General features: G+C 66.9%; 55 protein-coding genes and 1 pseudogene (1 of these 56 cut by a window edge). 28 read left to right on the top strand and 28 right to left on the bottom strand.

What is annotated here, in order from left to right:
* Positions 1–694, top strand: partial view of an alkaline phosphatase family protein gene (locus tag ACFWVD_RS14845; RefSeq protein ID WP_379242890.1) — the 3' portion only. It extends 383 nt beyond the left edge of the window; 694 of the gene's 1,077 nt are visible here — the last part of the coding sequence; its start codon lies beyond the left edge, outside the window; its stop codon occupies positions 692–694.
* A gap of 2 nt (positions 695–696) precedes the next feature.
* On the opposite strand, the gene ACFWVD_RS14840 is transcribed toward ACFWVD_RS14845, so the two are convergent.
* The 11 genes from ACFWVD_RS14840 to ACFWVD_RS14790 all read right to left on the bottom strand — a co-directional run bounded on the left by ACFWVD_RS14840 (position 697) and on the right by ACFWVD_RS14790 (position 10,848).
* A complete protein-coding gene (locus tag ACFWVD_RS14840; protein ID WP_379242888.1) occupies positions 697–1,080 on the bottom strand; it encodes a hypothetical protein in 384 nt (127 codons plus the stop codon).
* 140 nt (positions 1,081–1,220) lie between these two features.
* Positions 1,221–2,660 carry an amino acid permease gene (locus ACFWVD_RS14835; protein WP_379242886.1) on the bottom strand — a complete coding sequence of 480 codons (1,440 nt, stop codon included), beginning with the start codon at positions 2,658–2,660 and terminating at the stop codon, positions 1,221–1,223.
* Between the two features lie 45 nt (positions 2,661–2,705).
* Entirely contained in the window at positions 2,706–3,941 is a 1,236-nt protein-coding gene (gene kynU / locus ACFWVD_RS14830; protein WP_379242884.1) for a kynureninase, read from the bottom strand.
* Positions 3,935–4,975, bottom strand: a complete 1,041-nt coding sequence (dmpG, locus tag ACFWVD_RS14825) for a 4-hydroxy-2-oxovalerate aldolase (protein WP_379242882.1) — start codon at positions 4,973–4,975, stop codon at positions 3,935–3,937. Before dmpG ends, kynU begins: the two co-directional genes overlap by 7 nt.
* A complete protein-coding gene (locus tag ACFWVD_RS14820; protein ID WP_379242880.1) occupies positions 4,972–5,886 on the bottom strand; it encodes an acetaldehyde dehydrogenase (acetylating) in 915 nt (304 codons plus the stop codon). The genes dmpG and ACFWVD_RS14820 overlap by 4 nt, the downstream gene beginning before the upstream one ends.
* On the bottom strand, positions 5,883–6,902 hold the full coding sequence (locus tag ACFWVD_RS14815; RefSeq protein ID WP_379242878.1) for an amidohydrolase family protein: 1,020 nt from the start codon (positions 6,900–6,902) through the stop codon (positions 5,883–5,885). The genes ACFWVD_RS14820 and ACFWVD_RS14815 overlap by 4 nt, the downstream gene beginning before the upstream one ends.
* On the bottom strand, positions 6,899–7,471 hold the full coding sequence (locus ACFWVD_RS14810) for a 3-hydroxyanthranilate 3,4-dioxygenase (RefSeq protein ID WP_379242876.1): 573 nt from the start codon (positions 7,469–7,471) through the stop codon (positions 6,899–6,901). The genes ACFWVD_RS14815 and ACFWVD_RS14810 overlap by 4 nt, the downstream gene beginning before the upstream one ends.
* Positions 7,468–7,884: a RidA family protein gene (locus ACFWVD_RS14805; RefSeq protein ID WP_379242874.1), complete on the bottom strand. Its 417-nt coding sequence runs from the start codon at positions 7,882–7,884 to the stop codon at positions 7,468–7,470. Before ACFWVD_RS14805 ends, ACFWVD_RS14810 begins: the two co-directional genes overlap by 4 nt.
* Positions 7,881–8,624, bottom strand: a complete 744-nt coding sequence (locus ACFWVD_RS14800; protein ID WP_379242872.1) for a 2-keto-4-pentenoate hydratase — start codon at positions 8,622–8,624, stop codon at positions 7,881–7,883. Before ACFWVD_RS14800 ends, ACFWVD_RS14805 begins: the two co-directional genes overlap by 4 nt.
* Positions 8,624–9,424: a 2-keto-4-pentenoate hydratase gene (locus ACFWVD_RS14795; protein ID WP_379242870.1), complete on the bottom strand. Its 801-nt coding sequence runs from the start codon at positions 9,422–9,424 to the stop codon at positions 8,624–8,626. Before ACFWVD_RS14795 ends, ACFWVD_RS14800 begins: the two co-directional genes overlap by 1 nt.
* A complete protein-coding gene (locus ACFWVD_RS14790) occupies positions 9,421–10,848 on the bottom strand; it encodes a 2-hydroxymuconic semialdehyde dehydrogenase (protein WP_379242868.1) in 1,428 nt (475 codons plus the stop codon). The genes ACFWVD_RS14795 and ACFWVD_RS14790 overlap by 4 nt, the downstream gene beginning before the upstream one ends.
* A gap of 165 nt (positions 10,849–11,013) precedes the next feature.
* On the opposite strand from ACFWVD_RS14790, the gene ACFWVD_RS14785 reads away from it, so the two are divergent.
* A complete protein-coding gene (locus ACFWVD_RS14785; protein WP_379242866.1) occupies positions 11,014–11,961 on the top strand; it encodes a LysR substrate-binding domain-containing protein in 948 nt (315 codons plus the stop codon).
* A gap of 25 nt (positions 11,962–11,986) precedes the next feature.
* On the opposite strand, the gene ACFWVD_RS14780 is transcribed toward ACFWVD_RS14785, so the two are convergent.
* Entirely contained in the window at positions 11,987–12,904 is a 918-nt protein-coding gene (locus ACFWVD_RS14780; protein WP_379242864.1) for an LLM class F420-dependent oxidoreductase, read from the bottom strand.
* 2 nt (positions 12,905–12,906) lie between these two features.
* Positions 12,907–13,791, bottom strand: coding sequence for a hypothetical protein (locus tag ACFWVD_RS14775; protein WP_379242862.1), 885 nt, complete (start codon positions 13,789–13,791; stop codon positions 12,907–12,909).
* A gap of 139 nt (positions 13,792–13,930) precedes the next feature.
* Here ACFWVD_RS14775 and ACFWVD_RS14770 point away from each other — a divergent pair, with 139 nt between their 5' ends.
* On the top strand, positions 13,931–14,746 hold the full coding sequence (locus tag ACFWVD_RS14770) for a type II CAAX prenyl endopeptidase Rce1 family protein (RefSeq protein ID WP_379242860.1): 816 nt from the start codon (positions 13,931–13,933) through the stop codon (positions 14,744–14,746).
* 30 nt (positions 14,747–14,776) lie between these two features.
* Here ACFWVD_RS14770 and ACFWVD_RS14765 read toward each other — a convergent pair whose 3' ends face one another.
* The gene (locus tag ACFWVD_RS14765) at positions 14,777–16,153 is read right to left on the bottom strand and encodes a cytochrome P450 (RefSeq protein ID WP_379242858.1); all 1,377 of its coding nucleotides are present in this window, start codon (positions 16,151–16,153) and stop codon (positions 14,777–14,779) included.
* A gap of 109 nt (positions 16,154–16,262) precedes the next feature.
* Here ACFWVD_RS14765 and ACFWVD_RS14760 point away from each other — a divergent pair, with 109 nt between their 5' ends.
* The 7 genes from ACFWVD_RS14760 (at position 16,263) to ACFWVD_RS14730 (ending at position 23,086) form a co-directional block, all read left to right on the top strand.
* Positions 16,263–16,469, top strand: a complete 207-nt coding sequence (locus ACFWVD_RS14760; protein WP_379242856.1) for a hypothetical protein — start codon at positions 16,263–16,265, stop codon at positions 16,467–16,469.
* Positions 16,470–16,502: 33 nt separating this feature from the next.
* Positions 16,503–19,112: a LuxR C-terminal-related transcriptional regulator gene (locus ACFWVD_RS14755; RefSeq protein WP_379242854.1), complete on the top strand. Its 2,610-nt coding sequence runs from the start codon at positions 16,503–16,505 to the stop codon at positions 19,110–19,112.
* 117 nt (positions 19,113–19,229) lie between these two features.
* Positions 19,230–19,661, top strand: coding sequence for a hypothetical protein (locus ACFWVD_RS14750; RefSeq protein WP_379242852.1), 432 nt, complete (start codon positions 19,230–19,232; stop codon positions 19,659–19,661).
* An 88-nt stretch (positions 19,662–19,749) separates the two neighbouring features.
* Positions 19,750–20,412 (top strand): hypothetical protein, encoded by a 663-nt coding sequence (locus ACFWVD_RS14745; protein ID WP_379242850.1) that lies wholly within the window; start codon positions 19,750–19,752, stop codon positions 20,410–20,412.
* Positions 20,413–20,512: 100 nt separating this feature from the next.
* Positions 20,513–20,794 (top strand): hypothetical protein, encoded by a 282-nt coding sequence (locus ACFWVD_RS14740; RefSeq protein ID WP_379242848.1) that lies wholly within the window; start codon positions 20,513–20,515, stop codon positions 20,792–20,794.
* 50 nt (positions 20,795–20,844) lie between these two features.
* Positions 20,845–21,300 carry a MarR family transcriptional regulator gene (locus ACFWVD_RS14735; RefSeq protein ID WP_379242846.1) on the top strand — a complete coding sequence of 152 codons (456 nt, stop codon included), beginning with the start codon at positions 20,845–20,847 and terminating at the stop codon, positions 21,298–21,300.
* A complete protein-coding gene (locus tag ACFWVD_RS14730; protein ID WP_379242844.1) occupies positions 21,293–23,086 on the top strand; it encodes an AMP-dependent synthetase/ligase in 1,794 nt (597 codons plus the stop codon). The genes ACFWVD_RS14735 and ACFWVD_RS14730 overlap by 8 nt, the downstream gene beginning before the upstream one ends.
* On the opposite strand, the gene ilvD is transcribed toward ACFWVD_RS14730, so the two are convergent.
* Together ilvD and ACFWVD_RS14720 are read right to left on the bottom strand one after the other, a co-directional pair.
* Positions 23,087–24,772, bottom strand: coding sequence for a dihydroxy-acid dehydratase (gene ilvD / locus ACFWVD_RS14725; RefSeq protein ID WP_379242842.1), 1,686 nt, complete (start codon positions 24,770–24,772; stop codon positions 23,087–23,089).
* A gap of 35 nt (positions 24,773–24,807) precedes the next feature.
* Positions 24,808–25,110 (bottom strand): hypothetical protein, encoded by a 303-nt coding sequence (locus ACFWVD_RS14720; RefSeq protein WP_379242840.1) that lies wholly within the window; start codon positions 25,108–25,110, stop codon positions 24,808–24,810.
* Positions 25,111–25,287: 177 nt separating this feature from the next.
* Here ACFWVD_RS14720 and ACFWVD_RS14715 point away from each other — a divergent pair, with 177 nt between their 5' ends.
* Positions 25,288–26,076 (top strand): SDR family NAD(P)-dependent oxidoreductase, encoded by a 789-nt coding sequence (locus tag ACFWVD_RS14715; protein ID WP_379242838.1) that lies wholly within the window; start codon positions 25,288–25,290, stop codon positions 26,074–26,076.
* A gap of 44 nt (positions 26,077–26,120) precedes the next feature.
* A complete protein-coding gene (locus ACFWVD_RS14710; protein WP_379242836.1) occupies positions 26,121–27,041 on the top strand; it encodes a D-alanyl-D-alanine carboxypeptidase family protein in 921 nt (306 codons plus the stop codon).
* A 3-nt stretch (positions 27,042–27,044) separates the two neighbouring features.
* Here ACFWVD_RS14710 and ACFWVD_RS14705 read toward each other — a convergent pair whose 3' ends face one another.
* Positions 27,045–28,055, bottom strand: a complete 1,011-nt coding sequence (locus tag ACFWVD_RS14705) for a glutathione S-transferase family protein (protein WP_379242834.1) — start codon at positions 28,053–28,055, stop codon at positions 27,045–27,047.
* A gap of 171 nt (positions 28,056–28,226) precedes the next feature.
* Here ACFWVD_RS14705 and ACFWVD_RS14700 point away from each other — a divergent pair, with 171 nt between their 5' ends.
* The 3 genes from ACFWVD_RS14700 to ACFWVD_RS14690 all read left to right on the top strand — a co-directional run bounded on the left by ACFWVD_RS14700 (position 28,227) and on the right by ACFWVD_RS14690 (position 30,742).
* On the top strand, positions 28,227–28,400 hold the full coding sequence (locus ACFWVD_RS14700; RefSeq protein ID WP_379242832.1) for a CsbD family protein: 174 nt from the start codon (positions 28,227–28,229) through the stop codon (positions 28,398–28,400).
* Positions 28,401–28,550: 150 nt separating this feature from the next.
* Entirely contained in the window at positions 28,551–29,060 is a 510-nt protein-coding gene (locus tag ACFWVD_RS14695) for a DUF4442 domain-containing protein (RefSeq protein ID WP_379242830.1), read from the top strand.
* Between the two features lie 107 nt (positions 29,061–29,167).
* Positions 29,168–30,742, top strand: coding sequence for an MFS transporter (locus ACFWVD_RS14690; protein WP_379243317.1), 1,575 nt, complete (start codon positions 29,168–29,170; stop codon positions 30,740–30,742).
* Here ACFWVD_RS14690 and ACFWVD_RS14685 read toward each other — a convergent pair.
* The 3 genes from ACFWVD_RS14685 to ACFWVD_RS14675 are packed head-to-tail and all read right to left on the bottom strand — an operon-like array spanning position 30,709 to position 34,492.
* Entirely contained in the window at positions 30,709–32,019 is a 1,311-nt protein-coding gene (locus tag ACFWVD_RS14685; RefSeq protein ID WP_379242828.1) for a QsdR family transcriptional regulator, read from the bottom strand. The two genes, ACFWVD_RS14690 and ACFWVD_RS14685, sit on opposite strands and share 34 nt — an antisense overlap.
* Positions 32,020–32,059: 40 nt before the next feature.
* On the bottom strand, positions 32,060–33,505 hold the full coding sequence (locus ACFWVD_RS14680; protein WP_379242826.1) for an MFS transporter: 1,446 nt from the start codon (positions 33,503–33,505) through the stop codon (positions 32,060–32,062).
* A 9-nt stretch (positions 33,506–33,514) separates the two neighbouring features.
* Positions 33,515–34,492 (bottom strand): esterase/lipase family protein, encoded by a 978-nt coding sequence (locus tag ACFWVD_RS14675; RefSeq protein WP_379242824.1) that lies wholly within the window; start codon positions 34,490–34,492, stop codon positions 33,515–33,517.
* Positions 34,493–34,661: 169 nt separating this feature from the next.
* Here ACFWVD_RS14675 and ACFWVD_RS14670 point away from each other — a divergent pair, with 169 nt between their 5' ends.
* The 8 genes and pseudogenes from ACFWVD_RS14670 (at position 34,662) to ACFWVD_RS14635 (ending at position 43,537) form a co-directional block, all read left to right on the top strand.
* Positions 34,662–35,807 (top strand): acyl-CoA dehydrogenase family protein, encoded by a 1,146-nt coding sequence (locus ACFWVD_RS14670; RefSeq protein WP_379242822.1) that lies wholly within the window; start codon positions 34,662–34,664, stop codon positions 35,805–35,807.
* A gap of 4 nt (positions 35,808–35,811) precedes the next feature.
* On the top strand, positions 35,812–36,891 hold the full coding sequence (locus ACFWVD_RS14665; protein ID WP_379242820.1) for an acyl-CoA dehydrogenase family protein: 1,080 nt from the start codon (positions 35,812–35,814) through the stop codon (positions 36,889–36,891).
* Entirely contained in the window at positions 36,891–38,369 is a 1,479-nt protein-coding gene (locus ACFWVD_RS14660) for a carboxylesterase/lipase family protein (RefSeq protein ID WP_379242818.1), read from the top strand. Before ACFWVD_RS14665 ends, ACFWVD_RS14660 begins: the two co-directional genes overlap by 1 nt.
* Before the next feature lie 15 nt (positions 38,370–38,384).
* Entirely contained in the window at positions 38,385–39,920 is a 1,536-nt protein-coding gene (locus ACFWVD_RS14655; protein WP_379242816.1) for a class I adenylate-forming enzyme family protein, read from the top strand.
* A gap of 58 nt (positions 39,921–39,978) precedes the next feature.
* Complete coding sequence (locus ACFWVD_RS14650; protein ID WP_379242814.1) at positions 39,979–40,362, top strand: PaaI family thioesterase; 384 nt, start codon at positions 39,979–39,981, stop codon at positions 40,360–40,362.
* Positions 40,363–40,391: 29 nt separating this feature from the next.
* Positions 40,392–41,382 (top strand): annotated as a pseudogene (locus tag ACFWVD_RS14645) (phosphotriesterase).
* Positions 41,383–41,501: 119 nt separating this feature from the next.
* On the top strand, positions 41,502–42,686 hold the full coding sequence (locus tag ACFWVD_RS14640; RefSeq protein ID WP_379242812.1) for a glycoside hydrolase family 76 protein: 1,185 nt from the start codon (positions 41,502–41,504) through the stop codon (positions 42,684–42,686).
* A gap of 167 nt (positions 42,687–42,853) precedes the next feature.
* Positions 42,854–43,537 carry a PAS and ANTAR domain-containing protein gene (locus tag ACFWVD_RS14635; RefSeq protein ID WP_379242810.1) on the top strand — a complete coding sequence of 228 codons (684 nt, stop codon included), beginning with the start codon at positions 42,854–42,856 and terminating at the stop codon, positions 43,535–43,537.
* A gap of 6 nt (positions 43,538–43,543) precedes the next feature.
* On the opposite strand, the gene ACFWVD_RS14630 is transcribed toward ACFWVD_RS14635, so the two are convergent.
* The 5 genes from ACFWVD_RS14630 to pepN all read right to left on the bottom strand — a co-directional run bounded on the left by ACFWVD_RS14630 (position 43,544) and on the right by pepN (position 48,220).
* On the bottom strand, positions 43,544–44,017 hold the full coding sequence (locus ACFWVD_RS14630) for a hypothetical protein (protein ID WP_379242808.1): 474 nt from the start codon (positions 44,015–44,017) through the stop codon (positions 43,544–43,546).
* A 52-nt stretch (positions 44,018–44,069) separates the two neighbouring features.
* Complete coding sequence (locus ACFWVD_RS14625) at positions 44,070–44,249, bottom strand: hypothetical protein (protein WP_379243315.1); 180 nt, start codon at positions 44,247–44,249, stop codon at positions 44,070–44,072.
* Positions 44,250–44,506: 257 nt separating this feature from the next.
* Positions 44,507–45,304, bottom strand: coding sequence for a SigB/SigF/SigG family RNA polymerase sigma factor (locus ACFWVD_RS14620; RefSeq protein WP_379242806.1), 798 nt, complete (start codon positions 45,302–45,304; stop codon positions 44,507–44,509).
* Positions 45,305–45,323: 19 nt separating this feature from the next.
* Positions 45,324–45,524, bottom strand: a complete 201-nt coding sequence (locus tag ACFWVD_RS14615; RefSeq protein WP_379242804.1) for a hypothetical protein — start codon at positions 45,522–45,524, stop codon at positions 45,324–45,326.
* Positions 45,525–45,751: 227 nt separating this feature from the next.
* Positions 45,752–48,220, bottom strand: coding sequence for an aminopeptidase N (gene pepN / locus ACFWVD_RS14610; RefSeq protein WP_379242802.1), 2,469 nt, complete (start codon positions 48,218–48,220; stop codon positions 45,752–45,754).
* Positions 48,221–48,409: 189 nt separating this feature from the next.
* Between pepN and ACFWVD_RS14605 the strand changes: the two genes are divergently transcribed.
* Positions 48,410–49,636 carry an MFS transporter gene (locus ACFWVD_RS14605; RefSeq protein ID WP_379242800.1) on the top strand — a complete coding sequence of 409 codons (1,227 nt, stop codon included), beginning with the start codon at positions 48,410–48,412 and terminating at the stop codon, positions 49,634–49,636.
* 35 nt (positions 49,637–49,671) lie between these two features.
* Here the strand turns inward: ACFWVD_RS14605 and glmS are convergent, their stop codons facing one another.
* Positions 49,672–51,504, bottom strand: coding sequence for a glutamine--fructose-6-phosphate transaminase (isomerizing) (glmS, locus tag ACFWVD_RS14600; RefSeq protein ID WP_379242798.1), 1,833 nt, complete (start codon positions 51,502–51,504; stop codon positions 49,672–49,674).
* Positions 51,505–51,549: 45 nt separating this feature from the next.
* Positions 51,550–51,819, bottom strand: coding sequence for a hypothetical protein (locus ACFWVD_RS14595; protein WP_379242796.1), 270 nt, complete (start codon positions 51,817–51,819; stop codon positions 51,550–51,552).
* Between the two features lie 207 nt (positions 51,820–52,026).
* Here ACFWVD_RS14595 and ACFWVD_RS14590 point away from each other — a divergent pair, with 207 nt between their 5' ends.
* Positions 52,027–53,538: a hypothetical protein gene (locus tag ACFWVD_RS14590; protein WP_379242794.1), complete on the top strand. Its 1,512-nt coding sequence runs from the start codon at positions 52,027–52,029 to the stop codon at positions 53,536–53,538.
* Positions 53,539–53,547: 9 nt separating this feature from the next.
* Here the strand turns inward: ACFWVD_RS14590 and ACFWVD_RS14585 are convergent, their stop codons facing one another.
* The gene (locus ACFWVD_RS14585) at positions 53,548–54,072 is read right to left on the bottom strand and encodes a TerD family protein (protein WP_379242792.1); all 525 of its coding nucleotides are present in this window, start codon (positions 54,070–54,072) and stop codon (positions 53,548–53,550) included.
* Positions 54,073–54,179: 107 nt separating this feature from the next.
* Here ACFWVD_RS14585 and ACFWVD_RS14580 point away from each other — a divergent pair, with 107 nt between their 5' ends.
* From ACFWVD_RS14580 to ACFWVD_RS14570, 3 genes are all read left to right on the top strand, one after another.
* Entirely contained in the window at positions 54,180–54,896 is a 717-nt protein-coding gene (locus ACFWVD_RS14580; RefSeq protein WP_379242790.1) for a spermidine synthase, read from the top strand.
* Positions 54,897–55,050: 154 nt separating this feature from the next.
* Positions 55,051–55,596 (top strand): hypothetical protein, encoded by a 546-nt coding sequence (locus ACFWVD_RS14575; RefSeq protein ID WP_379242788.1) that lies wholly within the window; start codon positions 55,051–55,053, stop codon positions 55,594–55,596.
* 31 nt (positions 55,597–55,627) lie between these two features.
* Positions 55,628–56,215 (top strand): DUF4822 domain-containing protein, encoded by a 588-nt coding sequence (locus tag ACFWVD_RS14570; protein WP_379242786.1) that lies wholly within the window; start codon positions 55,628–55,630, stop codon positions 56,213–56,215.
* Positions 56,216–56,330 lie beyond the last annotated feature (115 nt).

The following is a 56,330-nucleotide window of genomic DNA, read 5'->3' as shown; positions in this document are numbered from 1 at the left end:
GACCTGGGACACGATCGGGATGATCGCGCGCACGGGCAGCCCGGCGGCGGACCGGGTGACCGTCACGCAGATCGATCCGACCGGTTCGGGCGTGTGTGAGAGCACCGCCGACGCCAGCGCCACCGCACAGGCTGTCTCGGCCATCTCCGACGGCACCGACCTGCTGTTCACGCACCTGGACCAGGTGGACATCGTCGGGCACACGCTGCGCGGCGTCTGGCCGCAGGCGTACCGCGACGCCATCAGCCGTGCGGACGCACTGATCGGAAAGATCACCGCCGCGGTCGACGCACGGGCGGCCTCGCACACCAACGAGCAGTGGACGATCCTGGTCACCACCGACCACGGCCACAAGCCCGACGGCGGCCACGGCGGTCAAAGTGCCGACGAGACAGCCAGTTTCGTCGTCGCGCGCGGCCCGGGCTTCGCGGCGGGCACTCAGAACAACGGCTACACCCTCGCCGACATCACGCCGACCGTGCTGGACCTGCTCGATATCTCGGCCCCCGCGAACCTCGACGGCGAGTCGGTGCTGACAGGCGGCTCGGGTAACCCGGCGGCACCGGTGCCGAATACCCCACCGGTCGGTTCCGGCATCACCGGTTCATCGTCGGGCTCGGCCCAGGCAGCCATGGTGGCGAACCCGCTGTGCATCCTGGGCAGCGGTTCGGCGGGTGGTTCGTCGGACAGGTGAGTTCAGGGCGCGTCCAACACGCTGGCCGGAACCCCGTAGGGCAGAAATCGGACTCGTCGGCGGTCGTCGGTGTTGTCGCGGTGGGCTCGTAATGCTTCGAGTTCGGTGGGGAATACCTGGTCGACGTTGGCCTGGCCGGTGTCGTCGATGGTGTAGATCGCCCACACTCCGCTGCCGGTTTCGCCTGCGGTCTCGGGTTCGGGTTTCGGCGTGGGTGGTTGCTGGGGCCCGAAGAACTGGCCGACCAGGACACCGAGGTCGACTTGGTCGACGCGGTCGAGGTAGCCGCCGGCTTTTCCGAGCAGGTCGAGGAATTCGGTTCCCGCTTCGCGCAGTGCGCGTTCGACATCGTCGGGGTCGATGCCGAAAGGTCCATCGGTTGCCATCGCATGTGCTCCTGGGGACGAGTCGGACGTCTGGATCCCCAGTGTCCTCGCGAAACGGCGACCTCGCCACGACGAGATCGGTCCGGACACGCCGATGGGCGCCGCTGCGAAACAGCGGCGCCCTGCGGTATCAGCGGAACTTACTCTGCGGCAGCTTCTTTCACCCGTGACCGGCGCAGCGTGGTCAGGCCGTAGCAGACGGCCAGCACGGCGGCGAAGACCAGGCCGGTGATCGCCGCTTGGCGCATGTCGGGGATCTTCACCGCGGTGGCGGCGACGGCGAGCACGCCGGCCGCGGCCAGCACCGCGAGGACGCTACCGCCCGGAATGCTGAACCCGGTGAACTCCTCCGGGTTGGCGTTGCGGTGGCGACGGAAGGCCACGTACGAGGCCAGGATCAGCAGCCACACCAGCATGAGGGCGAAGATGGCGATCGACATCATGATGCCGAACAGCCCGCTCACGTCGTAGAAGGCCAGCAGCGCCGCGGCGGCGATGCCCATGGTCGAGGCGGCCAGGGCGATGGCGGGCACGCCACGGCGGCTGAGCTTGGCGGTCGGGGCCGGGGCCAGCTTGTCGGCACCCAGCGAGTGCAGCAGGCGGGACGCGCCGTAGAGGTGGGCGTTGGCGGCGGAGATGGCGGCGATGAGCACCACGGCGTTGGTCAGTGTCGCCGCGGCGGGCACGCCGACCACGGAGAAGACCTGCACGAACGGGCTGGTTTCGACGCTGCCGTCGCTGTCGGCCAGTTGACGCCACGGGATCAGCGCCATCACCAGGATGATCGACAGGATGTAGAAGAAGCTCAGTCGCCAGGCGAGCTGACGCATCGCGGTGCGGATGGTGCGCTGCGGGTCCGCGGCTTCGGCCGAGGCGATGGCCACGACCTCGAAGCCGGCGTAGGCGAACATCACCACCGACATGGCCAACCAGATCGAACTCGCACCGTGGGGCATGAAGCCGCCGTCATCGGTGAGATGCGCCAGCCCGGTGGCCTGCGTGTCGGGCATACCGAAGAAGACAAGCAGTGCCGCGCACAGGATGAACGCGCACAGCGCCACCACCTTGATCGTGGACAGCCAGAACTCGGTGGTGCCGAACGATTTCACACTGATGATGTTGACCGCGAGCACCACCGCGGCGATCGCCAGAATGGCCGCCGACATCGGTACAGCGGGCCACCACCATCGGATATACAGCGCTGCGGCAACAACTTCGGTGCCGATGACCACCACGGCGCTGAACCAGTACAGCCACCGGCTCAGGAAGCCGGCCCACGGGCCCAGATAGGTTTGGGCGATGGTGCCGAACGAGCCCTGGACCGGGTGCGCGGCACACATCTCGCCCAGGAGTACGGCGATGACGCCGACCAGCAGGGCGCCGAGTACATAGGACACGATCACCGCGGGTCCGGCGGCCGAGATGGCCGATCCGGAGCCGAGGAACAGGCCGGTGCCCAGTGCGGAACCGAGGCCGATCATGGTGGTTTGTCGGTGGGTGAGGGAGCGGACCAGCGTGGCCCCCTCACCTTCCGGTGGGCGAATATCGTTGGAGGCGGGGGCTTTGTGTGGTGCAGCCATGACGGCGGTGTCCTTCTGCAGGGGTGGGGCGGGGAACTCGAAGGGTCAGGTGACGGTGGGGCGCTGGGTGAACTCGGGGGTTCGGTGAGCGCCGGAGGTGACGATGTCGTGTAGTTCCCGCACGGCGTGCAGCACGTCGGCGTGCGACACGTACAGCGGGTTGAACCCGAAGCGCAGCAGGTCGGGGGCGCGCATGTCGCCGATCACGCCGCGCGCGGTGAGCGCGGCGACCAGCGGGTACGCCTCGGCGTGGCGCAGGGCGACCTGGCTGCCGCGGTGGGCGGGGTCGCGCGGGGTGGCCATGGTGAAGCCGAGACCGTCCAGCAGCGTGTCGACGCATTCCTGGAAGAACCCGGTCAGCGAAATACCTTTGGCGCGTACGTCTTTCATCTCCACGCCGTCGAAGGCGGTGAGCGCGGCTTCCAGGGCCAGCAGCGACAGCAGCGGCGGGGTGCTGATTCGGGCGCGGGAGATGCCCGGTCCGGGGGTGTAGGTGCCCGACATCGCGAAGGGTTCCGCGTGGCCGTGCCAGCCGGTGATGGGCTGGTCGAAGTCCTGCTGATGACGCTGGGCGACGTAGGCGAATGCCGGCGCGCCCGGACCACCGGACAGGTACTTGTACCCGCAGCCGACCGCGAAATCCGCTGCGATGGCATCGAGTTCGACCGGCAGCGCGCCCGCGGCGTGGCACAGATCCCAGTGCATCACCGCGCCCGCGGCGTGCGCGGCCTCGGTGAGCGCGGCCATGTCGTACAGCTCGCCGGTGCGGTAGTCCACCGGTGCGTAGGCCGCGACCGCGACGTTCGCACCCTCGGCAGCCAGCACCGCGGCGGCCTCACGGGCGGGCACCCGGCGAACTTCGAGGTCGAGCATTCTGCCCACCGAGTCGGCGATGTACTGGTCGGTGGGGAAGTGGTCGGGATCGGTGAGCAGCAGTCGACGGTCGGGGCGCAGGCGCGCGGCGGCGACCAGGGTGTTGAACAGCTGAACGCTGGTGGAGTCACCGACCACGACCTGGCCGGGGGCGGCGCCGATCAGTCGCCCGAGGGTGTCGCCGGTGCGCAGCGGGGCTTCCCACCAGCCGTTGCCGTTCCAGGAGCGGATCAGGTCGGTGCCCCACTGGCGACGCACCGCGTCCTCGATCACCGCGGGCACGGCGGCGGGCAGGGCGCCCAGGGAGTTGCCGTCGAGGTAGGTGACGCCGTCGGGGAGCAGGAAGCGGTCACGGACGTGGGCGAGCGGGTCGGCGGCGTCCAGCGCGGTGGCGCGTTCGGTCAACATGAGGTGTCTCCGTCGTGGTGTGTAGGGGTGCCGGCTCGGACGAGATCCAGGGCGATGTCGGTGAGCAAGTCTTCCTGCCCGCCGACCAGTCGCCGCTGTCCTGCCTCGACGAGCAGGTCGCGCGTGTCGAGTCCGTGGCGCGCGGCCGCTGTTTCCGCGTGCCGCAGGAAGCTCGAGTACACCCCGGCGTAGCCCAGCGTCAGCGTTTCCCGGTCGACCCGCACGGGCCGGTCCTGTGTCGGCCGGACGAGGTCTTCGGCGGCGTCCATCAGCGGGAACAGTGCGCAGCCGTGTTCGAAGCCCATCAGGTCCAGGACCGCGATGGTCGGTTCCAGCGGGGCGTTTCCGGCGCCCGCGCCCTGTCCGGCCAGCGAGGCGTCCACGCGGTAGGCGCCCTCCTCGACTGCCGCGATGCTGTTGGCCACGCCCAGACCGAGGTTGTGGTGGGCGTGGATGCCGATCTCGGTGTTCGGATCGAGGACCTCGCGGTAGGCGCGGACCCGTTCGCGCACGCCGTCCATGGTCAGTCGGCCGCCGGAGTCGGTGACGTAGACGCAGTGCGCGCCGTAGGACTCCATGAGGCGGGCCTGGGCGGCCAGTTCCGCCGGCGGGGCCATGTGCGACATCATCAGGAAGCCCGACACGTCCATGCCCAGCTCGCGGGCCAGGGTGATGTGCTGGGCGGAGATGTCGGCCTCGGTGCAGTGCGTGGCCACGCGAACCGACGTGACACCCAGCGCGTGTGCGCGGCGCAGGTCCTCGGAGGTGCCGATGCCGGGTAGCAGCAGGGTGGTCAGGCGGGCCTTGGTGAGTACTTCGGCCGCCACCTCCAGCCACTCCCAATCAGTGTGTGCGCCAGGGCCGTACGTGATCGAGGACCCGGAAAGGCCGTCGCCGTGGGCGACTTCGATGGCGTCCACGCCGGCGGCTTCCAGTGCGGCCGCGATCGTGCGGACCTGGTCGAGGGTGTAGCGGTGCGATACCGCGTGCATTCCGTCGCGCAGGGTGACGTCTTGGACGTAGACCTTGTTCATCGGGCCGGGCTCCGTTCAGCCAGACGCTCGGCGGTGCGCAGCGCGGCGGAGGTCATGATGTCGAGGTTTCCGGCGTAGGCCGGGAGATAGTGGGCGGCGCCTTCGACTTCGAGGTAGACCGAAACCAGCAGGCGCCCACCGCCTGCCAGGCGGACCAGGGGGTCGTCGGCGGCCAGTGCGCGGAACTGTGGCTGCTGCTTGAGCCGGTAGCCGGGCACGTACGCGGCCACGGTGGCGGCCATCGCGTGCACGGAGGCGGCGACCTGGTCGGTGTCGCAGTCGTCGACGATGCAGTGCACGGTGTCGCGCATCAGCAACGGCGGTTCCGCGGGGTTGAGCACGATGATGGCCTTGCCGCGGGTCGCGCCGCCGACCTGTTCCAGTGCGCGAGAGGTGGTTTCGGTGAATTCGTCGATGTTGGCGCGGGTGCCGGGTCCGGCCGACCGCGAGGCGATCGAGGCGACGATCTCCGCGTAGTGCACCGGTGCGACCGCGGACACGGCGGCCACGATCGGGATGGTCGCCTGGCCACCGCAGGTGACCATGTTGACGTTGCGGGCGTCCAGGTGCTCGTCGAGGTTGACCGACGGCACCACATACGGGCCGATCGCGGCCGGGGTGAGGTCAACGATCGTCTTGCCGAACGGTGCCAGCGCGGCCGCGTTGTGGTGGTGCGCGCCGGCGGACGTGGCGTCGAAGACGATGTCGATGTCGTCGAATCCGTCCATGGCCAGCAGCCCGGCCACACCGTCGGAACTGGTGGGCACGCCCAGTCGTCGGGCCCGCGCCAGACCTTCGGAGTCCGCGTCGATGCCGATCATCGCGCCGGCGGAGATCGTCCCCGATCCGCGAATGATCTTGATGAGGAGATCGGTGCCGATATTGCCCGATCCGATCACAGCTGCCTTCATCGGACGGCCTCCTTCAGCAGCGGGGTCAGGCCGAAGAAGCGAATGGCGTTGCCGCCCAACACTGCTGCCTGTTCGTCAGGGGTGAGGGTGCTTTCGCGCACCAGGGCGCCGATGTTCTCCTCGCCGAGCGGGAAGGGGTGATCCGAGCCCAGCATCACGCGTTCCGCGCTCATCACGTCCACCAGCAAGCGCAGCGCACTCTGGTCGAACACGGCCGAGTCCACGGCGAAGCGGTCGGTGTAGTGCGAGGGCGGGTGCGGGCTGTCGGCGCGCACGATGTCGCGGCGGTGCCAAGCATTGTCGGCGCGGCCCAGCATGTACGGGAAGCTGCCGCCGCCGTGGGCGAACAGCAGTCGCAGCGAGGCCGGGAGGCGTTCGAACGAGCCGGACAGGATCAGCGACAGGATCGTGAGGTGGGTTTCCGCGGCCATGCCTGCCAGCCACGCGAGCATGTACCGCTCGAAACGGGGGCCCGTGGGCATGTCCCAGGGGTGGACCAGCACGGCCGCGTTCTCGTGGGCGCAGTGTGTGAGGAATTCCTGCAGTGCGCCGTGGTCGAGGTCGCGGTCGCCGATGTGGTTGCCGATGTGGACACCGTGGAAGCCCTGGGCCATCGCCTCGGTGAGCACGGCGCAGGCCGCTTCGGTGTCTTGCAGCGGGACCTGGCACAGCGGGGCCAGCCGGTTCGGTGCGTACGAACTGTATTGCAGTAGACGGGAATTGACCGTGTGGCACCAGTCGGTGGCGCGCTGCGACTCGAGGTCGTAGCCGAACATCAGCGGGGTGCTGGACAGCACCTGGATGTCGACGCCGAGCCGGTCAAGATCGGCCACACGCTCGGCGGGGTCCCACAGGGTGCGGCGCACGGGCCGGTATTCGGCGGACCCGGCCATCATCATTCCGGCATCGCCGTCGCCGGTGCGCAGCCAGGGGCCGTCCTCGGAGCCGGTCAGCGTCCGCGACTCGGCGCGGCTGATCTCCGGGAAGACGTGAGCGTGGATGTCTACCAGCGTCATTCGCTGTCCACCTCGTCGCGACGGGTGCGCGGACGCAGCTGTTCGGGCCAGTCCTTGCCCGGGTGCACGGTCCCGCAGTGTCCGCAGGTGCGGGCGGCTTCGTCGGCGTAGAACGCGGTGAACACCGGCGGCAGGTCGTCCACGATCGAGGTGAGCTGCAGTTCGCTGCGGTGCACCAGGTGGTGGCAGTTCATGCAGTACCACTCGAAGGCGTCGCGGTGGCCTTGTGGGCGGGCGAACTCCACGACCAAGCCGATGCTGCCTTCTTCCGGGCGCTGCGGGGAGTGCCGCAGGTGCGCAGGGGCCAGGAACACGTCGCCTTCGCGGATGTGGATGTCGCGGGGCGGCTGCCCTTCCTCCTCCATCACGCGCAGGACCATGTCGCCCTTGAGCTGGTAGAAGAACTCTTCGATCGGGTCGTCGTGGAAGTCGGTGCGGCGGTTGGGGCCGCCCACGATCGTCACCATCAGATCGGCGTCCTGCCAGATCTGCACATTGCCGACCGGCGGCTGCAGCAGGTGGCGGTGTTCTTCGATCCAAGCCTGGAGATTGAACGGGTTCATGGTCATCGCAACTCCTTGGTCTGCGGGAGGTGGGCTACGGCGCTGATCTCGATCAGCAGATGCGGGTGGGGAAGTTGATGGACCGCGACCGTAGTGCGGCTGGGGCCCGTCTCGTCGAAGTACTCGGCGTACACGTCGTTGTAGCCGCCGAAGTCGTTCATGCTCACCAGGTACGTGGTGACCGACACCAGATTGTCGAGGCTGCCGCCGACCGCGCCCAGCAGGCTCGCGATGTTGTCCAGCACGGCGCGGGTCTGGGCCCGGATGTCCAGGTCGGTCACGCCCATCGGGTCCACGCTGGCACCGACGAAACTGCCGTCGGGGCGGCGAGAACTGGTGCCCGACACGAAGACCAGGTCGCCTGCGCGACGCAGGTGCGGGAAGCGGCCGCGCGGTGGGGCGGCGCCGGGGACGATCACGCGGCCTCCTCGGTGGTGAAACCGACCGTGCCCAGGCCCGCGACAGTGGCTCGGACGTGGGTGCCGGGCGGCAGTGCCACGGCGGCGGTCGCGGCGCCGGCCAGGATCACGGTGCCGGGTGCCAGCTCACCGGCGAGGCGGGCGGCGGCGGCGAGGGCGCGCAGTGGGTGGCCGAGAATCGCTGCGGTGGAACCGGTTTGGACGAGGCGTCCATCCAGTTCGAGCAGGACGCCGAGATTGCCGAGATCGCTCATCGCGCTCCACGCGCCCACGACATAGCCTGCCGCGGAGGTGTTGTCGGCGATCACTTCGGGCAGGGAGAACCGGAACCCGTCGTAGCGGGAGTCGATCACTTCCAGCGCGGGTGCCACCGCCGCGACGGCCGCCGCGGGATCGCCGCCGGCGCGCAGAGTGTCGCCGAGCAGGAACGCCACTTCGGGCTCGACCCGCGGGTGGATCAGCCCGGAGACGTCGAACTTTCCGCCGTCGGCGATGTGCATCCGGTCCGTGAGTCGGCCGTGGATCAGGTCGGACACGCCCATCTGCCGCATCTTCGCCAGGCTGGTGAAACCGAGCTTGAAGCCGGTGATCTGTTCGCCGCGAGCGAGCTTGCGCGCCACCAAGGCGGCCTGGACGGCGTAGGCCTGGTCGGTGTCGGACAGTCCGCTGCCGCCGCCGGGCAGTGGGCGGGCGTGCAGGGCCGCGTCGTCGAGAGTCTGCGCCAGTTCTGCGGTGTTCATCAGGCGTCTCCTTCTTCTGCCGGGCGACCGAAGGCCGCGCGCACCGAGCCGAGATTGTCGATGCGTGCTTCGAGGACATCGCCGGGCTCGACGCTGACCATGGGGCCGAGCGCGCCGGTGAGGACGGTGTCCCCGGCGCGCAGCGGTCGGCCCAGTCGCACGAGCGTGTCGGCCAGCCAGACCGCGGCGTGCAGCGGATTGCCCAGGCAGGCCGCGCCCGCACCGGTGGACACGGGCTCGCCGCGCCGTTCCAGGACCATGCCCGCGGTCCGCAGGTCGATGTCGCGCAGCAGCACGGGCCGGTTGCCCAGCACGTAGAGGCCGCTCGAGGCGTTGTCGGCGATGGTGTCCACGACGGTGATGTCCCAGTCGCGGATGCGGCTGCCGACCACCTCGATGGCGGGCAGTGCGAAGGCGGTCGCGCGGATCACGTCGGCCACGGTGTGCCGCTCGTGGGTGAGGTCGTGCTCGAGCACCAGGGCGACCTCGGCCTCGGCCTTGGGCTGCAGCACCGAACCCCAACCGATCTCGGCGCCGTCGGCCACGGCCGTGTCATCGAGCAGCGGGCCGAAATCCGGTGTGTCCACACCCAATTGGGCCTGCACGGCCTTCGAGGTGAGTCCGATCTTCCAGCCGGTGATGCGGCGGCCTTCGGCGAGGCGGCGATCGGTCAGGATGGACTGGACGGCGTAGGCGGCGTCCAGGTCTCCGGCCGGGAGGATGTCGCGAACGGGGTCGCACGGAATGCCGCTGCGGCGCGCCTGGTCGATGCGCTCGGCGGCTCGGGTCACTGCACTCACAACTTCACACACACATTCATCGGCTCGGAGAAGAAATCGAGGGAGTGGTCGCCGCCCTCACGGCCGATCCCGGACGCCTTCACTCCGCCGAACGGCGTGCGCAGGTCGCGCAGATTCCAGGTGTTGACCCAGGCGATGCCGACGTCCAGGGCGGGGGCCACGCGGTGCGCGCGGCTCAGATCGCCGGTCCACACGGTGGCGGCGAGGCCGTACGGGCTGGCGTTGACCAGGTTCAGGGCCTCCTCCTCGGTGTCGAAGGGTGCCAGGTGCACGACGGGTCCGAAGATCTCGTCGCGGACCGCGGGGTGGTCTTCCGGCAGGCCGGTGAGCACGGTGGGCTCGACCCAGAAACCGCCGTCCCGTTCGTCTTCGAACTTCGGCGCCTTGCCACCGGCGAGCACCTGGCCGTCGGCTGCGGCCTTGTCGAGGAAGCCCAGAACCTTGTCGCGGTGTGCGGCGGAAACCATGGGGCCGTAGCCAGTTAGCGCCTTGGCGCCCTCGGCCAACGCTTGCGCGAACGCGTCGAAGATCGACCGTTCCACGTACAGGCGTTCGGTGCACAGGCACACCTGCCCGCTGTGGGTGAACGCCGAACGCAGGGTGCCTTGGACGGCCTGCTCGAAGTCCGCATCGGCGAAAACGAGGCCGGCGTTCTTGCCACCCAGTTCGAACGACACCGGCGTCAGGTGCGCGGCCGCGGCCCGCATGATCGTGCTGCCGGTGCGCGACTCCCCGGTGAACGCGATCGCGTCGACACTCGGGTGCTCGGTGAGCCACTGCCCGGCCTCGCCCGCGCCGCCACCGTGCACCAGGTTGAACACGCCCGCGGGCAGTTCCGTGTCGGCGATGACCTCGGCCAGCAGGCAGGCGGTGCTCGGTGTGAGCTCAGAAGGCTTGGCCACCACCGTGTTTCCCATGGCCAGCGCCGGGGCCACCTTCCAAGTGAGCAGCAGCAGCGGCAGGTTCCACGGCGAGATCACCGCGACCACGCCCAGGGGCTTGCGCACGGTGTAGTTCAGCGCGCCGCGACCGTCCGGGGTGGGGGTGTGCCAGGACTGCTCGCTGCGACCCGCGGTGAGGTCGGCGTACGAGCGGAAGTTGGCGATCGCGCGCGGGATGTCGATGGTGGAGGCGAGCTCACGCGGCTTGCCGGTGTCGGCGCATTCGGCGGCGACGAACTCCTCGAAGCGCTGTTCGATGCCGTCGGCGATCCGGTGCAGCACGGCAGACCGTTGCGCCGGGCTCCAGGTGGACCACGGGCCGTGCAGCGCGTCCTTTGCGGCCTGCACCGCCTGGTCGACCAGCTCCTTCGGCGCCGCTGGAACCTCGCCCGTAGCGGCCCCGGAGACCGGATCGATCAGCGGGAACGGCACGCCCGACGTGTCGAACCTGCCTCCCACGTAATGCCGCACGGGTGAGTTCACCTTGTAGACCTCCGTTGCTGGGTCGGGACCTCTGATGTCCCGAAGCGTGTGGGTAGCATGCGCCCAACAACATATGCCGAGCCAATGCCAATCGACGTCATTGCTATATCGAAGTGGGTATGTTGTGGCTGGACCTGCTCGGACTTACCTGGAAGGAGCGCTGCGATGGACCTGCTGGACGGTCGGTTGAAATTTCGGCACCTGACGCTGCTGGTCGCGATCGTCGAGCACGGCAGTGTGGTGCGGGCCGCGGAAACTCTGCACCTGACCCAGCCTGCCGCGACGCGGACGTTGCGCGAGTTGGAGAACATCGCTGATGTGCCGCTGTTCGTGCGGGTGCCGCGCGGTATGCAACCCACCGTCTACGGCGACGCGATGGCGGAGCACGCCCGGGCGGTGGTCGCTGAAATGCGAAGGGCGGGAGAGCATCTCGCTGATCTGCGGCAGGGGCGTGACGGCACGGTGACGGTGGGCACCCTGTTGGCCGGTGCGAACGTGCTGCTGCCACGTGCGGTGGCGCGGCTCAAGCGGGAGCGGCCCCGGGTCACGGTGATCGTGCGTGAAGGGACCCTGGATGTTCTGCATCCCGCGCTACTGGCCGGTGAACTCGATGTCATCGTCGGCAGGGTCGGGCCCGCCCCCGGCGAGGGGGACGGGTTGCGTCAGCGGAAGCTGTATCGGGAGCCCATTCGGCTCGCTGTTCGCGCCGGGCACCCGCTGTCGGGAGCCGACGAAATCAGCCTCACCGACACGCTCGGGTACCCGTGGATTCTGCCGGTCGAGCAGACCGCGCTGCGCCGGGAGGTCGGTGTGCTGTTCGCTGAGCGGGGGTTGTCGCTGCCTGCGGATCGGGTGGAGTGCACGTCGATTCTGACCATGCGGGCGTTGCTGTTGCAGACCGACATGGTGGCGTTGCTGCCCGAATTGGTGCTGCGCGGCGACGAGCATTTGGCCGCGTTGCCGGTGGAGTTGCCGTCGGTGGGGCGCACGGTGGGCACTACCGAGGCGGCCCACCGCACGCGCACTCCCGCATTGCAGGCGCTGTTGCACCACCTCGATCAGGAGGCGGCGGTGTTGCGCGAGACGTTGAGCGAGGCGCCGACGGTCCGTTAGGTCGCGGACCGTACGGCCACCGACCTCAGAGTTGCGATAGCACCTGTGCGGCAATGAGTTCCAGCTGATCCAGATCGGTGAGATCCAGGGTCTGCAGGTAGATCCGGCTCGAGCCGATCTCGCGATAGCGGCCGATCTTGTCCACGACCTGGTCGGGTGTGCCGGCCAGCCCGTTCTCTTTCAGTTCGTCGACATCGCGCCCGATCGCGGCGGCCCGGCGCGCGACCTCGGCGTCGGTGCGTCCGACGCAGATAACCAGCGCGTTGGAGTAGATCAGTTCGTCGGTGCGTCCGGCAGCCCGCACCGCGGCCCGCACCCGGTCGAACTGCGCCGCGCTGTCAGCGACCGAGGCGAACGGCATGTTGAACTCGGTGGCGTACCGAGCCGCCAGACGTGGGGTGCGCACCTTGCCGGTGCCGCCGATGATCACCGGCACCGGATTCTGCACGGGCTTGGGCAGGGCGGGGGAGTCGGTGAGCTGATAGTGGGTGCCTTCGAAGCTGAACGTCTCGCCGGGCTTGGTCTCCCACAGGCCGGTGATCACCGCCAGTTGTTCCTCGAGAATGCCGAACCTGTTGTCCGGGAACGGAATTCCATAGGCGGCATGTTCGGCCGCGAACCACCCGCTGCCAAGCCCCAACTCGGCCCGCCCACCCGACATCTGATCCACCTGCGCGACCTGAATGGCCAACGGCCCCGGCAACCGGAACGTCGCGGCGGTGACCAGCGTGCCCAGCCGAATGCGAGAGGTGTCTCTGGCCAGCCCGGCCAGGGTGATCCAGGCATCGGTGGGCCCCGGCAGACCGGAGGCGTCGCCCATGGCGAGGTAGTGGTCGGATCGGAAGAACGCGTCGAATCCGAGCTCTTCGGTGGCGCGCGCGACCGCCAACAAGGTGTCGTAATCGGCGCCCTGCTGGGGTTCGGTGAAGATGCGGAGGTCCATGATCACCATCGTGCCCGATGTAGGCCCCGCACCGGCGGAACGAACTGTCGAACAACTCTGGCCCCGCGGGACGGCGACGGGTGCCAGGGCGCGAAATCCTCTGCGGGCCAGGCATAAACGGGCACATCGCCCGACAGCAGCGAGCCGAGTTCGGGTTGGCCGAGATCGGTGGCCGACCACGCGTACAGCTGCTGAACGCGGGGCGCGATGATGCCGATATCGAGGAAACGCCCGAAGCCGTGCTCGTCACCGATATAGGTCTCGACGTCGTCGGGCAGCGGATACCGGTCGGGCAGAATCCGCGACATCGACAGGAACAGCCCGGTCATCCCCAGCCGCGGATCGCCCAGCACCGGTGCCACCGGCGACAGCCAACCCAACGCCAGACGCGGCGCCGACACCAGCGCGTGGGCGTACAACACCCGAACCAGCACCAGATTCATGAAGAACCGCTCGGTGCGACTCTCCTGCTGCGCCAACGTCCGGTTCGCGAGATACCCGGCCACGATGCTGGAATTGTGGGCCCGATACCAGTTCGCCGAGGTCGGTTCGGCGATGAACCGCGCGCAGAGTTCGACACTGACCGTGGACGGCTTCCCGTCCACGCCCCGAGCCAACGCCCGCGCCTCCCACCCGTCGCGCAACAGCTGCTCATTGACCGCCCGCCACCACGGACTTCCCGGCAGCGAATCGGTCATCGGCCGCAGCAGTCCCCGATTCAACTGCCACTGCATGAATGCGGTCGCCGCACGCCGGAAAGGCAGTCGCCACGAACGGGTTTCGGCATCGTCGTAGAGCTGGCGCAGCGACAGCAAACGCCCGTCCGGGTCGTCTCGAACACCGGCAACCTGACGTTCGGCGAACTCCGCGGCCTCCGACAGTTGCACCCGGCGATTGTCGCACGACCGCACGTCACCGCGTGGGCCCGCAGGTGCCACCGCGCCCCGAACGCACATCCATGTCAAGATTCCAGCAAACAATCAGTGACTATGCCGGTTCGCCGGGCACACGAGATCGGAGCCGGCCATGTCCGCCACCACGCCCCCCGCGCCCGCGGTCGCGTCGAGAAGCTGGGCAGTCCGCGCCTGGACCTTGCAGCTGATCGGCTACGTGTGCGCCTTCGGCGCCTCGATCGCGGTGGCCGTGATCGCCTTGGTGAACCGTCGGATCCCGCACCCCGACGCTGCGATATCCACCCTGTACCAGTGGTCGCAATGGTTGATGTGGCCGGTAGCGGCCGTGACGCTGGTACTGGCCTGGCGCTGGCTGCGCCTGAGCCCCTCCGAACTGGGCTGGCGTGATCCGCGCCCGGTGCGATGGGGTTGGCCCGGCGCGATCGCGGCCGCGTTCGCAGCGCAATGGATCGCGAAAGTGACCACCGGCGTACTCCCCGGCTGGCACGGCGTCTCCGCCACCGGCGACACCCCGGTGAGCGTCTGGCAGGAGGTGGAATGGAGCCTGCGCATGGGCGTGATCGAGGAAACGATGCTGCTGGCATTACCGCTGGCAATCATGCACCGCCTCCGCACACCATGGTGGGCCCAGATCCTCGTGTTGGCCGCCCTGCGCACCCCGTTCCACCTCTACCAAGGCTCCGCGGAGATCGCCGAATGCCTGGTCTGGATGGCGCTGCTCTACTACGTCTACACCCGAGTGAAACTGGTATGGCCCCTCGTGATCGCCCACATCCTCGGCGACCTCGCCATCACCGTATTACCCGCGGCCCCACGGTTTCTCCTCACGATTGTGCTGGCGATTGTCGGCATCGTTGTGCTGGTTTCGTGGTGGCGAGCACGCACGCCGGGGTACGACGCGGCCAGTACATCGACGGCTCGGGCGTGACTGTGGCACGGAACTCCCTGCGCGTGCGGGCTACTCGACTCGTGTTCTCATCCTGACCTGACAGGGCACCTCGCCGACCGGGTGCAGCACGACATCGGAGGTCACCGCGACCTCGCCGGGCGGGGTGGTGAACTCGAAGTCGCGGACCAAGGTGGCCAGGGTCAGGGCGGCTTCGAGCATGGCGAAGTGCTGGCCGATACACCCGCGGGGACCGTGCCCGAAGGGGAACCAGGCGAACTTGTGACGTTGTTTGTCCAGGTCGGGGTCGAATCGGTCCGGGTCGAAACGGTAGGGGTCGGGCCACAGGTCGGCGCGGTGGTGCACGACCCACGGTGAGATCGTGACGTCGGCGCCGGCGGGAATGTGGTAGCCGCAGATGTCGCTGTCGCGCACTGCGCGCCGGGACAGAAACGGTGCCGAGGGGTAGAGGCGGGTGGCTTCTTTGAGCACCATCGTGGTGTAGGTCAGCTCGTGGATGTCGGCCGCTGTCGGGGGTGAACCGGTCAGGACCCGATCGGCTTCCTCGCGCACTCGTGCCTGGGCCTCGGGCGCGCTGCCCAGCAGATGCAGCGCGAAAGTGAGTGCGGTCGCGGTGGTGTCGTGCCCGGCGAACAGGAAGATCTTGACCTGGTCGCGAATTTCGTTGTCCGACAGCGCATCATCGCCGTCGCGAGCGGAAACCAGGCGCCCGATCAGGTCCGATCCCGCGACGTCGGCCGCGCGACGGTGCGCGATGATCTCCTCGCAGACAGCACGAATGTGCTTCTGGGCGCGGGCAATTCGCCGGTTGGCAGGCGTGGGCCAGGTCAACGGCGTCGGTGCCGGCGACATGCCCCGCCATTTCACCGCGCGACACAGCACCGGAAACGTCGACCGCACGATCGGCACCATCCGGGTGGAGTCCTCACCGAACAGCACGCGCGCCACGATGGCCAGGGTCAGCCGCGTCATCTCCTTGCTCACGTCGACGACCCCGTCGGGCCGCTGCCGCCACTGTGCGACGACGCGATCGACTTCCTCGGCCATCACGGCGGCATAGCCGTCGACGCTGCGGGCGGTGAACAGCGGCTGAATGAACCGTCGCTGCCGTTTCCAGGTGTCGTCCTGGCTGGTGAGTATCCCATTGCCGAACATGTCCCGCATCGGCTGATAGAAACCGCTGTCTTTGCGGTAGTTCTGGTTGGTCGGCGCGTTCAACAGCTGCGCGGCGCCGTCGGGGTCGCTGACGATGAAATATTCGCGGCGAAGACCGGGCAGTCCGAACACGTACCGAACCACGTCGCCGCCTTCGTCGAAACCACGCAGGGATTTGTCCAGCGGATCGCGAAAGAACTCCCTGGTCGACCCCAGCAACCAGGATCCGGATGCGGTCGGCGGCGTGCTCAGATCGGTCGTGGCTGTGCTCATCCTTCGATCCTGGTCCGTGGCGGTGCTCGGAGCACGAGTAGTGCGCTACCCCATTCAGGAGTAGCGCACCACTCGCGCCACCGTCGGAATCCGCGCGCATCCTGGAAACGTGGGCGACAACCAGACTCGGCGTGCGGCGATCAACCGGTTGCCGGTGCCGTACGCGCTGGCGCTGACATTGCGAGACGCGGGTGTCGACGACGAAGCGATCGCGCAGGAAGTGGGTATCGAACCGCAGGCCTGGGCCACTTTTCTGGCCATCGCCCAGGCCAAACTTGCCGCCGCGCAACGCCCGCAGGCGGATCCGAAAGGCTAGGAACTGCCGTGGTCGCGCGCGTATAATTCGGTGATGATCAGCGCGTGGCCGCTGGTGGGTCGCGACGAAGAACTGCGCACTACCGCGGCCGCGATCCGCGGGAACGGCGGCACTGCCGGGCTCGTGCTCGCGGGTGCCGCGGGGGTGGGCAAAACCCGTTTGGCGCGCGACGCGCTGGGCGCCACCGATGCACGGGTGCACTGGGCGGTGGCGACGGCTTCCGCGCGCGGGCTGCCGCTGGGATGTTTCGCCGACGTCTGCCACCACCTGGGTTCGGACCCGATGCAACTGGTGCACGGGGCCATCGCCGCACTGACCGTCCCCGACGATCCAGGTGCGGTCGTGGTGGCCGTCGACGATGCCCACCTGCTCGACGACCTGTCCGCGTTTCTGGTCCACCAACTCGTGGTTCGACGCCTGGCCACCGTGCTGCTGACCGTGCGCACCGGGATGCCCGCCCCGGACGCGATCACCGCCCTGTGGAAGGACCGAGCCCTGCCGCTGCTGGAACTGCAGCCACTGGGCGACGAGGAACTGCAGGCGCTGCTGGAAGCGGTGCTCGCGGGGCCCGTCGAGGCCGACAGCGCACGAAGGATCTGGTCGTTCACCCAGGGAAACGCGCTGTACACGCGAGAACTGATCGACAGCGAACTCACCGCGAATCGGTTGCACCGCAGTGCCGGGGTGTGGATCTGGCACGGACAACCGACGGTGTCGCGCACGTTGCGTGAGCTCATCGACTCGCGAATGGGAACGTTGTCGGCCGAGGTGGCCGACGTGGTCGACATCGTGGCACTGGGCGAGCCACTGGATGCCACGGTGCTGAGTCGGTTGACGAATTCCGCCGCGATCGAAGCCGCGGAAACGCAGGGGCTGATCATCGTCACCGATGACGATCCGCCGCGAATCAGGTTGGCGCACCCACTGTTCGGTGAAGTGCGCAGGTCCGAAGGCAGCACGCTGCGCTTTCGCAGACTCGCCGGCCTGCTCGCCGCGCAACTGGGACCCTCGCACGGGCGCGCCACGCCGCAGGCGATCGTCGCGAGGGCGGATCTGACTCTGGAATCGGACCTGCCGCCAGATCCCGAGTTGTTCGCCGCCGCCGCTGCCGCCGCACTGGAAATGCTGGACCCGTCGCTGGCGGTGCACTTCGCCGAAGCGGCCTGGCAGGCGGGCGAGCGCGTCGATTACCAGATCCTGCACGCGAAGCTGCTGATGCTGGTCTCCCGAGGTCGTTGTGCCGAAACAGCATTCGCGCGACTGGCCGGGTCCGAGCTGCCCGAGCCCGACCGCGTCGAAGTGGCCAGTCTGCGCGCCGCCAACCTGGTCTGGATGCTGGGCAGACCACGCGACGCCAGCGCGGTCCTCGACGCGGCAGACGTGCCACCGGCGGCCACCGTGACCGCCATCCGGGCGTCGGCGGACTCCGTGCTGGGTCGCCCACACGCCGCCATCGAGGCCGCCCGCACCGCGCTTCGGACGCCGGGACTGCCCGATTTCCACATGATGATGGCGTTGGGCGCGCAGGTGCTGTCGTTCGGGGCGACCGGCGCGATCGCCGAAGCAGGCGCCGCGGCCGACCGCGGATTCGAACTGGCGGCCCGTTCGGGCGAGACAGCGCACTTCCGGTTCTGGATCGGTGCCCTGTACGCGCGGGCACTGCGACTGGCAGGTCTGCTCACCGACACCTCGGTCGGTGCGCAGCAACTTCGATCCGATGCGCTGGACGCGCCCGGACTGGCCCGCGTGCAGACGGCGTTGCTGATCGGGCACTCTCACCTGGCGCTGGGCCGACTCGATGCCGCGATCCGGTCCTTACGGGAGGCCCTGGCCGGGGCCACCGCCTACGACACCACCGACGGACTGCGCGCGGCATGTCTGATGTGGCTGGCGGAAGCCCTCGCCGAAACCGGCGACAGCGCTGCCGCCGCAGCGGCGCTGGCCGAATGCGAGACGGTTCGCTACCAGGACTTCGTATTCACCGACACCGCGATAGCGGTCGCGCGGGCGTGGACCGTGGGCGCCGAGGGCGCGACCAGTCACGCGGTGGCGGTGCTGCACGACGCGGCCGACGCGGCGCGCGAGCGAGGTCAGCTGGCCAACGAGGTGATGTGCCTGCAGGTCGCCACCCAATTCGGCGACTGCGCACGGGCCGCACGCCTGGCCGAACTGGCCGCGCTCGTGCAGGGACCGCGCGCGCGAGCCGCAGCCGCGCACGCCGCCGCCCTCGCGACCGCGGACGGCGAGGCACTGGCACAGGCATCCCGCTCCTACGAAGCCATGGGCGATGCCGTCGCCGCCGCGGACGCCGCTGCCCAGGCATCCACGGCCTTCACCCACGCTCAGCGGCGCGGCTCCGCCTTGACCGCCCAGGCCACCTCCCACCGCCTCGCCGAACAATGCCGGACCGCGCTCACCCCCGCGATCCGTGCGCTGTCGTGTCCGGAACCGCTGACCGGCAGACAGCGCGAAATAGTAGCCCTGGCAGCCCAAGGTTTATCGAATCGTGAAATAGCCCAACGCCTTACGGTTTCCGTGCGCACCGTCGAAGGCCACCTGTACCGGGCATCGCAACGCACCGGAGCGGTCAGCCGCGAGGAACTCGGTCACATGCTGCTCGGCCGAACCCTGCCGCTGACGTAGTCGGCGCCGCCCGTCGCCGCAGTGGGGTAGCGGACTACCCGTGCCACGGTGCTGCCCTCGCCACAGGATCGATAGGCGAGGCGCTGTCCAGCGGCGCACCAACCAGAAGGGACCGAAATGTTCACGCGCACACGCACCACACGTCGGCAGCGAGTAATCGGAGCCGGTGTCAGCACGATAGGGGCCCTCGCCGCGACCGTGGCACTGGCCGCACCGCCCGCGTCGGCGGACGCCATCAGCGTCACCGTCGATCCGGGTTTCAGCATCGGCCTCACCACGAGTTTCGGCATGGGCTGCAGCTACAAGGTCACCGCGGCGGTGAGCGGCCTGGACAACATCGTCTACTTCACCGACGAAGGCGGCGGCGCCAGCTTCAACCCCAACTACGTGACATCGAACTCCGGAATCGCCGAAACCACCTGGACCCCCGCAACGCCAGGCATCCACACCATCAGAGCGGTGCACTTCTCCGGTGGCGGCCCCGCGGCCACGATCGTGACCGTCGGAACAGGCATCAACACCGGCTCAGGCTGCGTGGTCCTACCCTGAATCCGCGACGAACAGGGTCGGCGTAACTGGACGTTTGCGCCGACCCTGACCGAATACCTATGTCGGAGGGGCGATCTACCCTCCGTCTATGACCGCTAACCCGACTGTGACCCTGATCGTTGGAATCGTGGCGGCGATCGCTTCGTTGGTCGCGCCGCTCGTTGCCTACCGGTACTCATCTCGCGATCGACGTGAGAATCTGAAGCGAGATTGGGAACTCATCAAGGACATGCCTGACTCGGAATTTTCCAACCGAGCAGAACTAGCGGCCTCGGTCAACGCACGACTGAGTCGCGTTGCGCGCTCCGAGCACTCGTCGTTTCTGGTCAAGCGGGCAGCCGTAGCGGGTGGGCTGTTCGTTGGTGGGGTGATCCTGCTCGAGACCCTCGGTGCTGGAGCGAACTGGGTCAACTATCTCAGCAACGTCGGCGTTGTTCTCGTCGTCGTCGCGTCGTTGACTGCGATGGTTGTGTTCGTCTGCGCGACGGTCCGAGTCGCCGTTCTATGGTCACTGGAACCCGGAAATTTGTGGCTTTTGCGGTTGCTGGTGTTGTTCACGATCCCGTTTCTCCTCGGCGGGGCGGTTATTGCATGGGTGATCAATGCACTGGTGGCGGGACGGCAGGTCGCGGCAGAGGAGTCGCTTCCGGCCCCGTCGCATGCAACTACCCTGCGGGACCTGATCCGGGGCGTGGTCGGCAGTCTGTGGAATCCCGAATCCGCCGCCGTAAACGCCGCAGAGGTCCAGTGAAGGGCTGCTACCGACTCGGGGTCGTCCCGACGATGCACTCTGGTGGCTTGAGGATGGAGCGTCGGTATCGCGAGTTCGCGATGTGTAGCACGATGATGGTGTGACCGCCCCCGCGCCCGGACCTGTTTTCGACGTGATCGCCGTGCTGAACGGTGCGGTGGACCTGCGGGCCTATCCGCGCCGCAACCTGGTGTTGAGCTCGCCGCAAACGGGTGGTTTCTTGTTCGGTTCGGGTGATTATCAGCGGGCGGTCGTCGAGCCGGTCGTGCACCTGCTCAATGGTGTGGAGATGCTGGAATCGCAGGGATGGCAGTTGGTGAGCGTGATCGACCGGAAAATCGACAACGCCTGCTACACCATGGCTTTCATGCGACGGGTCTGACAGGCGCCCCTCGGCGCAACCCCAACAATCCTCGGGGTTATAGTTGCGTCATGCAACAGGATCCGGCAGGGAGGTCTCCGCAGCTCGTCGCGGTTCATGACGCGCTCACGGGGATCGTTCGCGAGGTCGTGGCGGGGCGGCCTGTTTCGGCGGGGATTCCGTCGTTCGCGCAGCAGTCGGCGTTGGCGTATATCGAGCGCAATCCTGGCTGTCGGGGCACCGAGTTGGCCGAGGCGTTCGGTGTGCATCGGTCGACGGTGTCGCGGCAGTTGCGGGCCTGTATCGACGCGGGTTGGGTAATGGCGGGGGAGGGCAGTGTGCGTGCCGGGTATCCGCTGACGTTGACCGAGTTGGGGCGTCGGGCGCACGCGGCGTCGATCGAGCAGGATCTGGCTCGGCTGGGCGAGCGTATGCAGGACTGGACCACCCAGGAAATCGCCGACTTCGCCGCTGCGCTGCGGCGGTTCCATCATCCCGATCACAGCACTGGAGACCAGCATGCGTGAGTTCACCGCGGCACCCGCGTTCACCATCGCCGACGACGAGACCATTGTCGACTCGGTGTTCACCCAGGCCGAGAACGCACCGGATCGGGTGTTGTTCTCGCGTCCGTCCGGGAACACCTGGGTCGACGTCACCGCGGAAGAGTTCGCGCGACTGGTTTCCGCGGTCGCAAAGGGCTTGATCGCCAACGGAATTCAGCCCGGTGACCGGGTGGTGCTGCTGTCGGCGACCCGTTTCGAATGGACGCTGTTGGACTTCGCGATCTGGGCCGCGGGCGCGGTCACCGTCCCGGTCTACGACTCGTCGTCGGCGGATCAGGTGCGGTGGATCCTCGAGGATTCCGGCGCCGCGGTGGCCATCGTGGAAACACCCCGCCACGAGAAACTGCTCGTCGGCGCACCGGAAACTCTGCGCGAAACGTTCGTTATCGATGAGGGTGCCGAAGCCCGCTTGATCGCCGACGGCGCCGACGTTGCCGACCAGAGCTTGCAGCAGCGCCTCGACGGCCTGCGCGCGGACGGTCTCGCCTCGCTGGTCTACACCTCGGGCACCACCGGCCGCCCCAAGGGCTGCATGCTCACCCACCGCAACTTCCTGTCCGAGGTGCGCGGCATCCTGACCGCGTCCATCGGTGAAGTCGCCCGTCCCGGACAGCGGATGCTGACCTTCCTGCCGCTGGCTCACGTACTGGCTCGCGCCGTGTCGCTGGCCGCGTTCGAAGGCGGGATGACCCAGGCGCACTGGTCGGAATTCAAAACGATCACCGGCCAGTTCACTCGCTTCCGCCCGCACACGATTCTGGGCGTGCCGCGAGTGTTCGAAAAGGTGCGCGACGGTGCCGATCAGAAGGCCCGCGAGGGCGGCAAGATCAAGGGCGCGGTGTTCCGATTCGCCGAGAACACCGCGATCCGGTGGAGCGAAAACATCGATAGCACAGGTGAATTCGTGCGGAAGCCGTCACTGGTGCTGCGTGGCAAGCACGCGCTGTGTGACCGGCTGGTCTATTCGCCACTGCGCGCGGCGTTGGGCGGCGACTGCGAGTTCGTGATCTCCGGCGGCGGCGCGCTGACGCCACGACTGGGGCACTTCTTCCGCGGCGTCGGCGTCGCGATCTACGAGGGCTACGGCATGACCGAGTCCACCGCCGCGCACTGCGTGAATGTGCCGGGCGCGGTGAAGGTCGGGTCGGTGGGACAACCGTTGGGCGGCAACGCCGTTCGCATCGCCGCCGACGGCGAGATCGAGCTGTCGGGCGGGGTGGTGTTCGACGGCTACTGGCGCAGCACCGAAGCCACCACCGCGGCGATGTCCGACGGCTGGTTGCGCACCGGCGACCTCGGCGAACTCGACGAGGACGGTTTCGTGTGGATCACCGGCCGCAAGAAGGACCTGCTGGTCACCGCGGGCGGCAAGAACGTTTCGCCCGGCCCGATGGAAGACCGCATCCGCTCGCACACGCTGATCTCGCAGGCCGTGGTGGTCGGCGACGGGCGCTCGTTCATCACCGCGCTGATCACCCTCGACCCGGAAGCGCTGTCGGCGTGGGCGGCGGCCAACGGCAAGTCGGCCGCCGATCTACGCACCGATCCGGCGCTGCTGGCCGAGGTGCAGTCGGCGATCGACGACGCCAACAGCACTGTCTCCCATGCCGAATCGATCAAGAAGTTCACCGTGCTCGCGCGTGATCTCACCGAGGAATCCGGCGAGCTCACCGCCACGATGAAGGTCAAGCGGCATGTGGTCGCCGAACGCTTCGCCGACGAGATCGAGGGTATGTACCAGCGCTGATCAGGACGTGACGGCTCCGTGTGCGGCGGAGCTGACGAGCTTGCGGTACTTGGCCAGCACACCGGTCGTGTACTTGGGTGGCAGCGGTTGCCAACCGACCTTGCGGGCGTCGAGGTCGTCGATCTCGACGTCGAGGGTGCGGTTGGCCACGTCGAGCACGATCGGGTCACCGTCGCGCACGAACGCGACCGGCCCGCCGTCGACGGCTTCGGGCGCGACGTGTCCCACGCACAATCCTGTTGTGCCGCCGGAGAATCGGCCGTCGGTGAGCAACAGCACGTCCTTGCCCAGGCCCGCGCCTTTGATCGCGCCGGTGATGGCGAGCATTTCGCGCATACCGGGTCCGCCCTTGGGGCCTTCGTTGCGGATGACGACCACGTCACCGGCCACGATCGTGCCGTTCTCGAGCGCGTCCATGGCGGCGCGTTCACCGTCGAAAACCCGTGCGGTGCCACGGAACACGTCGGAGTCGAACCCGGCGCTTTTCACCACGGCGCCTTCGGGTGCCAGGGAGCCGTGCAGGATGGTGAGTCCGCCGGTTTTGTGTAGCGGCCGGTCGAGGCCGCGGATGACATCACCGTCGAGGCCGAGTTCGATGTCGGCGAGGTTCTCGGCCATGGTCTTGCCGGTGACCGTCATGACGTCGCCGTGCAGCAGACCCGCGTCCAACAGGGCCTTCATCACCACCGGAATGCCGCCGACCTTGTCGATATCGTTCATGACATAGCGGCCGAACGGCTTGAGATCACCCAGCAGCGGCACCTTGTCACCGACGCGGTTGAAGTCGGCGAGGGTGAGATCCACACCGGCTTCGCGCGCGATGGCCAGCAGATGCAACACCGCGTTGGTCGAACCACCCAGTGCCATGACGACGGTGATCGCGTTCTCGAATGCCTCCATGGTCATGATGTCGCGCGCGGTAATTCCCTTGCGCAACAACGCAACTACCGCTTCGCCGGACTTGCGGGCGTATTCGTCGCGGCGACGATCCGGCGCGGGCGGTGCGGCCGAACCGGGCAGGCTCATCCCCAGCGCCTCGGCCGCCGATGCCATCGTGTTGGCGGTGTACATGCCACCGCACGCACCTTCGCCCGGACAGATCGCCCGCTCGATCCGATCGACCTCATCACGCGTGATCAACCCTTTGATGCACGCGCCGACCGCCTCGAAAGCATCGATGATCGTGACGTCCTTGCCGTCGACATTGCCCGGCAGCGTCGATCCCGCGTAGAGGAAAACACTGGCCAGATCCAGCCGCGCCGCCGCCATCAACATCCCCGGCAAACTCTTGTCACAACCGGCCAGCAGCACCGACCCATCCAGCCGCTCGGCCATCATCACCGTCTCGACGGAATCAGCGATGATCTCCCGGCTGACCAGCGAAAAATGCATCCCCTCGTGCCCCATCGAGATCCCGTCCGACACCGAGATCGTCCCGAACTCGAGCGGAAACCCACCCCCCGCATGCACGCCTTCCTTGACCGCCTTGGCCAGCCGATCCAACGACAGGTTGCACGGCGTGATCTCGTTCCAACTGGACGCGACCCCGATCTGCGGCTTCACCCAATCGTCGTCCCCCATCCCCACCGCCCGCAGCATCCCGCGCGCAGCGGTCTTCTCCAGCCCGTCGGTGACGTCACGGGAGCGTGGCTTGATGTCGATCGACCGGTCGGCGTCATCAGTCATGCCGCAAGCCTACGTTTCCGATCGAAACGCTCCGGTCAGCTTTCGGGGGTGTCCTCGTCCTGGGTGGCGACGATGAAGGTGCTCTGGCCGTTGTCGGGGTCGATGCCCGCGTCCAGGACCTTGTCGTCGAGGAAAGCCGCGGCCTGCTGGTCCAGGAAGACCCGGGAGCCGTCGGTGGCCAGGATCTTGTCGTTGTCGGCGGGTGCGGCGGCTACCGCGATCTGCAGGGATTCGGCGCCGTCGTCGGAGAAGATGCGCAGGCCGGCGTCGTCGGGGATGCCGTCCCCGGAGGTGATGTTGCGAACGACTTCGATGGCGGTGGGAGTGAGCATCAGCATGGATGGGTCCTTCCGAGGTGATGTTCGTTCGGTGTCGGTAGGGAACCGACCTTCTCTCTCGGTTATCCAGCGAATGCTCGGTGAAACCGAATTTCGCGGCGGGGATCCGGTGCCGACTAGGGTGGCGCAGGTCAGGCGTTCTTATTTGCCGCGATGTCGCACTGGAGGAGTGGACTGGTGATTATCGATCTGACCGGAAAAACAGCGTTGGTGACCGGGTCCACGCAAGGAATCGGGTTGGCGATCGCGCAGGGCCTTGCCGGTAGTGGGGCGCGGGTGGTGGTCAATGGGCGCAACGGTGAACGCGTGGATGCCGCTGTTGCGCAATTGCGTAGTGCGGGTGGCGATGTCATCGGCGTTGCCACCGATGTCACCACCGAGGAGGGCGTCGAGCGCCTGCTGCGGGAGCTACCCGCCGTGGACATTCTGATCAACAATCTGGGCATTTTCGAATCAGTACCGGCGCGCGAGATCACCGACGCGCAATGGCGCACCTATTTCGAGGTCAATGTCCTGTCGGCGGTCCGCCTCATCCGGACCTACCTGCCCGGCATGATCGACCAGGGCTGGGGTCGCGCGATTCAGATCGCCAGTGACTCCGCGGTGGTCACGCCGGCGGAAATGATCCACTACGGGGTGTCCAAGACCGCCCTGCTGGCGGTGACCCGTGGATTCGCCAAGGACGCCGCCGGAACGGGCGTCACGGTCAATTCGGTCATCGCGGGTCCGACGCGCACGGCCGGGGTGGAGGAGTTCGTCTACGGGCTGGTCGACAAGTCGTTGCCGTGGGACCAGGCGCAGCGCGAGTTCATGCGCGAGCACCGTCCGCAATCGTTGATCCAGCGCATGATCGAGCCGTCGGAGATCGCGAACATGGTGGTCTACCTGAGCTCGACGCAGGCCTCGGCGACCACCGGCGGCGCGTTGCGGGTCGACGGTGGGTATATCGACGCGATCCTGCCGTAGCGGAAATCCCACAGGTGGGCGCGGATGTGCGCCAGAATGTCGCCATGCGGACATTCGCCAAGGTGTTGCACGCCGTCACTGCCTCCGTTGTGATCGTTGCCGCTGGTCACGGGGTTGCGGCCGCTCAGCCCACGGGAAGTGCTGACGGGCTGCTGCCGTGGGCGGCCAGTGGTCCCGGCGGGTTGCAGGCGTCGGGGGCGGCGTTGGCGGATGGGTTGACCGGGACGGTGTTGTGGTCGCGGGAGGCGAACACGCCGGTGCCGATCGCCAGTATCGCGAAGGTGATGACCGCGGTGGTGGTGATCATCAGTGGTGATCTCGAGCGGCCGGTGACTGTGCCGCACGAGGCGTCCGGGTACTGCGCCGAACACAACGGAAGCACCGCGGGTTTGGTGCCCGGCGAGGTGCTGACCGCGCGGCAGCTGCTGTACGCGTTGCTGTTGCCGTCGGGGTGCGACGCCGCCTTCGCCGTTGCCGAGTCGTTCGGGCCGGGCCAGCAGGGCTTTCTCGATCGGATGAATGACACCGCACGCGTAATGGGTTTGGGGGGAACGCATTTCACCGACCCCAGCGGTCTGCCGAACCCCACCGACAATTCCACCCACTCCACCCCGGCCAACCTGGTCGCGTTGGCTGTGCGTGCGATGAACCTGCCGCTGTTCCGAGAGATCGTGGCCGCGAGGAACTTTCACGTTCCCGCCGGTCCCGGCAATCGCGAACACTACTGGGAGACAACGAACCGCCTGCTGCAGGAATACCCGGGCACGATCGGCATCAAAACCGGCAACACCAATGCCGCCGGTCACTGCCTGCTGTTCGAAACGGTCCGCGCGGGCATCCCGCTGATCGGCGTCGTGCTGCACAGTTCCGATCACAGCAGCGCCGCCGCGAAAGACGACGCCGTGCGCATGTTGGACTGGGCCTACGACCCGATCCTGCGCGTGTTGGAGCCCGCCGGGCGCTGAACGTCAGACGATCGCGGGGACCTGTTCGGCCGGAACGGGAGGGGCTGGCGGGGTGCCGTCGCCGAACGGCCTTCCGCCCAGTTCCTCGCGGTGATGCGGGGTCAACCAGTTCGACAGGTCAGGTCCCGCGGGGATGATTCCGGTGGGGTTGATGTCGCGGTGCACCGCGTGGTAGTGCTCCTTGATCTGCCCGAAGTCGACAGTGTCGCCGAAGCCGGGGGTCTGGAACAGGTCGCGCGCGTACGCCCACAGCACCGGCATCTCGGTCAGTTTGGTGCGGTTGCACTTGAAATGGCCGCGGTAGACCGGATCGAAGCGGACCAGGGTGGTGAACAGGCGCACGTCGGCTTCGGTGATCGTGTCGCCGACCAGGTAGCGCTGGGTGCTCAACCGTTCGGAGACGCGGTCCAGGGCGGTGAACAGTCGGGTGTAGGCGGTGTCGTAGGCGTCTTGGTCGCCGGCGAAACCGCAGCGGTACACGCCATTGTTGATGTCGCGGAACACTTCTCGGTTGATCTCGTCGATCTGTGCGCGCAGATGTTCGGGATACAGCTGTGGGGCGCCGGGGCGGTGGAACTCGGTCCATTCGGTGGAGAAGTCCAGGGTCATCTGCGCGTAGTCGTTGGTGACGACCTGCCCGGTCGCGATGTCCACGACCGCGGGCACGGTGATCCCGCGCGGATAGTCGGGGAATCGGGCCAGGTAGGCGTCGCGCAGGTGGTGAATGCCCAGGACCGGGTCGACTTCGCCGGGGTCCAGATCGAAGGTCCAGCTCAGTTTGTCGTGGGTGGGTCCGCACAGACCCAGCGACAGCACCGGTTCCAGCCCGAGCAGGCGGCGCACGATCAACGTGCGGTTGGCCCACGGACAGGCCCTGGCCGCAACCAGCCGATACCGACCGGGTTCCACCGGATAGCCGTCACGGCCGTCGGCGGTGATCCGCGTGGTGATGTAGTTGGTGTCGCGCCGGAATTCGCCCGGTTCGACATAGCTGCCCGCTCCCGCATCATTCACTGCCCCAGTTTCGCATAGGCACTGGTCGCCGACTGCTTCCGTGAGCGGCCGTCGAAATCTGAACCGATCCGCTGATTGCCTCTCGAGATCCCGGGTAGGCCGTCTATGGGTCCCGCGGACGGCCCACGACCACACAGGTGGTCGAGCGATCTGTCTGGAAGGAACGAACACATGAGTTTTGTGGACAAGGCGAAAAACAAGGCCGAAGAGCTCGCCGGCAAGGCCAAGGAAGCCACCGGCAAGACCACCGACGACCGGCGCCTCGAGCGCGAAGGCCGCGCCGACCAGTCGAAGGCGAACCTGAAGGACGCGGGCGAAAAGGTCAAGGACGCCTTCCGCGACTGACCGTTGCGCCTCGGGCCCCGGTGGTGGATTTTTCCACCACCGGGGCCTTCTGGTCGGAAAGCAACGTCTACCGCAGGTGCTGTGGCCGTGCGATGATCGTCGCCGAGCAGGGGGTGTTCGGCCCGCTCTTCGAGAGGGGATCCGCAACAGATGTCCAGCACAGGCGTATCGAAATCCGAGGACCCTTCGGCGGGCGTGCTGTATCCCGGCGAATCACCGCGCCTGTACCGCGCGCTGTTCAACGCCTTCCCGCCGTACCTGTTCGGCGGGGTGCGGGTGAAACATCTTGCGGCGGACTGGACTTCGGTGCGCGTGGCCTACACCGTCCGCTGGTGGAACCGCAACAGCCCCAACCGCGCGGCCTTCGGCGGCACCCTGTATTCGATGACGGACCCGTTCTTCGCCATCATGGCGTACGGCCAACTCGGCCGCGGCTACCGAATCTGGAACACCACGGGCAGCATCGAATTCGTCGCTCCCGGTAGGGGAACCGTCACCTGCACCATGGAACTGTCGGCCGAAGAAGTCGACGCGATCAGAACCGCCACCGGCGACGGCGAGAAGTCGATCACCGGGCATCGCACCGAAATCCGTGATGCCGACGGCGAACTCGTCGCCCGCGCGAGCCAGACACTGTACGTTCGACGTCTGCGCGCGTGACGCGACTGTTTCAGGTCGTGTTCACTCGAAACCTCTAGCGCGCAAAGCAAACCGACTTCGGCTCGCACCTGCGGGATCGCACCCAGTACCCTGTGCCCGTGAGACCGATGGGTAAAGCGGGGGGCGGGGTGGCGCGGCCGCGCGTTGCCCTGACCGCAGTCGCTGTAGTGGTATTCGTGACCTTTCTCGACACCACGGTGGTGAGTGTGGCGTTGGGGGAGATCCGCAGCGATCTCAGTGCCGATGTGACGATGTTGCAGTGGGTGGTCAACGCCTACACCGTGGTGTTCGCCGGGCTGATGTTGGCGGGCGGGTCGCTGGGGGATCGGTGGGGGCGTAAGCGGGTGATGATCGTCGGGCTGGTGATCTTCTGCGCCGGTTCGGTGGTGTCCGCGTTGGCCAGCAGTGTCGCGGTGCTGATTGCGGGGCGGGCGATCATGGGGTTGGGGGCGGCGGCGTCGGAACCGGGGACATTGTCGGTGTTGCGGCACGTGTTCCCCGATGATCGGGCGCGCGCCAAGGCAATTGGTGTGTGGGCGGCGGTGTCGGGTCTGGCGTTGGCGGCGGGGCCGGTGCTGGGTGGTGTGCTGGTGCACGCGTACGGGTGGCGGTCGATCTTCTGGTTCAACCTGGTGATCGCGGCGGTGGCACTGGTCGCCGCGCTGTGGTCGGTTCCCGAGAGCGCCGACCCGCGTCCCGAACCCATCGACTGGGCCGGAGCACTGTTGGGCGCAACGGCTTTCGGGTCGGTGATCTATGCCGCGATCGCCGGGCAGGATCGTGGGTATACCGCGCCGTCGGTGCTGGCATGGTTCGCCGTCGGCGGTCTGGCGTTGGCCGCGTTCATCTTCGTCGAAACCCGGGCTCGCGCACCGATGTTGGACTTTCGCTACCTGCGACTGCCCGCGGTGCGCAGTGCGTTGGTGGTCGCGTTCGCGGTCTACTTCGGCATCTTCTCGATCTTCTTCTTCACGGCGCTGTATCTACAAGTGATGCAGTCGTATTCGGGTGCGCGCACCGCGGGGGTGTTCGCGCCGATGGCTGTCACGATCGTGATCGGTTCGCTGGTGGCGGGCTACTGGGTGGCCAAACGGGGCGCGCGAATGCCGATGATCATCGGTTGCGTGGTCGGTGCGGCGGGCATTCTGCTGACCCGGCAGATGCTGTCGGGCGAACTCCACGATCCGTCGCTGGCTGCGGCGATGGCGTTGGCGGGCTTGGGTTTCGGCGTCGCGGTGGTGCCGCTGACCTCGGCGGTGATGTCGGGCGTGCCGGCGGAACACTCGGGAATGGCTGCGGCAGTGACCAATACGATGCGTCAGGTCGGGTCGGCGTTCGGTGTCGCGGTGCTCGGCGCGCTGGTGAGCGGGTTTCTGTCGGCGGACCTGAAGGCCCGCATGGACGAACTCGGGTTGCCGACCGCGCTGCAACCCGACGCCATCCAGGCCGTGGAACTGGGGAAGATCCCCGAAGGCGTCGACATCATCCCCTATCTGAAGTACCTGTCGAAGGTCAACGAGGTGCTCGCCGCGGGCAAGGCGGCATTCCATCACGGCCTGGACGTGGCACTGCTGGTCTCGGCCATCATGATCCTGGCCGCGGCGGCGTTCACCGCGCTCGATCGCGGTCGCCGCGACTCGGCCTCGGATCAGACCGGGGCCACGCCGAGCAAGGTTGTTTGAACCTGCAGTAGGTGGTCGATGTCGCCGTCGGAATCGACGGCGTTGCTGTACAGGAAGCTTTCGCCCAGGCGAACCAGGGCGTAGGCCAGGGTTGTTCGGTCGATCGGGGGTCGGTAGTCGTCGTGTTCTTGGGCGCGTTGGATGAGCCGTTCGACCAGCGTGACACTGCAGCGGTGCACGGCCCCGTCGGCTTGGGTGACCAGCCGATGTGCTGCCGGGGATTCGTTCTGCAGGTAGGTGCGCAGCGCCGGGTCCGCGGCCAACCGGCGCAGCACCTGGTCGAACACCTCGGAGATGCGGTGTGCGCCGCGACTGGTGCAGCGGTTGTCGACGGCGGTGATCACGCGCTCGAACAGGCGGGCGATGGCGGCACCGAGCAGGTCTTCTCTGGTGCCGAATCGGCGGTAGATGGTGGTGCGGCTGATGCCGAGTTCGGTTGCCACCGCGTGTAGTTCGAGTCGTTCACCGCGTAGGAAGATGCTGATCGCGGTGTCGAGCACGTCATTTTGTGGCGGTGCGGGGGATAGGGCCCGTGTACCAGGGGGCGACGGTTCAGCGGGCGTCGCACCGGACTCGACTGCACGCATACTCGGGTCGGCATCGACCGGACGCGTCCTCGCACTCGCATCGACCGCACGCACAGCGGCCGGGTCCAAGTGGCGCATGGCCGCGACAATGATCGAGACCGTCAGATTCGCGGCCGCCGTGAAATCCAGCTCCTGTGCCAGCGCCTGCTGCACCCCTCGCACCCCGATATCGGTGATCGCCGCCGCACAGAAATCAGCACTGGCACCCCACGTCAGATCCGCACCACCGTATTCGTGCCGGATCAGCTCCGCCACGGTGTCGGTCACCGACTGGATGGTGGCCGCGCGCACCTCGTGCGACCGTCCCGCGGTCGCCGCCCCGAACAGCACATGAAAACCCTCACCGTGCGTGGCAGCGAAATCGAACAGTGCCCGCGTGGTGGTCGCAACATGTCGATCCAGGTCGAAACCCTGTGCGCGCCGGTAGCTTTCGCGCATCCACTCCAACAGCCGGGCGGCTTCCCGTCGCACACACGCGTCGAACACTTGATCCTTGTTCCCGAAGTGCGCGTACAGCGTCGGCTTGGATGTCTCGGCCGCGGTGGCCAGTTGATCCATGGTGACGTTGTCGAAACCGTGGGCGGCGAACACCGACAGCACCCCGTCGAGCAGCGTGTCGTCGGACGGCCGCACCGCCGTGGAGCGACGGCGCGGCCGGGCGAGCGCCGGTTCCGAATCGGACCTGGTCATGATGCAGCAGACTACCGTTTCACTTCGACGGCGTCGGGGTTCACTGGTGCACCGACAGCTTGAACAGTTCTTCCTCGACCGCGGCCCGATGCCGCAGCGTGTCCGCACGCGCCGACGCCGGCCGCCACCGACCGGTCAGCAGCCACACCGAAGGCAAGAACACCAGCTGCGCGGCCAGACACACCCACCACAGTCGCTGCCACTGGCCCGGTGATTCCATTGCGGCACGGTGTAATTCGGCCGGATCGGAGTGCGGCCCGGCGTGCGCGAGCACCCCTGCGGCCGGAATCGCGAACACCAGCGCGGAGAACGACACCGCCACGATCACCCGCACACACGCACCCCACACCGCCAGCCCGGTGACCGTGGCCGCCGGATTGCGTGCCTCCACCGTTTCGGTGAACGCCGCCATCCAGGTGGCGAACGTCATCCCGGACCCGACCGCGATCACCACGATGATCGCGGCGAACCGGTAGTAGCCGGTGTCGCTGTCGCCGGTGGCCACCGCGAACCAGCCGACACCGAACGCGCTGATCAACCCGCCCACGATCATGAACGGTTTGCGCACGCCCAGCAGGTCCGACAGCATCCCGAACACCAGCAGGCTGACGGCGTTCACGATCCAGTACCAGGTGGCCAGCCCGTTCGCGCGGGCATCGCTGTACCCGAAGGTGGTGACCAGGAACAGCACCAGGAAGCCGACCGCGACGTAGTAGAACAGCAGGTAGGAACTGATCGCCCAGGCGGGAATCAGGATGCGGGCGGTCATCATCTGCCGCCAGTGCCCACGCGCGAGCTGATCGGGATCGATAGCGCGAGCGCGGGCCTCGAGCAGTGCGCGGTCGCGCAGGCTGACCATGCGCTGATCGCGCAGTCGCGGTGCGAGTTCGCGCAGTCCGACGAACGCGATCACCGACACGATCGCTCCGACCACGCCTGCCACCTGGAACTGGAACTGCCATCGGGGATGGGTGTCGAGGGTGTTGCTCGAGATCACGGTGACCAGCAGGCTGCCCAGCACCGGCCCCAACGTCCAGAACCCCATGGCCGAGGCCCGATTGAGCTGGGGCGAGAAGTCACGGATGAGCGCCGGAGTGGCTACCAGCACGACTCCTTCCACCCCGGCGATCAGCCCGAAGACCACGAAGTAGGCCAGCGCGCTGTCGACGGCGGGCGCGGCCAGGCCGACCAGCAGCGACACCACCACCAACCCGTAGACGACCAGGTTCGCGCGACCCCACCGATCGGCCAGGCCGGCCGCCAGCGAGCCGACGACCCCGACCAGGCCGCCGACGACCTGTCCGAGAATGAAGTAGCTCAGCGACATATCGAGGTCGGCAAGGACTTTCGTCACCACCGCGCCCTGGACATAGAGTTGGTAGTACAGCACCACGGTGGCGGCGACGGTGATCGCCAGATAGGTCGCCCGCTTTCCGTTGGTGGGGTACCGGTCCACTTGGCGATTCCACAGCGTCAGTACGGTCATGGTCGCGGGTCAGCCGTTGCGGGGGCGGCCGAAGCAATTGACCGGGACCCGGTTCGCGGGGTCGAGCGCGTTGAGAATGTGTTGTGCGGCAACAGCATCGCCGCCGACGCCCGCGTGTTCGACCAGGGTGAGCGGGCACTGGTCCTGCAGGACGATATTGGTGACGTTCGGGGCGATCGGCCCCATGCCGCTGGTGTGCGGGACCACCACCTGATCCCAGCGGGTCATGATGAAGGTGTAGTCGATCGCGGCCGGGTAGGCGTCGCCGGAGTTGACCTGTTCGAGGTATTCCGACCCGGTCGTCATCTGCAGGCTGGCGCCGAAACCGAAAGCCTGCGAACGCAATTCGAGGTCGTCCCACACGCCCAGCGCCTTCAACGCGATCGCGAGCAAGCCTTGCCCACCGGCTTGGGTGCCGTGATTGAGCGGGGTCAGGTTCACCGACTTGGCGACCTTGTCCGCTCCGCCGCCGAACTTGATGTACCAGCGCGGCATCACGGTGCCCTGCGAGTGTCCGACAAGGTCGACCTTTTGCGCCCCGGTGGCGGCCAGCACGCGATCCACGAACGGCGCGAGCTCGTTGATCGAGGATTCCCGCATGGTCTTCGTGCCAGGGATCAGGTTCAACGGCGCCGGTGCGGCGGGGTCGAAGCCGTAGTTCAGGGCGAACACGCAGTAGCCGTTGTTGGCCAGCAGCGGCGACATGGTCTGCCAGTTGCCCGCCATGGTGGCGGTGATGCCGTTCACCAGCACCACCGGTTCCGGATGTTCCGCGCTGGGGCGGCAGTTCCAGTCGTTGGCGCCGGGTGGGGAGGATTCCCGGTCGAGGTAGTTGGCGACGGCCGGAACCAGCCCGTAGGGGACGGGGTAGTGCGGTGCGGCGTGCGCGGTGGCGGGGGTGCCCGCGGCGGCGAGGCCGGTCAGCGTCGCGGCGAGGACCAGGCGTTTCAGGGGGCCGAGGTGGCGGATTCGGGGCAGGGAAGACATGTGCGCTCCTAGAACATCGTTGTACTGCGACAAGTTCTAGCACAGCTTTACTAGCCGTTAAGCTGAAACGGATGATTCTCTGCGGATATCGGTCACCTGATTGACACAGACTGGATTTTGATGGAACGTCAAGAGACATTCGTTCCAGTTCAGAGAGTGAACATCGACCATGCAATTGGCACTGACCGGCGACGAGATCGCCTTCCGCAACCATCTGCGGAGCCTGTATCGCAGCGAGATCCCGCCCGAAATCCGCGACGGTGTGCGCGAAGGCCGCGAGCTCAGCCGCGAAGCGCTGATCACCACCCAGCGCATCCTCAACGCCCACGACCTCGCCGTGCCGAACTGGCCGCTGCAGTGGGGTGGCAGGGACTGGACGCCGATCCAGCGTCACCTGTGGCACGACGAGATGGCGCTGGCGTCGGTGCCCGAACCGTTGACGTTCAACGTCGACATGATCGGCCCGGTCATCGCGCGCTTCGGCACCGAGGAGCAGAAGGCCCGATTCCTGCCTGCGACGGCCAACCTCGATATCTGGTGGTGCCAAGGGTTTTCCGAGCCCGAGGCCGGCTCGGACCTGGCGTCGCTGCGCACCACCGCCACGCGCGACGGCGACACCTATGTGGTGACCGGGCAGAAGATCTGGACCAGCGCGGCCCAGTACGCGGACTGGATGTTCTGCCTGGTGCGCACCGATCCCGGCGCGGCCAAAAAGCAGGCGGGGATCTCGCTGTTGTTGATCCCGATGGACTCACCCGGTGTGACCGTGCGGCCGATCGAGCTCATCGGTGGCAGCCGCGAGGTCAACGAGGTGTTCCTCGACGAGGTGCGAGTGCCGGCCGAACAGCTTGTGGGACAGGAGAATCAGGGCTGGACCTATGCGAAGTTCCTGCTCGGCAACGAACGCACCGGCATGGCCGCGGTGGGCCGCACCAAGGTCGCGCTGTCCACGATCAAAGCGCGCGCCAAGCACACCCGAACCGGCGAGGGCACGCTGCTGGACGACCCGCTGTTCGCCGCCCGACTGGCCGAACTCGAAAACGAGGCACTAGCACTGGAATTGGTGCAGATCGGGGCGACGGCCGCGGTGAAGGCGCCCACCTCGTCGGTGCTGAAACTGCGCGGCAGCGAACTGCAGCAGGCCGCCACCGAACTGATGATGGAGGTCGCGGGCCCCGGCGCCCTGCACACCGACATCGACCAGTGGGCCGGCCGCAGCACCGCCGCCTACCTCAACTGTCGCAAGACATCCATCTACGGGGGATCGACGCAGGTGCAGCGCAGCATCATCGCCTCGACGATTCTCGGATTGTGAACTCATGAACTTCGAACCGACCGCGGAACAAACGATGTTGCGCGACACCGTGAACAACGTCCTGGCCGACCAGACACTGGGAAACACCACCGACCTGTGGTCCACCTTCGCCGACTTAGGACTGCTCGGACTGACCATTCCCGAGGCCGACGGCGGTCAGGGGGCGGGTCCGATCGAGGCGATGATCGTGATGACCGAACTGGGTGCAAGTCCCGCGCGGGTGCCGGTGTTGGAGTGCGCGTACCTGCCGGGGAGCTTGCTGGTCGAGGCGGCCAGTCCCGCGCAACGGCGTGAACTGCTACCGAAGGTCGCGACGGGGGATCTTCGGCTGGCGTTCGCGCACGAGGAACCGCGGTCGCGCTGGCCGTTGCGCACGCCGAGCACATCGGCTGTGCGACAGGGTGATTCGTGGCGGATCACGGGGCATAAGTCGCCGGTTCTGTTCGGTGATGTCGCGGATCTGCTCGTGGTCAGTGCGACCGGGCCCGACGGGATCGGCCTGTTTCTGGTCGACCCGGCCGACGCCGAGGTGCGTGGCAGAGCGACGCATGATGGTGGTCGCGTGGCGGACATCGTGTTCGAACATGCTGTGGCGCAACCGCTTGCGTCGCGCCGGGTCGAGGACGCGATCGAAGCCGCTCACGTCGGGGCGCAGGCCGCGTTGTGCGCTGAAGCGGTCGGTGCGATGACCGAGTCTTTGCGGAGCACTGCCGAATATCTGTGTACCCGAAAGCAATTCGGGGCACCGCTGCGGTCGTTCCAGTCGCTGACGCACCGCGCGGCCGACATGTATATCGCGGTCACGTTGGCGCGCGGCATGTCCGTGTACGCGTCGACGGCGTTGGCCGACGGGATGATCGATCAGACGGTGGCCTCTCGCGCGAAACTGCGGGTGGGCCGGTCGGCGCGCTTCGTCGGGCAGGAGGCGGTCCAGCTGCACGGCGGCATCGGGATGACCACGGAGTTTCCGATCTCGCGCTATTTCGCGCGGCTCACCGCCATCGACCAGACGCTAGGCAATTGTGAGGATCACCTGCGTTATCTGACCGACCGGGTCGCCGAGTACGACATGGTCGACCTGTGATGGGCGCCGATCGGCCGGTGGTGCGGGTCAGCGGTGGCACGGTGCGTGGGCGGACCGTCGACGGCGTGAGTGCGTTTCTCGGCGTGCCCTATGCGGCACCACCGGTGGGCGCGGCGCGGTTCCGTGCTCCCGAACCCGCGGTGGGCTGGGACGGAATCCGGGATGCGGACACCGTGGGCGCCACGTGCCTGCAGGGTCCGTACACGCCCGGAATCGACCAGATTCTCGGCAACAACCTGGTGTCGGGCAGTGAATCGCTGAACGTGAACGTGTGGACACCCGACCTCGGTGCTGCCGGTTTGCCGGTGATGGTGTGGATTCACGGTGGTGCCTTCGCGCACGGCTCCAACGCGGTGCCCGCCTATGACGGTTCAGCGTTCGCCCGTGACGGGGTGGTGCTCGTGTCGATCAATTATCGGTTGGGTGCTGCGGGTTTCGCGGTGCTCGAGGGGGCGCCGGACAACCGTGGGCTGCTCGATCAGCTGTTCGCATTGGCCTGGGTGCGCGACAATGTGCGCGCGTTCGGTGGTGATCCCGACCGGGTCACGATCTTCGGCCAGTCCGCGGGGGCGATGAGTGTCGCCTCGTTGATGGGTTCGCCTGCGGCGCAAGGGCTGTTCGCTCGCGCGATCATGCAGAGCGGCAACCCCGCAGTGGCGGCAACGGTCGACGACGCCCGTTTGCTCAGTGGCGAACTCGCCAAGGTGCTCGGCGTGGCCGCCACCGCGGAAGCCTTTGCGGCAGTGGCACCTTCGACGCTGCTGGCCGCGCAAGAGGCGGTGCGCGCGGACTTCGCCGGTGACCCGAACCCGGCCCGCTGGGGTCTGTCGGTTTTGACCGCGGGTGCGGGCATGAGCTTCTTCCCGGTCGTGGACGGCGTCATGCTTCCCACGGTGCCGGTGGAGGCGATCGCGGCTGGATCCGCGCGGGGGATCCCGTTGCTCGCCGGCTACACCGCCGAGGAGTTCCGGCTGTTCACCGTGCCGACCGGGCTCGGTGACGTGATCACCGAACTGGCGCTGCCGTTCGCGCTGGCCCGTTTCGGGATCTCCGCCTCGGCGATCGCACCGTATGCCGCCAACCGCCCGACAGCCACCCCCGGCGACCTGCTCGCAGTCATGGTCTCCGACGCCGTATTCCGCGGCCCGACAACAGAACTCGCGCAGCTGCAAGCTGCCGTGGATACTCCCGCCTACCTCTACGAATTCGCGTGGCGGCGAGAACATCTGGGTGCGATGCACGCGCTCGAGATCCCCTTCGTGTTCGACACCCTGGCCGAAGCCACCAGCCTCACCGGTCCGAACCCGCCGCAACGCCTCGCCGACGACATGCACCGTGCCTGGGTCGCATTCGCCACCACCGGTGACCCCGGCTGGCCCTGTTACGCCGAAAACCAGCAGGTGATGACGTTCGACGAGCCACACTCGGAGCTGGTCGACAATCCGCGCGCCGATGAGCGCGCGAGCCGCCGACCATGACGACAGGACCCACACATGGCTAACCTCTTCGACCCCGTCCGCCGACACGCGGACACCCACCCCGACTCGGTGGCGCTGCGCGGTGAAAGCGATACCCCCGGTGAGGTGACCGCCTGGATGTATCACCAATTGCGTTCGGCCAGTGTCAATTACGCCGCCATCCTGGTGGAGTCCGGCATTGCGGTCGGTGATCGGGTGTTGCTCGTGGCACCGTCGGTTCCCGAGTTCGTGGTCGCCTACCTGGGCATTCAGGTGGCCGGTGCGGTGGTCGTGCCCGTGAACACCATGTCGACTCAGCACGAAATCGACTATGTGCTCGAGGATGCGGGGTGCGTGCTCGTGATCGCTTGGCACACACTGGAACCCGCTGCCTCCGCCGCCGCACAGGCGCGCGGCGTGCCGGTGCGGACGTTGCGTCCCGGCGCGGACTCCGGTCCCGCATCCACCGAGATCCGCGACCGCGACCTCGATGACACCGCGGCGATCCTCTACACCTCCGGCACCACCGGCCGTCCCAAAGGCGCGCAGCTCACCGTGTCAAACCTGTTGTCGGCCGGAGAGATCGGCGTCGCGTGCAGTCGGGCCACGCGCGCGGACCGCACCGGCACCGCACTGCCGCTGTTCCACGTGTTCGGCCAAGCGTCGGTGATGATGACCACCTTCACCGCCGGTGGCTCGCTGTCGTTGCTGTCGCGATTCGACCCCGCGGCCATGATCGCGATGTTGCGTCGCGACCAGCTCACCGTCATGGCCGGTGTCCCGACCATGTGGAATGCGATGTTGCACAGCGCATCCGACGCCGACCCCACGGATTTCGCCCAACTGCGCATCGCCATCTCCGGCGGCGCGTGCCTGCCGGCCGCGGTCATCGAACAGTTCGAAGCCCGCTTCGGCTGCACCATCCTCGAGGGCTACGGCCTCACCGAAACCACGGCCTTCGGCACCTTCAACGACCTCGACCGCACCCCGAAGGTCGGATCCGTCGGCGGCGCAACGCCCTTCACCCAAATCCAGGTTCGCGACGACACCGGCCACCCGTGCGCACCGACGGAAATCGGCGAGATCTACATCCGCGGCGAAACGGTGATGAAAGGCTATTGGCAACGTCCCTCCGACACCGCAGCCGTCCTCGCCGACGACGGCTGGTTCCGCACCGGCGACCTGGGCACCACCGACACCGACGGCGACCTGTACATCGTGGACCGGCTCAAAGACCTGATCATCCGCGGCGGCTACAACGTCTACCCCAGCGAAGTCGAACAGGTCCTGTTCGCCCACCCCGACATCATCGAGGTAGCCGTGATCGGCGTCCCCGACGACCACTACGGCGAAGAAGTAGCCGCCATCATCGTCCGCCACCCCCGATCTCCCCTGACCGCCGACGACATTTCCACGTGGTCCCGCGCCCGCCTGTCCGCCTACAAAACCCCCCGCATCATCGAATTCGTCGACGCCCTCCCCAAAGGCGCCACCGGCAAAATCCTCAAACGCGCCATCGTCCGCGAACCGCTCCGCCGAACTTCGACCAAGGAACAACCATGCACGCCATGAATTCCGTGCCCAACGACCCATGGGAGGCATGATGGAGCCGCCACTTCCTGGTTTCGCCGTGCATGACCGAACGAGCCCGTTCTTGGAGTTGATCGGCCCCCTGTGGTCGCGGGAGGGCGAGCACGGACTCGAGTTCGCGCTGACCATCGATGACCGCCATGTGAACGGGCGTGGACTGGCCCACGGAGGTGTGCTCGCGGGCCTCGCCGACGTCGCTCTCGGCTACGCCAGCGCCTCGTCTGTGCAGCCGCCTGCCCAGTTGATCACCGCGAACCTCACCGTCGACTTCGTCGGGGTGGCCACGCGCGGTGATGTCGTGGTCAGTACCACCGATGTGCAGAAGGTCGGGGGCCGCTTGGCTTTCGCCAATTGCTATTTGTCGGTGGCGGACAAACGCATCGTGCGGGCCAGCGCCGTTTTCGCGAATGTGGGCAACTGTTGAACTCCGAACAAGGAACAGCTATGCACGCCATGAATTCCGTGCCCAGTGTGCTCGGCGATATCGCCATCAGTGAGCTGGGTACCACGTTGATGCACGAACATTTGTTCATTCTCAGTCCCGACAGTCGGATCAATTGGGTCCGGGATTGGGATGAACGCCAGCAGATCGCCAACGCGGTCAGTCGGTTGCAACGGTTGCGGGCCAGTGGAGTTCGTACGATCGTCGATCCGACGGTGGACGGTCTCGGCCGCGACATCCACCGCATCATCACCGTGGCCGAGCAGGTCCCCGACCTCAACATCTTGGTCGCCACCGGGGTCTATACCTACGGAGATGTGCCGTCCTACTTCACGTTTCGTGGCCCGAACCAGTTCGGAGACCTGCCCGAACCCATGGTCGAGTTCTTCGTCCGCGATATCCGGGAAGGCATCCAGGGCACCGACGTCAAAGCGTGCCTGCTCAAGTGTGCGATCGACCAGCACGGCATGACTCCCGGCGTCGAGCGGGTGCTGCGGGCGGTGGCGGCGGGCGGTGGCGGCGGCGCATCACGAAACCGGCACGCCGATCATGGTGCACACCCACCCCGGCGCCCACACCGCACTCGACGTGCAGCGGGTCCTCGACAGCGAGGGTGTGGCGCCTGCTGCCGTGCAACTGGCCCACTGCGGCGACACCACCGACCTCGATCACCTCAGCGCACTGGCCGAGGCCGGGTACCTGCTCGGCATGGACCGGTTCGGTGTCGATGTGATCGTGGGTTTCGATGAACGCGTGGACACCGTCGCGCAGCTGTGTCGGCGCGGGTACGCCGCCAGCATGGTGCTGTCGCAGGATGCCGCCTGCCACACCGACTGGATCGCTCCCGAACTGCTGGAAATGCTGCCCAACTGGCACTACCAGCACGTCCTCGACGACGTCGTCCCGGCGCTGGAACAGCACGGCGTGGACCACAGTGATATCACCGCCATGCTGGTCGACAACCCGCGGCGATGGTTCGAACGGGTGTCGGGGAATTCCTGACGGTTCGATGAACGTTTTCGTCTGTAACCGGGGCTTCAAGCTCCGGTCATTCCGGCGCGAGAGGCTGGCGGCGCGTCGGCGATATCGCGGTCGGGCAGTCGGAGCGGAGGTCGCCGAGGATGGAGATCAGTCGGCGGCGTCTGTTGCTCGCGGGTGGGGCCGGGGTTGTGCTCACCGCGTTCGCTCAGCCGACGCGGGCGGGGTCGATCACAAGGGACGTTTCGGCGGGTCCGTTGGAGTGTGCGAAGCGTGCTGAGCTGGCGGAGCGGGCGATCGTGGCGCGGCATGTTCGGTCGCTGTGGGGATTGCCGCAGCGGGAGCTCGGGGCGCTGGTGTGGCCTGCGGATCTGGTGGAGCGGTCGTTCGGGCGGTGGTGTTACTGGTGGCAGGCGCAGCTGCTGGACTGTGCGGTGGACGCCGCGCATCGCGAACGCACCCCTGCTCGGGTCGACCGGGTTGTCGCGTTGGCGCGTGGTATTCGCACCCGCAATATCACCGGGTGGACCAACCGGTACTACGACGACATGGGGTGGCTGGCCATCGCGTTGGACCGTGCCGATCGGCTGTTGGGCGTTCGCTTCGACAACGCCATCGGGGAGCTGCGGGCAGACCTGGTCGACGGGTGGAATCCCGACGTCGGTGCCGTGCCGTGGCGCGAGGGTGACAACTACTTCAACACTCCCGCGATCGGTCCGACCGGTATTGCGTTGGCTCGCCTCGGCGAGGTTTCGATGGCGGGGCAGCTCGCCGAATTCCTGCATAACCGACTGCGCAACAACGACAATGGGCTGATCTACGACGGTGTCCACGAGCCCGGCGGCAGCGTGGATCGGACCGTGCACACCTACTGCCAGGGAGTGGCCATCGGACTCGAAACCGAAATGGCCGCGCGCACAGGTGATCCCGTGCACCGACGTCGAGTCGAAGCGCTAGTTGCCGCGGCCGGAACCGGGCTCACCGACGCTGGTGTGATCATCGCGGCCGCTGACGACGACTCCGGCCTCTTCATGGGAATCCTCGCCCGCTACCTAGCCGAAGCCGCACTGTCACTGAACAATTCGACCGCAGCACACATCGTGCACACCTCAGCGCGCGCCGCCTGGTCCAACCGCGCCGAGGTAGACGGCCTACCCCTGTTCGGCGCGGACTGGAACCGGCCCGTGACCGCCCCCTCCAGCACCTTCCTCCACCTCGCCGACGCACCCACCGCAGCATCAGCGAACGCAAGCCGAGACCTCTCCATCCAACTGAGCGCCTGGATGCTCCTGGAAGCCGACCACCGCCTCACCGCCGCCGACCTGTGACCCCCATTCGCCGACAATTCGCCGCCACCCTAACTGGACAATTGATCACCACGCTCTCAGCGTGGCCAAATCGGACATTGACCACGCTGGGAGCGTGGTGATCTTGAAACGGCACCATTGGGTGGGCTATTGCGTCGCGGGGGGTGGGGGTAGGGAATACTTCGGTGGTGAACTCGAGTGACCAGGCAGCGCCTGATGCAGTGGCCGCGATCAGTACGGTGATCGGTACCCAGGTGTGCTCGGGGGTGGGGTCGTTTCGGTTCTGGTTTGCTGACGGGCGGTGGGAGTGGTCCGATGAGCTTGCGGCCATTTATGGATATGAGCCGGGGGAGGTCGAGCCCACTACCGAGTTGCTGCTGTCGCACAAGCACCCCGATGACCTGGAGGACCTGGGTTCGGCGGTGACCGCCGCGATCAATGCCGGCGCCCCGGTCTGCGGTCGGCACCGGATCGTGGATGCCGCGGGTGAGACGCACGAGGTGTTCATCGTCGGCGATCATCTTGTCGATGACGACGGCCAGGTGATCGGGACCACGGGTCATTACATCGACGTCACCGACCGGCTCGAGGAAGAGCGCCAAGACGTACTCGACGAGACCGTGCCCGAACTTGTCGAGGCGCGCGCGGAGATCGAGCAGGCGAAAGGCGCGCTGATCCTGATGTATGGGATCAGTGCCGAGCAAGCGTTCAAGGTGCTGCGGTGGCGTTCGCAGGAAACCAATATCAAGTTGCGTGAGGTCGCGGCGCAGATCGTCGAAGACGTCAGGTCGCTGAACCCGCATCTGCCCGGTTGCCGAACCCGTTTCGATCACCTGCTGCTGACGGTTCATCAGCGTCGACGCGAGTCCTGAGACCGCTCAAGGCATTTCGACCGTTTCGGCTCGGGCGATCTCGTTGATCGCGCGCTGAATGGGTTGCCGGGGCGGTGTGTCGCTCAGGTCCGCGAGGTATTCGATCAGCAGCACCGCCGCGGGCTGCGGGTTCGTGCGGAAAGTCTCCGGTTCGTCGGGATCGTCGATCCCGAGCGCCCCGGTCAGCACGCTGACCACTGCGGTCGCGTCGAGACGGGAATGCCAGGCCGCCGCGCGCCGAACCACCGCTTCCAACACAGCCCGCACATCGTCGCCGGTGAGCCCATCCGGGTGCGCGGTCTCGAGCAGTTCGCGCACGATTGCCGACAGCACCGCCATGACCTGGTCGGCCGGCAGCTCCGCCAGGTCCGCGGTCGCGGCGACGAATCCGGGCTCGTCAGCGGCATGCGCGGCGGTTACCGCGACGTCCACCGAGGTCGCGATCGCGGTAGCGGATGAAGGCCAGTCGTTCGGCCACATAGTGCGGTCTCCTCGCGTCGGTATGCCCACCGACACCAGCCTATCCAGGCGCCTACTGGCTCGGTTCGGGCAGTTGGCATTCGGAGACCTTCGGGTTCACCCCGAGGTAGTTGAGCGGGCCCGCCAGCACCGTGAGCCCGATCGTGCCCAGGTCACCGCAGTTGGTGGGGGTGTTGGTGAAATAGTCGCGCTGCATCGCCGCGATCAGGCCCGCACCGAACCAGACGAGCATCAGCACCGACAGCAGGAATTTGGCGGTCTGGTGGGCGGGGGTGCCGCGGATCTCCCGTACTTCGCGAATCTGCCGATCTCGTCGATTCCGTCCACCGCGCATCGTCATCGCACCCTTCCCACCGACAAGTGTCACGCTGATACACCTTGTGATCAGCGCCTACTGGGCGGGCGCCGCCACGACACGCGAAGAACTGCGATATCAACAGTGCAGGTCGGCGGCGTCGCAGTCAATGGGTGACGCGGTGAGCGGGGCGATCAGGCGGTGGGGACCGGCTGTTCGTCGACGGTTTGCGCACGCAGCCCGCTCAGCAACTTCGTGAGTTTGCGGGACACGCTCATCTGGGACACACCGAGGCGCTGCGCGATCTCACCCTGCGACAAGGTGTCGTAGAACCGCCAGATCAGCAACTGCTGATCGTCAGGGGACAGTTGCGACAGCAGCGGCGCGACGGTGATGGTGTCTTCAGTGAGCTGGTACCGGGGGTCCTCGGCGCCGAAGGAATCGGCGATGGTCATGCCGGGTTCGCCGTCGCTGTCGCGCGCGGGGGTGTCGAGGCTGCGGGTGTGGAAAGCGTTGGCCGCGACCAGAGTTCGGGTGATGTCGGTGACGGTCACGTCGAGTTCGGCGGCCAGTTCGTGCGCGGTGGGGGAGCGGTGCAGGCGACGGCTGAGGTCATCGGTGGCCACCCGTACCTTGCTCTGCAGTTCCTTCTCGCGGCGCGGCACGTGCACGGGCCAGATATGGTCGCGGAAATGCCTGCGGACCTCGCCCATGATCGTGGGCACGGCGAAGCCGAGGAAGGGTGACCCGGTGGTCACGTCGTAGCGGTCGACGGCCATGACCATGCCCAGGCGCGCGGTCTGCAGCAGGTCGTCGAAAGCCTCGCCGCGACCGGCGTATTTGCGGGCGATGTGCTCGGCAAGCGGCAGGCACAGTTCGATGATGTCGGCCCGCACGGCGTCGTGCTCGGGGCCGCGGGGATCGGTGAGTGAGAGGTGTACGAACAGGGGTTCGGCGTGTTCGTAGGTCCTTTTGTCGGTGTTTCGGGACATGTGCTGCACTCCTGGTGAACTAGAGCTCGTTCGGGCCCAGCATGGTGAGAATGGTCAGCATCGCGGCGGCCAGGCCTGCGGCGCCCAGGATCGCTACGGGCAGCGATCCGGTCAGTGCTGTCAGTCCGACCAGGAAGAACACGCAGGTGCCCAACATGATGGTGGTGCTGGTCAGATCCATGCTCGGCGTACTCGTTGTCCGATTACGTGAGGCGGTCATGTCAGTAGAGTTCACCGCGGCGAGGGTTATTAAACCGTTATTGGTCGACAGGGGTTGACGTGGGTGAGTTCCACAGCAGTTTGCGATCGTGTGAACGGACGTATCCGTGCAGGTGGGAGCGGTATATTCGCCCACTCGGGGTGAATGGGCGAATGTAACGCACGTCATTGCGATGTTTAACCGGGCGATGATTGGGAATTATCGGCTCGGGAATTCATTACGTTTCGTCAATTCGTGGAACGTACCCGCAGGTCCCTGGCGAGGTGGTCGCGCTGCTCGATCACCAGGCGCCGCAGGGCATTCGGGGCGTCGGAGTTGGCTACGAGCCACTCGTCAACGCCCGCAAGCGAATCCGCGGCAGGGAACAGTCCCACGACGATGCGGCGGGCGATCTCGATGCTGCGCTGCTCCCAGATCGAGCGCAGGACCGCGAAGTACTCGGTGTCGTAGCCCGCGATCAGGTCGCGGTGGTGGCCGGCGCGGAATCCGTCGATGGTGGCGTCGAGGTGGTCGTTGGTCAGGGTGGTGTCGCTCAGCGCCGAATCCCACGCGGCGGCTTTGACTTCCGCTACTGGTCGCGCCGCGAGTGCTCGACGGTGCGCGGTGGCACCCGAGGCCGTGTCGTCTCGTTCGAGTTCGGCGTCGAGTTCGGTGGCCGTGGCTTCGCCGGTGGCCGACAGTGCCGTCCACAGCGACCAGCGCAGGTCGGGGTCCATGGCCAAACCCTCGGGGGCGTGCTCGAGCAGCATCGTGCGGATATCTGCGGCACGGCGGCCGTCGACCGAGGCGGCGGCTGCTGTCGCACGCGCCCACGCCAGTTGTGCGCCCGAACCCGGCTCGGCGGAAAGCATTGCTGCCCAGCAGGATTCGAGCCAGTCCGCGCGCCACGTGCCCTGGGCCTTCTCGGGCAGATAGTGGCCGATGGTGAACGAGGCGTTGGCCAGCACCGCGGTCAGAAGTGCCATGTTCGTTTCGGTGGGCGCGAAATCGCGGGCCATGGACAGGTAGCGGTGCGCGGCGAGTTCGCCGTCGCGGGTGGCGTTCCACAGCGCCGACCAGATCAGTCCGCGTGCCAACGGGTCGGTGACGCGGTCCAGTGAATGTTCCACGGTGGCAAGTGAATCCGGGTCGAGGCGGACCTTGGCGTAGGTGAGGTCGCCGTCGTTGAGCAGGCGCAGCGGTGCGGGGGCGAGGGTGACCGGGGTGCGTGCGTCGACGATGTCGAGTTCTACGCGATCGCGCCGTACCAGGTCGCCCGTGGCGTCGAAGTCGTAGAGCCCCACGGCGAGTCGGTGCGGGCGCGGGTCGGTCTGCACGATCTCGCCGTCTTCCAGGGTCAAAGTTGAGACCCCGGTGGTCTGCAACCAGGCCTGCGCCCAACCCGCCAGATCGCGGCCGGACTCCGCGGACAGCTCGGTCAGCAGGTCGGCCAGGGTCGTATTGCCGAATGCGTGCGTGCGGAAGTATCGGCGCACCCCGGCGAAGAACTCGTCGCGGCCCACATAGGCGACCAGCTGTTTGAGCACGCTGGCACCCTTGGCGTAGGTGATGCCGTCGAAGTTGAGTTTGGCGGCCTCGAGATCGGTGATGTCGGCGACGATCGGGTGCGTGGTCGGCAATTGATCCTGCAGGTACGCCCAGGCTTTGCGCCGATTCGCGAACGCCACCCAGGCATCGGACCACTGCGTGGCCTCGGCACTGGCCAGCGCGCCCATGTAGTCGGCGAAGGATTCCTTGAGCCACAGGTCGTCCCACCACATCATGGTGACCAGGTCGCCGAACCACATGTGCGCCATCTCGTGCAGGATCGTGTTCGCCCGACCCTCGTACTGTGCGGCGGTGGCGGCACCACGGAACACGTACGCCTCGGTGAACGTGACCAGTCCGGGGTTTTCCATCGCGCCGAGGTTGTATTCGGGCACGAAGACCTGGTCGTACTTGCCCCACGGGTACGGGTAGTCGAAGTGCTCGGCGAAGAAGTCCAGCCCCTGCAACGTCTCCTCGAAGATGGTGTCCGCGTCCAGGTACTTCGCCAGCGACGCGCGGCAGTAGACCCCGAGCGGAATGGTGAGTTCACCACGCGCCCACCGGGATTCGACCCGATGATACGGACCGGCGGCTACCGCGGTGATATAGGTCGAGATCGGCAACGTAGGCGAGAACACGACGTCCTGAACCACCCCGTTGTCCTGAATCGCCGCAGACGGCCGATTCGACATCACCTCCCACCCCGAAGGCGCACGCACCGCAAACGTGAACGGCGCCTTCATATCCGGCTGTTCGAAGCACGCGAAAACCCGTCGCGCATCCGCGGGCTCGTACTGCGTGTACAGATACGTCTGCCCATCCACCGGATCGACGAACCGATGCAACCCCTCACCCGACCGGCTGTACGCACCCGTGCCCCGAACAACCACCACATTCGCCGCGTCCAACCCTCCCAGGGCAATCCGAGCCCCGTCGTACACGACCGCGACATCGGTCCCGTTCACCGTCACCGACTCCACCGACACCCCGATGAAATCCAGCCACGTTTCCTCGACCGTGGCATCGAACGCAACAGTGGTAGTCGTGGCAAACCCCGCCCGATCAGGATCAGGGGCCTGCGACAGATCGAGCTCGACACGGTAGTCACGGACAGTGACCGCCGCGGATCGCGCGGCGGCCTCGGTACGGGTCAGGTTCGCGGTATTCACACCACTGATCCTGCCAGCCGGTCCGGGTTCACGGTCACGTTGTTCGCGAGGTTGCGCGGACCTGCCCGTCGAGACCACGTACGCAGCTCGGCATGTGATGTGGATCATGTTCTCGTGCTTGCAGGTTGGGGTCGTCGGCGAGTGGTTAGGCTTGTTATCGAGCTGATTGCTCGAAGGGGGTGAGCTGGATTGGCGACGAGGGCGCCCTCTCCCTGGCGGTCGCGGAGATTCCGATATTTCGCAGCGGGCAATCTGCTGAACAACATCGGCGAAACGATGTATGCGTTCGCCCTTCCGCTTCTCGTCCTCAGCATCTCGGGATCGTTGACTCAGATGGCGGCCCTCATCGCCGTCTCGCCGATAATCTTCGCAGCGGCGAGTCCGATACTCGGCCATATAGTCGATAAGTGGGGCTCCAAAGTCTTGGTCGTGCCCGGACTGTTGCTGCAGTTGGGAGCATCGGTCGCGCTCAACATTGTTCTACTGAACGGAGTTCCTGCACTCGGCGTCCTTTTCCTCGCGGAAATCCTGGTGCAGTTCGGCTCCAACTGTTATCGCGCCGGGTGGATGGCCGGCGTTCGCGCGATGTTCCCTGATAACGCTGGTCGATCACGTGCGACGCTGACCACACTGTTCCAAATTTCGCTGATGGCGGGCCCTGCTCTCGCCGCTGTGCTCGTCGGATCGCTCGGATTTCCCGGCCTGCTGTGGTTGAACTCGGCAACATTCCTTGCGCCGCTGGTCGTTTGGTTCGTCGGTATCAACCCGGCCGCTGCCCAAGCGGTACACGCGCCGACGCCCTCGTACGTCGTCGAATCCATGCGCGCTGGTGCTCGTGAGCTGTGGAAAATGGACGGCATCGCCAGAACGACCATGTTCATGATGGTGCCGCTGGCATTCGTATTCTCGCCTGGCACAACCGCTCTGTTCGTATTTGCCGCCACGACCAACGCACACTCGTCGGCGGCACAGGTCGGACTGATGCTCGCCCTGGCAAACGGATTCGGAGTCGCCGCCGGCATAGCCACCTCCGAACTCCCGAAATGGAATATCAGACCCCTCGGTTGCCTGTGCATGTCGGGCGTCGCTGCCAGCATTGCGATGCTGGGTTTCACCTCGTCCGCACTCGCCATGACGGCTCTGATGGCGATCTTCTTCGCGTGCAACAACTCCCTGATCGTGGCCTCGAACCTGACAGTGTTCGAGGAAATTCCACAGCATGCGGCAGGTCGCATCCTCGGTTTCTGGCGGCTACTCGTTGGCGTGCCCGGCGCCGTAGCCCCCATTGCCATCGCCGCAGTAGGGGAATCAGTACATCTGGCGGCCATATTCGGAGCACTGGCCACCATCGCACTCACGACGATGCTCGGCGTCGGCGTCTATCACCGCCGAATCGGGGCCGATGTATCGCCGTGAGTTGCGACTGCGGACCAAGATGATTCGAGTAATTCCTATTCCACGGTGACGCTCTTGGCGAGGTTGCGGGGCTTGTCTACGTCGCGGCCCAGGGCCAGGGCGGTGTGGTAGGCCAGGAGTTGGAGGGGGATGGTGAGCAGCATCGGGTCCAATTCTGGTGCGACCCTGGGGACTCGGATTACCTCGTCGGCCACGTTCGCGGGGAGGTCGGCGTTGGTGATGGCGATGACGGGGCCGCCTCGGGCTTTGATCTGTTCGATGGTGCTGAGGTTCTTGGACAGGAGTTCGTCGTCGGGGACGATCACCACGCTGGGCATTTCGGGGTCGATCAGGGCGAGGGGGCCGTGTTTGAGTTCGGAGGCCTGGTAGGCCTCGGCGTGGACGTACGAGACTTCTTTGAGCTTCTGGGCGCCTTCGCGGGCGACGGGCCAGGCGCGCACGCGGCCGATGAAGAACATGCTGCGGGCCTTGGCGTAGCGGTGGGCGATCTCGGCGATGGCGTCTTCGTCGGTGAGGACTTGGTCGATGGCGTCGGGCAGGGCGCGCAGGCCTTCCACGATGCGGTTGCCGTCGGCGGCGGACAGGTCGCGGACGCGGCCCAACAGCAGGGCCAGCATGGTGAAGGACACGGTCATGTTGGTCAGTGCCTTGGTGGAAGCGACCGAGATCTCCGGGCCCGCGTGCAGGAACACCCCAGCACCGCACTGGCGGGCGATCGCGCTGCCCACCGCGTTGACCGCGCCGATCACCCGGCCGCCCTTGCGCTGCAGTTCCTGCACCGCGGCGAGGGTGTCCAGGGTTTCGCCGGACTGGGAGATCGCCACATACAACGCGTCGGGGTCCACGACCGGGTTGCGGTAGCGGAATTCGGAGGCGGGTTCGGCGACGGCGGGGATGCGGGCGAGCTCTTCGACCAGCTGCGCGCCGAGTTGGCCGGCGTAGTAGGCCGACCCGCAGCCGAGGAACACGACCTTGCTGATGCTGCGCAATTCGCGCGCGTCCATGTTCAACCCACCGAGATGCGCGGTGGCGAAACGGTCGTCGAGGCGGCCACGCAATGCCCGGCGCACGGCGTCGCTCTGTTCGGCGATCTCCTTGCGCATGTAATCGGGGAACCCGCCCAGCGCGTAGTCCTCGGCGACCATGTCGATGGTGGTCGGGGTCTTGTCGGTGCGCTCGTGATCCACTGCCAGTGTGCTGGTACGGAATTCGCCTTCGCGGACCGTGGCCAGTTCGCCGTCGTCGAGGAACACCACGCGCTGGGTGTGGTGCACCAGCGCGGCGACATCGGACGCCACGAACATCTCACCGTCGCCCACGCCGAGCACGATGGGGCTGCCGTTGCGCGCCACCACCAGTTCGGTGGGGCGGCGCGCGTCGAGCACCAGCAGGCCGTACGTGCCGCGAATCCGGTGCAGCGCAACACGAACGGCGTCTTCGAGGGACTCGGTGCCGTCGAGCTCGCGGGCGATCAGGTGGGCGATCACCTCGGTGTCGGTATCGGAGATCAGCGCGATACCCAGCGCGGTCAGTTCCGACCGCAGCTGCTCGGCGTTCTCGACGATACCGTTGTGCACCACGGCAATGCGACCGCTGGTGTCGGTGTGCGGGTGCGCGTTGGTGTCGCTGGGCTCACCGTGGGTGGCCCACCGGGTGTGGGCGATGCCGACCGTGCCGCGCAGCGGAGCGGCGTCGAGCTTGTCGCGCAGCTCCTGCACGCGCCCCTTGGTCTTGGACACGCGCAACTTCCCGCGATGCGGCAGGGCAAGACCCGCCGAGTCGTAGCCGCGGTACTCGAGCCGGTGCAGCCCCTCGAGCAGCACGGGAACAGCTTGCCGATGACCGATATAGCCGACGATTCCACACATGGCGTGAACTACCCCTTATCTGTAGACGATCTAGCCGTAGACGACCTAGCCGTAGATGATGCGACGCAGTTGCCGTTCGGTGAATGTCGGCGCCGCGACGGGACGCTGCGCGAGCTCGCCGGCCAGCAGCTGCCAGATCTCGGCATTGCGCACCTCGCGGGCCTGCAGCTCGGCGTGCCTGCGCCGCACGAACTGCTCGGCCGTCTCGTCGAAGTAGCCGACGATATCGGCGACCACCCGGGCGGCCACACGTTCCGGCAAACCGGTGGACGCCACTACGTAGCGCACCAGGTCGGTGGGTACCCCGTCATTCACTCGGACGATCATGCCCGGCGTGACCGGGTTCGCCAACATTCCTGCCCGATTTCGGGCACAAAGGTGATCGAAGTGGGATCTTCGGTGTGGCGGCCCGCGGTCGGTGCCCATCCCGTTACCGCCTTGTGAAGGTGTGAGCCGCGACTTGCGGGCAATTTGCTGGAAAGGTGTCAGGCAGCACAGAACGCATCTTCAGTGGAGGTTGTGATGAGGCGGCACCGAATGGACGACGCGTTCAGTGAACAACTATTTTTCGCGGGCCCAGCGCCCGCCTCGGCGGAAGCGCTGGGCCGAGCCGAATATGTGGTGGATGCCGCCATTGTCACCGTCGCCGAGGAAATCGTGCGCACCGGTTTCGACGCGCAGGATTCCGCCCATCAGCGACTGCGGCGATTCTGCGCACACGCGAAAGCCGAAGGGGCAATGGTCAATTGCCTGCTCGGTGCGGCCACCGCAGTCGATGACAGCGGGGCCGTACCCTTTGTCGGGCGGGTGGTGAGCAGGCTCGGGCACGCGGAATTATTGTTCGATATCGCGCTGGGGGAGTCGGGTATCGACCCGTTCTCCGGCAATCCCGTCGAGCAGATGGTCGCGCCGGGCATGATGTCGGAGTTGGATTTCGAATTCGTCATCGCACAGGTCAGTGAACTGGTGGACGGGCTGTTGCTGCCGAATTACCTGACCCTGCTGGAATGGCGTGATCTCACCGGCGAAGAGCCGCGTTCGCGTCCGCCGGAGCGGTCCACCGCCCTGCTCTACGAGCTGAACACCCGTCTGGCACCGGTGCTGGGGGAGATGCCGTTGGCGTGGCTGCTGCTGCACTACGCGGAGTTCGGCGTCGACCCGGTGGCGGACTCGATCCATCGCGCGCTGCTGCGCACCAACGCCGCCGACGCCGTGTCCGCCGCGCGCACCGCCGCCGCGGCGCTGACCGCGATGTCGTTCGTGTCCCCGTCGGCTCGGCTGGGTGCGCTGCCGGTGGTCTCGCGGCGCACGCGGCATCAGCCCACGCTGGTCACCGGCAATCACGTCATGGCCGACCTGGTGTGCGCGCTGTCGCGCTGCGACACCATCAACGGCTGGCAGGCCGACGCGCAGATGCTGCGGCCCGCCGACGCGCAAACGGTGGGCTGGTTGCTGGTCGAGGACCGCCGCTACCGGCGCGAAACCCGGTGCAGCCGGGACGATCTCATGGCCTCGGTGATCGGGCTGGAGATCATGCTCGGCGTGGATCACACCTCGAGCTCGGCCCCGGAAACCGTGCAGCGCCCGACCGTGATCACCACCGACCTGCTGCAGGTGCTGCGCCAGCCGTGGGATCACATCCCCGAATCGGCCCAGTACACCCCGCAGCGGCTGGACGGCGCCCTGCGGTTGGCCTGCTGCGCGGTGGACGCGATGAGCCCCGGTGGCGACGCACCGGGAATCCTGCGCCGCGCCGCCGACCGTGCCGTGCCCGCGCTGAGTTCGCGCCCGGAACCGCCGATCTACCTGCAGGGCGCGCTGGCGCTGCTCGAGGCCTGGCATACCGGCGGTGCCTGCCGCACCCGCCCGCTGCTCGAGGCGACCCGCCCCATCGCGCCCGTGGTGTTCACCACGGTCCTGCTGATCGGCGCGGCCCTGATCGAGATGCTGGCCGAGGAATTCGACGCCAACGTGACCCAGGTCTACGACGCGCTCGAGATCCGGTTGCGCGCGCGAGAACGCCTGTCGGAGTGAGGGAATGACTCAGAGGTAGGGGCCGAGCTGCGGGACGGCGTTGACGACATGTTGCGCCACGATCGGCGCGCCGATCATCGTGAACGCCCAATCCTGGTGCACGCGATGCAGTTTGCCGAACACCAGCCCCGTGTGCCCGCCGGCTTCCATCAAGTTCACGCGCACCATTTCGATCCCGGTCGCGTTGTCGACCACGCGACAGAACCCGTTGTCGATCTGACCGAACCGCTGCCCGGAGTAGCTGGTCACCAGGAACACGATGGTGGTGATCTCGGGGTCGACCAGGGTCAGGTCCACCATGATGACCTCGTTCTCCCCGTCGCCGTCCCCGGTCACGCTGTCCCCGTAGTGCCGCAACGCCCCGTCACGCGAGGTCAACTGTTCGTGGAAGGCCACGTCGACGAAACGGTCACCGGCGAACGCCACCGCGGCGGCGTTGAGGTCGATGTCCTTGCGCGCCAAGGCCGTTGCCGCGGTGTCGCCCGCGGGGTCCCAGCCCAAGCCCATGGTGACGTGGGTCAGTGATTCGGTCATGCGGTGCTCCTTGTCGCTACCTACGGGACTGCCCCGCACACCACCAGATAAACACCTCCCGGCGTCGCTGGTCGGGGATCGGCTCAGCGGGGACTACCGTGACGGCGATGAGCGCACGGTTCGAAGAACTCGGTTGGCGGCAGACCCCGATCGGGGAGATCAGTCTGCGGCGCAGATTCGACCCGACGGTGCGCGCGGACGTGTACGAGGTGAAACTCGGTGACGAGTACCTGATGTCGAGCCTGTTCACCGTCGCCGAGCGTGAGCTGTCGCGGCTGGGGTTGGCGCGAACGCCCGGCGACCAGCTGGACGTGGTCGTCGGCGGGCTCGGCTTGGGGTACACCGCGCGAGAAGCCTTGGTGGATCCGCGAATTCGAGAGTTGACCGTCATCGAGTACTCCGACGCGGTGATCGACTGGCACGTGCGAGACCTGCTGCCCGACACCACCGGCTTGGCCGCCGACAGCCGCGTCGAACTCGTGTGCGCGGACTTCTTCGCCGCCGCAACAGGATCGGTCGGTTTCGATCCCACACGTCCGGGCCGCACCTACGACGCGCTGCTGCTGGACATCGACCACTCCCCGAAGCACGTGCTGCACGGCCCGAACGCCGACTTCTACACCGGTGCGGGCCTGCGGGCGGTCGCGAACCACTTGGTCGCGGGCGGCACCTTCGCCATGTGGTCCGACGACGCCCCCGACGACGATTTCCGCGCAGCCCTCGAATCGGCCTTCGTCGACGTCGAAGCGCAGCGCATCACCTTCGCCAACCCGCTGACCCGAGGCGAATCCACCGCCACGATCTACCTGGCCACCCGGGCGTAGCACTCGAGACACAGCCCGCGACCAGGCATTATGTGACTCGCAACAAGGATGTGGCGAAGTGATTGCCGAGGGTGTCGCACTGGCCGATGGTCAATGTGTGGGAGTAGCAGTCCCATACGCATCGAGCTTTTCGGATTCGACATCGGAGTCAGGGATGAACAGCTTGCTCGACAGCCACCGTGGATGGGTCGCCGACATCTTCGCCGACGGATTGTGCGGCCACAGCGACGCCCGCAGACCCCGCGCGACAGTCTCGATCGACGCGCAACCGCTGCCATCAGACGCCCGGCGCCGACGTCGACCCGACGAGGTGATCGGGTGGCGCGCGCTGTGTTCCTGCGACAGCTGGCACGGCCGCACCTGGTTGCGCACCGACCAGGTCGCCGACCACGCGCCGTCCGCGCGCGTGCTGCACTGTTCGACCGGCCGTCTCGACCCCGACCTCGCCGGGCTGGTCCTGGCCGAATGGGACTACCACCAGCTCGAGATGCAGGCCCTGATCCCGGTGCGGCTGGCCTTCGAAGACACCGCCTCGGCCCAGCAACGACTCGTGGAAGCCGTCCGTTTCGTGCGCTCGGCGGGAGCCTCCTGGGAAGCGGTCGCCCGCGTGATCAGCGCGCCGTCGGCCGAAGCGGCACAAGCCCGGTTCGACCAGTGGACGGCCACCGAACGCAGCGCGGCGGCATCGCACCTGCGGTAATTCGGCGTGCTTCCCGAATAAAGTCGCAACTATGACGGAGCAGCGAAAACTCACCCACAAGATTGCGCCCGTGATTCTTGCTCTTGCGGCGGCCGCATTCACCGGAGCGTGCAGCGATTCGGACGACAAGTCCGATTCCAAAGCATCCTCGACGACAGTGCAGACCTCGAGTTCCACCGCCACCAGTTCAGCGGCGGCCACGTCCTCAGGCTCCATCGCCACCAGCGTCGCCCCCGGCACTCCCTCGGCGATTTTGGCCGCCACCCCGTGGGAAACGACCTCGGCCAAGGACGAGAAAGGCGGCGCGGTACCGCTGGACGACGACAAGGTCAAAAACTATGTCGGCTACGCCTATTACGCGCCCGACGGCACCTTCACCATGTTCACCCTCGACGACAAGCCGAAGATGCAGGGCGATTGGTCGGTCTCACCCGACGGCAAAACCCGCACCTTGGTCGCGAAAGACGCTGACGGCAAAGAACAATCGCGCCGCGAAGTCGAGATCATCACGCTGACCGACCAGGATTTCACCTACCGCGTGCATCCCGACTCGGTGGATAAGTCCAAGTACTACGACATCGTCCACACCCCGACCGACCACCCGAAGCCCGCGAACTAACGTCTCCGCGAAACACCGCGCGTGGGGGGGGGGTTTGTTTTTGTGTTGGGGGGGGTTTTTTTTTTTTTTTTTCTTTTTCTCCCGGCGCCACCCTCGGGAGAGGGGGGGTTTTTCC

The organism is Nocardia sp. NPDC058666, from assembly GCF_042714895.1.
GTDB lineage: Bacteria > Actinomycetota > Actinomycetes > Mycobacteriales > Mycobacteriaceae > Nocardia.
Note: the sequence above shows the minus strand (reverse complement) of the source record. Positions and strands in the feature narration are given on the sequence as shown.

Excerpts from the sequence above, each read along its gene's own strand:
- ACFWVD_RS14840 (WP_379242888.1), bottom strand. The coding sequence starts at position 1,080 with ATGGCAACCGATGGACCTTTCGGCATCGACCCCGACGATGTCGAACGC.
- ACFWVD_RS14835 (WP_379242886.1), bottom strand. The coding sequence starts at position 2,660 with ATGGCTGCACCACACAAAGCCCCCGCCTCCAACGATATTCGCCCACCG.
- kynU (WP_379242884.1), bottom strand. The coding sequence starts at position 3,941 with ATGTTGACCGAACGCGCCACCGCGCTGGACGCCGCCGACCCGCTCGCC.
- dmpG (WP_379242882.1), bottom strand. The coding sequence starts at position 4,975 with ATGAACAAGGTCTACGTCCAAGACGTCACCCTGCGCGACGGAATGCAC.
- ACFWVD_RS14820 (WP_379242880.1), bottom strand. The coding sequence starts at position 5,886 with ATGAAGGCAGCTGTGATCGGATCGGGCAATATCGGCACCGATCTCCTC.
- ACFWVD_RS14815 (WP_379242878.1), bottom strand. The coding sequence starts at position 6,902 with ATGACGCTGGTAGACATCCACGCTCACGTCTTCCCGGAGATCAGCCGC.
- ACFWVD_RS14810 (WP_379242876.1), bottom strand. The coding sequence starts at position 7,471 with ATGACCATGAACCCGTTCAATCTCCAGGCTTGGATCGAAGAACACCGC.
- ACFWVD_RS14800 (WP_379242872.1), bottom strand. The coding sequence starts at position 8,624 with ATGAACACCGCAGAACTGGCGCAGACTCTCGACGACGCGGCCCTGCAC.
- ACFWVD_RS14785 (WP_379242866.1), top strand. The coding sequence starts at position 11,014 with ATGGACCTGCTGGACGGTCGGTTGAAATTTCGGCACCTGACGCTGCTG.
- ACFWVD_RS14780 (WP_379242864.1), bottom strand. The coding sequence starts at position 12,904 with ATGGACCTCCGCATCTTCACCGAACCCCAGCAGGGCGCCGATTACGAC.
- ACFWVD_RS14770 (WP_379242860.1), top strand. The coding sequence starts at position 13,931 with ATGTCCGCCACCACGCCCCCCGCGCCCGCGGTCGCGTCGAGAAGCTGG.
- ACFWVD_RS14765 (WP_379242858.1), bottom strand. The coding sequence starts at position 16,153 with ATGAGCACAGCCACGACCGATCTGAGCACGCCGCCGACCGCATCCGGA.
- ACFWVD_RS14755 (WP_379242854.1), top strand. The coding sequence starts at position 16,503 with ATGATCAGCGCGTGGCCGCTGGTGGGTCGCGACGAAGAACTGCGCACT.
- ACFWVD_RS14750 (WP_379242852.1), top strand. The coding sequence starts at position 19,230 with ATGTTCACGCGCACACGCACCACACGTCGGCAGCGAGTAATCGGAGCC.
- ACFWVD_RS14745 (WP_379242850.1), top strand. The coding sequence starts at position 19,750 with ATGACCGCTAACCCGACTGTGACCCTGATCGTTGGAATCGTGGCGGCG.
- ACFWVD_RS14735 (WP_379242846.1), top strand. The coding sequence starts at position 20,845 with ATGCAACAGGATCCGGCAGGGAGGTCTCCGCAGCTCGTCGCGGTTCAT.
- ACFWVD_RS14730 (WP_379242844.1), top strand. The coding sequence starts at position 21,293 with ATGCGTGAGTTCACCGCGGCACCCGCGTTCACCATCGCCGACGACGAG.
- ilvD (WP_379242842.1), bottom strand. The coding sequence starts at position 24,772 with ATGACTGATGACGCCGACCGGTCGATCGACATCAAGCCACGCTCCCGT.
- ACFWVD_RS14720 (WP_379242840.1), bottom strand. The coding sequence starts at position 25,110 with ATGCTGATGCTCACTCCCACCGCCATCGAAGTCGTTCGCAACATCACC.
- ACFWVD_RS14710 (WP_379242836.1), top strand. The coding sequence starts at position 26,121 with ATGCGGACATTCGCCAAGGTGTTGCACGCCGTCACTGCCTCCGTTGTG.
- ACFWVD_RS14700 (WP_379242832.1), top strand. The coding sequence starts at position 28,227 with ATGAGTTTTGTGGACAAGGCGAAAAACAAGGCCGAAGAGCTCGCCGGC.
- ACFWVD_RS14695 (WP_379242830.1), top strand. The coding sequence starts at position 28,551 with ATGTCCAGCACAGGCGTATCGAAATCCGAGGACCCTTCGGCGGGCGTG.
- ACFWVD_RS14690 (WP_379243317.1), top strand. The coding sequence starts at position 29,168 with ATGGGTAAAGCGGGGGGCGGGGTGGCGCGGCCGCGCGTTGCCCTGACC.
- ACFWVD_RS14685 (WP_379242828.1), bottom strand. The coding sequence starts at position 32,019 with ATGACCAGGTCCGATTCGGAACCGGCGCTCGCCCGGCCGCGCCGTCGC.
- ACFWVD_RS14680 (WP_379242826.1), bottom strand. The coding sequence starts at position 33,505 with ATGACCGTACTGACGCTGTGGAATCGCCAAGTGGACCGGTACCCCACC.
- ACFWVD_RS14675 (WP_379242824.1), bottom strand. The coding sequence starts at position 34,492 with ATGTCTTCCCTGCCCCGAATCCGCCACCTCGGCCCCCTGAAACGCCTG.
- ACFWVD_RS14670 (WP_379242822.1), top strand. The coding sequence starts at position 34,662 with ATGCAATTGGCACTGACCGGCGACGAGATCGCCTTCCGCAACCATCTG.
- ACFWVD_RS14665 (WP_379242820.1), top strand. The coding sequence starts at position 35,812 with ATGAACTTCGAACCGACCGCGGAACAAACGATGTTGCGCGACACCGTG.
- ACFWVD_RS14660 (WP_379242818.1), top strand. The coding sequence starts at position 36,891 with ATGGGCGCCGATCGGCCGGTGGTGCGGGTCAGCGGTGGCACGGTGCGT.
- ACFWVD_RS14655 (WP_379242816.1), top strand. The coding sequence starts at position 38,385 with ATGGCTAACCTCTTCGACCCCGTCCGCCGACACGCGGACACCCACCCC.
- ACFWVD_RS14640 (WP_379242812.1), top strand. The coding sequence starts at position 41,502 with ATGGAGATCAGTCGGCGGCGTCTGTTGCTCGCGGGTGGGGCCGGGGTT.
- ACFWVD_RS14630 (WP_379242808.1), bottom strand. The coding sequence starts at position 44,017 with ATGTGGCCGAACGACTGGCCTTCATCCGCTACCGCGATCGCGACCTCG.
- ACFWVD_RS14625 (WP_379243315.1), bottom strand. The coding sequence starts at position 44,249 with ATGCTCGTCTGGTTCGGTGCGGGCCTGATCGCGGCGATGCAGCGCGAC.
- ACFWVD_RS14620 (WP_379242806.1), bottom strand. The coding sequence starts at position 45,304 with ATGTCCCGAAACACCGACAAAAGGACCTACGAACACGCCGAACCCCTG.
- ACFWVD_RS14615 (WP_379242804.1), bottom strand. The coding sequence starts at position 45,524 with ATGACCGCCTCACGTAATCGGACAACGAGTACGCCGAGCATGGATCTG.
- glmS (WP_379242798.1), bottom strand. The coding sequence starts at position 51,504 with ATGTGTGGAATCGTCGGCTATATCGGTCATCGGCAAGCTGTTCCCGTG.
- ACFWVD_RS14590 (WP_379242794.1), top strand. The coding sequence starts at position 52,027 with ATGAGGCGGCACCGAATGGACGACGCGTTCAGTGAACAACTATTTTTC.
- ACFWVD_RS14585 (WP_379242792.1), bottom strand. The coding sequence starts at position 54,072 with ATGACCGAATCACTGACCCACGTCACCATGGGCTTGGGCTGGGACCCC.
- ACFWVD_RS14580 (WP_379242790.1), top strand. The coding sequence starts at position 54,180 with ATGAGCGCACGGTTCGAAGAACTCGGTTGGCGGCAGACCCCGATCGGG.
- ACFWVD_RS14575 (WP_379242788.1), top strand. The coding sequence starts at position 55,051 with ATGAACAGCTTGCTCGACAGCCACCGTGGATGGGTCGCCGACATCTTC.
- ACFWVD_RS14570 (WP_379242786.1), top strand. The coding sequence starts at position 55,628 with ATGACGGAGCAGCGAAAACTCACCCACAAGATTGCGCCCGTGATTCTT.